Origin of the sequence: Caloranaerobacter azorensis DSM 13643, from assembly GCF_900129995.1 — a bacterium.
Classification (GTDB): domain Bacteria; phylum Bacillota; class Clostridia; order Tissierellales; family Thermohalobacteraceae; genus Caloranaerobacter; species Caloranaerobacter azorensis.
This window is the reverse complement of the sequence record NZ_FQXO01000011.1, coordinates 1-57,671: the sequence shown is the minus strand read 5'-3', so window position 1 is coordinate 57,671 and position 57,671 is coordinate 1. Positions and strand designations below refer to the sequence as shown.

Below are 57,671 nucleotides of genomic sequence, written 5' to 3'. Positions count from 1 at the left end.
AATTAAGAGAAACTGCTTTAGGAGGGCTTGCTGCAACTCCTACTGGTAAAAAATTAATGAAAGAAATATTAAAATAAGAAAAACCTTGATTTACATTGTTATGTAAATCAAGGTTTTTCTTATTTATTGGTGGAGGCGGTGGGAGTCGAACCCACGTCCGAAAGCACTTCATCAAGAGCTTCTCCGAGCGCAGTTGCTGTATTATACTTCGCTAAGAATAATGCCCAGCAACAGGCTTTATTCTCAGCTATCTCCAATTAATCTACTATAGGTCGGAGAACCCCTACAGCAGTTCCCTGCAAGATTATGACACTTACACTCTAATAGGCAGGTCTATTAGAGGAAGCGGCCGCGTATTTCCTTACGCAGCTAAAGCGTAATTATCGTTTGCGTTTATTTTTAGATGCCACTTTTTACGTTGCTTGGCGACAACGGCTCGCTACTCTTGACTCCATGCCCCCGTCGAAACCATATTCGCCCCCATGTTATCAAGAGATTACCTAACACCATATTTTGCACTTAAATGTTTCTGTATCCTTCTTTCTGCATCTCTTTTAGCAATATCATGTCTCTTATCGTATAATTTTTTTCCTTTAGCTATTGATAATTCTAATTTTACTAATCCATTTTTTATATATATACTTAAAGGTATCAGAGAATAACCTTTTTGTGTAGTATAGCCGATTAACTTATTTATTTCTCTTTTATGAAGCAATAATTTCCTTTTCCTCAATGGATCGGTATTATAAATATTCCCTTGTTCATAAGGACTTATATGCATATTGTTGATAAATACCTCTCCGTCCTCTACAACAGCATAACTATCTTTAAGATTAACTCTTCCTTGCCTTATTGATTTTACCTCTGTACCCGTTAAAACAATACCTGCTTCAAATGTTTCTTCAATAAAATAGTCATGCCTTGCTTTTTTATTCCTTGCAATCACTTTTATATTACTATTTTTTACCATGTTTATCACCACGTTATATTTAGTGCGAAGATAATTGTAACATATATATTTTTTTTTGTCAATATAGGGTAAATTTTAAATGGATTTTTCCTTAAATCATAAAAATAACAGGTTCAGCTTTAAGCCAAACCTGTATTTTCAACATAGTGTTTAATTAATTTTACTCTACAAATATAAAATCAATTTCTCTTTTATCTATATCTGCTTTCATTACTTTTACTTTAACTACATCCCCTATTTTATAAGTTTTTTTAGTTCTCTCACCAATAAAACTATGGTTAAACTCATCATATATATAATAATCGTCAACTAAAGTGCTTATATGAACTAAACCTTCGATAGTGTTATCTAACTCGACAAAAATACCAAATGGCATCACACCAGATATTATACCCTCGTAAATTTCGCCAAGTCTTTCTGACATATATTCTACTTTCTTCAAATCTTCAGTTTCTCTTTCAGCCTCATCCGCTATTCTCTCTCTTATAGATGATTGTTCAGCTACATGGAGTAATTTCTTTTTCAATTTCTCAATTTTGCTACCCTTTAACTCCCCATTTATAAAAGCTTTTATTATCCTATGAATTTGTAAATCTGGATATCTTCTTATAGGTGAAGTAAAATGACAGTAGTATCTTGCTGCTAATCCAAAATGACTATCAGGTTCAGCACTATATCTGGCTTTCTTTAATGATCTGAGCATTAATGTATTTATTACTGTTTCTTCTTTAGTACCTTCTACTTTTTTCAATAGGTTTTGAAGTTCTTTCGGATGAATTTGTTGAATTCCCTTTAAATGATATCCAAAATTATGAATAAACTTATTAAATTCATTAATCTTCTCTTCATCTGGATCCTCATGTATCCTATATACAAATGGAATTTGCGACCAGTACATATATTCCGCTACCGTTTCATTACAAACAAGCATAAACTCTTCAATAATTCTATTTGCTATTCTCCTCTCTGCTTTTTTAATATCTATAGGTTTACCATTTTCATCTAAAATAATTTTTGCTTCATCAAAATCGAAATCTATGCTACCTCTGTTTTCTCTTTTTTTCCTCAATATATTACACAATTCCTCCATAGCCTTTAAATCTTCTAGAATATAACTATACCTTTCCTTTAATTCCTCATCATCATTTTCTAAAAGATTTGAAATATCTGTATAAACTAATCTTTCTTTGCTCTGTATAATACTTTCCACAATTTCATGGTCTACTACTCTACCCTGTTTGTCAATCTCCATAAAAACACTTAGAGTAAGTCTAGGAACTCCCGGATTTAAACTGCAAACTCCATTCGACAATTTTTTAGGAAGCATTGGTATTACTCTATCGACTAAATATACACTTGTACCTCTTTTCAAGGCTTCTTTATCTAAATGAGATTTTTCCTTTACATAATAAGATACATCAGCGATATGAACTCCCAATTTAAAATTTGCATTTCCTAATCTTTCAATTGATACTGCATCATCTAAATCTTTAGCATCTATCCCGTCTATAGTAAATATATTTTTGTCTCTTAAATCTAAACGTCTTTTTATCTCTTCTTCTGGAATTTCTTCAGGTATATTGTCAGCTTCTTTTAAAACCTTTTCAGGAAACTCTTCTGTAAGGCCATACTTTTTAATTATTGCCAATATATCTGTGCCTACATCCCCTTTGTAGCCTAATATTTCTATTATCCTACCTTCAGGATTTCTCCTCTTTTCAGGCCATTTAGTAATTTCAACAACAACTTTTTGATTTGTCTTAGCTCCATTTATTTCTGCCTTTGGAATAAATACATCCATACTTATCCTATTATCATCAGGAACTACAAATCCAAAATACTTACTTTTTTCAAATGTTCCTACAATCGTCTTGTTAGCTCTTTCAAGTATCCTTATAATTTCTCCCTCTTCACTCTTACCTCCAAAACCTCTGCTTATCACTCTTGCTATGACTCTATCTCCATGCAGTGCTCCATTCAAATCTTGTGAGGGTATAAAAATATCTTTAATATCTTTATTATCAGGTACTACAAAACCATATCCTCTAGGATGTCCTTGCAAAGTACCTACAATTAAATTCATGCGTTCAGGTACTCCATATCTATCACTTCTAGTCTTAACGATTATACCTTCTTTCTCCATTACATCTAATAACTTATAAAAATCTTTTATTTCTTTATTTGATATTCCAAATACTTTTACAAGTTCTTCTTTAAGCATCGGTTTATATGCTTCTTCTTTCATAAATTGTACAATCTTCTCTTTTGTACCCATTATAATACCTCCATACTGTTATAATCCTAATTCTTCGGAAATTTGTTGCATAGAACTTAAACCTATTTCAATAAACTCTTCTAACTCTAAACCAAGTTCCTTACAAGCTGCAATTTGTTCTCTATTTGCACCCTTTGCAAAAGACTTTTCTTTAAATCTATTTAATATAAATTTCGTATCAATTTTGCTTAATTTCTTCTCTGGTAATATTAAAGCTGCTGCAACTATTAATCCCGTTAATGGGTCACTCGAATATAATGCTTTATCCATTAAACTTATTCTTTCTAATCCATGAATATCATTATGCACTTTTACTGCATAAATTATATCCTTATCATATCCTAATTCTTCTAACATTTTTGCACCAACTAAACTGTGCTTTTCTGGATTATTTGCTGTCTGTTCATAATCTATATCATGTAGTAAGCCCGCAAGCCCCCATTTTTCTTCGTCCTGTTTAAATTTTCTTGCTAATCCTATCATAACTGCTTCTGTAGCTAACATATGTTTAATTAAATTCTTATTCTTAATATTAGCTTTTACATGTTTTAAAGCTTCTATTCTATTCATTTTCATACCCCCATTAATTTTTTGATATATTTATATCAGACAAAAATCTATTAATTTCATCGAACACTTTTTCTCTTTCTAAATCTAAAGTTACTAAATGCCCACTCTCTTTTAAATAAATTAGCTTTTTATACGGTGAACCAACTTTTTCTAAAATATACTCTGCACTTTCATATTTTACAGTTTTGTCATTTTTAGACTGAATTATAAGTATCGGTGCCTTTACTTTTTTTAATTTTCTCTTAGTAATTCTAATTAATTTTAATAAATGTGGAACTGTAGATACCGGTGTTTTATTATAACCTATACAGTATTCTTTTACATATTCAAATTTCCCTTCAGGTTTCGTTATATACTTTCTAAAATATTTAATTATTCTTGCAAAATATACTTTTTTATTTACTATTTTTATCGGTGCAGCAATACTTACTACAGCATCTATTTTAAACCTCTCTGCTAGATTTAGTGCTATTATTCCTCCCATAGACAATCCAATTATAACTACTTTATTACATTTATGCATTAAATCTATCAATTCCGTCTCTGCCGATGATAACCAATCTTTCCAAGTAGTCTTTTCCATATCTTCTACTGTCGTTCCATGACCTTTAAGTAATACACCTTTTACCGTATAACCTTGTTTATGAAGAAATTCTCCTAACAACCTCATTTCTGCTGGAGAACCTGTAAAACCATGAATTAATAGACATCCAATATCATTTCCTTTAAAATAAAACGCCTTAGCATTATCATGTAAATATTTCATCTCCAACACCAACCTCTAATTTGTTTCTACCCTATATCATAATATTATAACATATTTTATTTGCTGAAATTGAAATTTATACAAATTATGGTTAGTAACTATCAGCTAAAAAAAATAAGGGCATACTATTAGCCCTAATAATAATCATGCTACATTTTTCCACATTTATTTTGAAAATCTATTTTATTAAACAGATTGACATCATAAGAATACATGTTTTTATTTTTTTCTTCATAACTCTTTATTGCAATTTCTATTAATTCATCTATAAGTTCTTTAAACGATATACCTTTTGGCTCCCATAAATAATAGGCTATCGAACCAGGCATTGTATTAATTTCATTTACATATATATTGTTTTTATCATCTAATAAAAAGTCAATCCTTGCTATTCCTCTGCAGTCTATTGCCATAAATGCCCTTTTTGCCAATTCTTCTATTTTAACTCTAATATCATCTGGTATATTTGCCGGAATTATTCTCCTTCCATTTTTAGTTCCTTTAGTATTACTCTTAATATATTTATCTTCAAATGATAATAACTCTTCCCAGCCAACCGGCTCCTCACAAACTGAAGTTTTTAATCTATCATCATATCCAATAACTGAACAATTTATTTCTCTAGGCTTTTCTACTCCCTTTTCTACAATTATCTTTCGATCATACCTAATGGCTACTTCTACTGCTTTTATTAAATCTTCTCTATTTTTAGCTTTAGAAATCCCAATACTTGAACCTAAATTAGCAGGTTTCACAAAAACTGGATATCCTAATGTCTTTTCTATTTCTTCAATTAATTTTTCTTTATCTTCCCATCTATTTCTATAAAACCAGATATAGTCAACCATTGGCAGTTCATATGATTTAAATACAGATTTCATCATAACTTTGTCCATTCCAACAGATGAAGCTAGTACACTGCCTCCTACATAAGGTATATTCATCAATTCAAATAATCCTTGTAATGTACCATCTTCTCCATTAGTTCCATGAACTGCTGGAAAAATTACATCTAATGTTTCTAAAATTTTCTTACTAAAAAGGCTAGTCTTCTCTGGATGCAAGTATACTTTTCGGTTATTGTAATTTGGAACTACAACTACCTCTTTGACGCCCTTAAAATCCTTATTTTTAAAGTTTTCAAATTTGCTTAATGAATCACCAATAAGCCATTTACCATCTTTGTCTATATAAATCGGTATGACTTCATATTTTGATTTATCAATATTTTCTATAACCTGTAATCCTGTTATTACTGACACTTCATGCTCAACACTTCTTCCTCCAAAAACTACACCTACTCTCTTTTTCATAGAAAACCCTCCTAAATAAATAGATAGCTATTCGTTATAAGTATCTGGTAAATCATTCTCAAACAAAACTACGTCACCAGGTTTCACTAACTCTTGCAATTTCACAGTAGCCTCATTTAACGTACTAACCACAAAAATCTTATCTTTACTATAATTCATTTCCCTTAATCCTTCAAAAATCGGTTTTGTTCTATTTTTGCCTATAAGAATTACATAATCGCATACATTAGCTATATTCTTACCAAACTCCTTATTAGCTTCAAATTCTTGCTCTCCTAATTCAACCATACCAGGAGTTACTATTATTTTTCTTCTATCTTTGAACTGATTAATTACATCGAGTGCAGCTTTCGCTCCTACGGGATTGGAATTAAATGCGTCGTCAATAACAATGACTCCAGTACCTGGATTTATCAATTGTAATCTATGTGGAACGGGTTCTACTTTTTCTATTCCTTTAGCTATCTCCTCTAATGTCAATCCCAATGCTTTAGCAACGGCAGCGCCTGCAAGTAAATTCTGTATATTGTGTCTACCAAGTAATTTTGTTCGACATTTAACAGAATTTCCTTCCCTATCATTAAGTATGAAAGTTGAACCAAATTCCGATATCTCTAAATCCGTTGCATAAATATCTAATTTTTCAGTATCTTCCATTCCATATAATATCTTTTCTTTAAAAGTCTTATCGGCAAGTTTTCTAATATATTTATTATCATAGTTAAAAATCGCAATACCTTCTGGCGGCAGTTCTTCGATTAATTCATACTTTGTTTTCATTATATTTTCTACATTTTTAAACGTTTCTAAATGAGTAGGTCCTACTGCTGTTAGAACTCCTATTTTGGGATTTGCTAATCTAGCTACTTCTTTAATATCGCCTATGTTTCTTGCCCCCATCTCTACGACAAAAACTTCATATTCATCAGTTAAATCGTTATTAATAACTTTACTGATACCCATCGGAGTATTATAACTTTCAGGTGTTTTCAATACTTTATACTTTTCTTGTAAAATCGTTGACGTTATAAACTTCGTGCTGGTTTTTCCAAAACTTCCTGTAATACCCACAATTTTTAAGTTTTTAAAGGTTCTTATTTTATTATAAGCTTTATCGTAATAATATTTATTAATCTTTTTTTCTACCGGAGCTACTAATATATTAGCCAATATCATATTATATGGTTCAAAGTAATATATAGTACTTAACAGTAATAAGGCTAAAGGATAAGTATAGTACTTTTCATAAGGTAGCAGCATTAGTATAAAAGTTATTATTAAAATTTCAATTATTATTACTATAAAATTTGAAGCAAATAATCTTTTTGCCCTTTTAGTGAATACTAATTCTTTTTTTGCTTTATCTCTCTTAAACCTAATTGAATCGGCTATACCACCTATCCAAAGCAGCATATATATGATTGTGAAAATCTCATCTTTAGCAATAATTAGAGCAATAATGCATATAACTGTAGCCTTTATAATACCAAAGAAAATATATTTTAATTTTTTAGGAAAAGCCTTATAGCTAAATTCGTTAATCCACTTTTTAAAGTTATTATTTTTATATCCTTCAAGTTGAATCATATGTAAAAAATATTTGCTCCTATGATATATGGCAAAAAACCAAATGCCTAAACTTATTGCCAAAAATATGTTACTCATTCAATCCACTCTCCTCTAAAAACTTATCAACAATTACTATAAATCTATTATATTGATCAAGATATGAAAAATGTCCTGCATTTTTCAAAATGACTAACCCGCTATCCTCTATTTCCTTTTCCATAATTTTACCCATATAAACAGGTGTCGCTTCATCATTTTCGCCCCATATTAGTAAAGTAGAAGCCTTTATCCCTTTAAGTAGGGGCTTTAAATCTTCATTTACAACCTTTACTAAAATTTTTCTCATATTGCCAGCCTGTCGATAATCTTTAGAACCGAATTTTTTATAAAATTTTTCCATAGCTTTTTCTTTATCTTTCCAGAAAAATAATAGTCTATATAAAAATTTCAAAGTTTTAAACATATAAACTTTAATATAATATTTTAAAGTTCTTCTAGGTATTAAACCAGCACTATCAACTAATATCATTTTTTTTATGAGTTCAGGATATTTATTAGCTAAAACTATTGAAACTCTGCCTCCAAAAGAATGTCCTATTAATATAACTTCTTTCATATTCATTTGGTCAATAAACTTTTTTGTCAACCTAGCATAATCATATACTCCCCATACTTCGTTAGGCTGCTGACTTTCACCAAACCCTGGGAAATCTATTGCATAAACTCTAAATCTATTTTTTAAATGATTAAAAACTGGAAGAAAACTATCTACGTTTCCACCCCAACCATGTAGTAGAAGTACATTTTTCCCTTCTCCTTCGCATTTATAATTTATTGTTAAACCATCAATATCTATTTTCATCTATACCACCCTACTGTTTTATCAGATTTTATTTTATTACATATTATTATATTAATCTAATTAATTATAACCAAATCACTTATTTAAGTATACCAAAACTTTTCATATTAGTCGATAGCCAAAACTTCACTAAAAAAACCCCTCTCTTTTAAAGAGAAGGGTTTTTGACTAGAATAAATTAAATATTAAACCACCAAATTTTAAGAATAATGGTGCAAATACTAAAGCAACTATAGTCATAAGTTTAATTAAGATATTTATAGATGGTCCTGAAGTATCTTTGAATGGATCTCCAACAGTATCTCCAACAACCGCTGCTTTGTGAGCATCACTACCTTTTCCACCATGATGTCCTTCTTCTATATACTTCTTAGCATTATCCCATGCACCACCTGCATTAGCCATAAGTATAGCCATAAGTACACCTGATACTAATGCTCCAGCTAAAAGACCTCCTAGAGCTTCTGTTCCTAATAATATTCCTGTTAAAAGTGGAGCAAGTACTGCTAATAAACCTGGGATCATCATTTCTTTTAACGCAGCAGCTGTACTGATATCAACACATCTCTTATACTCAGGTTTAGCTTTACCTTCCATGATACCTGGTATAGTTTTAAACTGTCTTCTAACTTCTTCTATCATACTAAATGCAGCTTTACCAACTGCTTCCATAGTTATTGCTGAGAATAAGAATGGTAGCATACCACCTATTAATAAACCTGCAATAACTGTAGGTTTTGTTAGGTCTATACTAGATAAGTTGACTGCTTGAGTATATGAAGCGAATAAAGCTAGTGCTGTAAGCGCTGCTGAACCTATCGCAAATCCTTTACCTATAGCAGCTGTAGTGTTTCCTACTGCATCTAATTTATCAGTTATATTACGTACTTCTTTTGGTAATTCACACATTTCAGCAATACCGCCAGCATTATCTGCTATTGGTCCATAAGCATCAACTGCAATTGTCATACCAGCAGTTGATAACATACCTACTGCAGCTAAAGCTATACCGTATAAACCATGACTTGCACTAGCAGCTCCACCGCTAGTATAGAAAGCAACTAATATACCTATAGCTATAACTAAAATTGGAAGAGCAGTTGATAACATACCTACAGCTAAACCACTGATAATATTTGTCGCACTTCCTGTTTCTGATTGGTCTGCAATTTTTCTTACAGGTTTAAAATCTCCAGAAGTATAATATTCTGTAAGTTGTCCTATAATAATCCCTACAATTAAACCAGTTACTATTGCTGCAAATGGTTTAAGTGAACCAAGCAATGAATTACTTAAGAAAAATGCAACTACTATTGTAATTATTCCACTAACATAAGTACCCATTTTTAGAGCTTTATGTGGGTCTGAACCTTCTTTTCCTCTAACAAAGAATGTACCAATGATAGATGCTACTATTCCTGTACTCGCTAAAAATAATGGATATAATGCCCCATTTATATCAAAAGCTAATAATCCTAATGTAATTGCTGAAATTATAGAACCTACATATGACTCAAATAAGTCAGCTCCCATACCTGCAACGTCTCCAACATTGTCCCCAACGTTATCAGCAATAACAGCAGGGTTTCTTGGGTCGTCTTCAGGTATACCAGCTTCTACTTTACCAACTAAGTCTGCTCCAACGTCAGCAGCTTTAGTATAAATTCCTCCACCAACACGACCAAATAGAGCTATTGATGATGCCCCTAGACCAAATCCTGTAATTACTGCAGGATCTTTAAATATTAGATATAAAGAACCAACTCCTAACAATCCTAATCCAACAACTGCCATTCCCATAACTGCTCCACCTGAGAATGCAACATCTAAAGCCTTATTCATTCCTGATTCTTTTGCTGCATTTGCAGTCCTTACATTTGCTTTAGTAGCAACTCTCATTCCAAAGAATCCTGCTAAAGCTGAAAATACTGCACCTACAATGAAACAAATAGCTGTTTTCCAACCTATACCTATTCCTAATATTATAAATAATATTGCAACAAAAATTACAAGTGTCTTATACTCTCTTGATAAAAATGCCATAGCTCCTTCCTGTATGTAGGAAGATATTTCTTTCATCCTCTCAGTTCCAACATCTACTTTATTAATTGAAGCTGCTTTGTAATAAGCGAAAATCAACGCTATAACCCCAATTATAGGCACTATTATATTCAATTTAATACCTCCTTTATTTAATTTTTATTATACTTTTATTGTAATGCTGCGAGTACTAATGCAGATATTATAAAAATAACAGCCGAAATACTAGTAATTTTACTTAATATACCTTCATAAGTTCTACCTTTATTTTTTCCCCATATACTTTCAGCACCGCCAGCTATAGTCCCTGATAAACCGGCACTTTTACCAGATTGTAATAATATACTTGCTATTAAAACTAAACTTGAAACTAGAATTAATATAGTAAATAATATCTTCACCCTTACACCTCCCCGCCTAATAATTAACAAAGCTATTTTAACATAGGATATTAATAAAATCAATAAATTTGTTAAAATAAATAAGGGTAGCAACTGTCTACCCTTATTATTGGCAAAAATTTCTTTTATATTCATTAAAATAATTATTTAAGATTGTAGAATACTTCTTTCCCTCTATATTGAGCAGTTTTGCCCAACATATCTTCAATTCTTAATAATTGATTGTATTTAGCAACTCTATCAGTTCTTGAAGGCGCTCCTGTTTTAATTTGACCAGCATTTGTAGCTACTACGAAATCTGCAATAGTTGCATCTTCTGTTTCTCCTGATCTGTGTGATACAACTGCAGTATAACCAGCTCTTTTTGCCATTTCAATTGCATCTAAAGTCTCTGTAATTGTACCTATTTGGTTTAGCTTAATAAGAATTGAATTAGCAACACCTTTTTCAATACCTTTTGATAATCTCTTAGTATTAGTTACAAATAAGTCGTCTCCTACTAATTGTATTTTATTTCCTAATTTTTCAGTTAATAACTTCCATCCTTCCCAATCTTCTTCATCTAAACCATCTTCGATTGAAATAATAGGATACTTCTCAACTAATTCACTGTAGAAGTTTACTAATTCTTCAGCAGTTAACTCTTTTCCTTCACCAGCTAATTTATAAACTTTCTTTTCTTTATCATATAATTCAGTCGCAGCAACATCTAATGCAAGTGCTATCTCTTCTCCCGGTTTGTATCCAGCCTTTTTAATAGCTTCAACAATAGTTGCTAATGCCTCTTCGTTTGATCCTAGATTTGGAGCAAATCCACCTTCATCACCAACTGCTGTATTTAGACCTTTTTCTTTTAAAACTTTCTTTAAATTGTGGAATACTTCTGCACCCATTCTTAAAGCCTCTCTAAAGTTTGGTGCTCCAACAGGCATTACCATAAATTCTTGAATGTCTACATTATTATCAGCATGTTTACCACCATTTAAAATGTTCATCATTGGTACTGGTAGAGTTTTAGCATTTACTCCTCCTAAATATTGATATAAAGGTACACCTAATGCATTTGCTGCAGCTTTTGCAACAGCCATTGAAACACCTAAAATAGCATTAGCACCTAATTTACCTTTATTCTCTGTTCCGTCTAATTCTAACATTTTCATATCTATTGCAACTTGATCAAGCGCATCCATTCCAATTATTTCAGGTGCAATTATCTCATTAACATTTTCAACAGCTTTAGTAACACCTTTTCCTAAAAATCTAGTTTTATCATTATCTCTTAATTCTACTGCTTCAAAAGCACCAGTTGATGCACCTGATGGAACTGCTGCTCTTCCCATTGCCCCGCTTTCTGTCCAAACTTCAACTTCAACTGTTGGATTTCCTCTTGAATCTAATATCTCTCTAGCATAAACATCAATTATCTTTGTCATTTTAAATTCCTCCTTCTTACTTTATAATTCTAGTCATTAATCTATAATGTTAATAATCTGAATAATTTTATCTGATAATTAGTGATTGACCTGTCATTTCAGCTGGCTTTTCTATACCCATCATATCAAGTATAGTTGGAGCAATATCAGCCAATATACCTTCTCTTAATTTTACATCTCCCTCACCTATAACTATACAAGGTACTTTATTAGTAGTATGAGCTGTTATTGTTTTACCTGTATCTTTATCTATCATTTCTTCGGCATTACCATGATCAGCTGTAATCATAACTTTGCCGCCCTTTTCTACTATTAACTTAACTATGTCTCCTAGACATTCGTCTACTGTCTCAATAGCTTTAACTGCTGCTTCAAATTTACCCGTATGACCTACCATATCTGGGTTAGCAAAGTTTAGAACTATAAAATCATATTTGTCTTCATTTATTCTCTTTATTACTTCTTCTTTAACCTCTACCGCACTCATTTCTGGTTTAAGATCATATGTTGCAACTTTAGGTGAAGGAATTAATACTCTTTCTTCTCCTTCATTTGGTTTTTCTACTCCACCATTGAAAAAGAAAGTAACGTGAGCATATTTCTCAGTTTCGGCTATCCTCAACTGTTTCAATCCCTTTTTACTCAAATATTCTCCTAAAGTATTAACATATACTTGAGGTTTATATGCTATTTCTACATTATCAATAGTTTTATCATATTGAGTCATACATACAAAATAAACATTTACTTTTTTATCCCTAACAAATCCATCAAAATCATCATCCACAAAAGCTCTAGTTATTTGTCTTGCCCTATCTGGTCTAAAGTTGAAGAATATTATTGAATCATTATCTTCTATTACTTTAACAGGACTATTATCTTTTACTATAACAGTTGGTACAACAAATTCATCTGTTATATCTTCGTCGTAAGATTTATTTATCGCTTCAATAGGCGTTGAAGCTGTTCTACCTTTTCCTAATACCATAGCATCATAAGCTTTTTTCGTTCTATCCCATCTTTTATCTCTATCCATTGCATAATATCTACCTGATATAGTAGCTATTTTCCCAACACCTATTTCAGAAAGCTTATTTTCTAATTCTTCAATATATTTCTTAGCACTTTTAGGTGGTACATCTCTACCATCCAAGAAACAATGGATATATACTTCTTTTAATCCATATTTTTGTGCTAATTCTAAAAGTGCATACAGATGTGTATTATGGCTGTGAACACCACCGTCAGATAATAATCCCATTAAGTGTAAACTTGAATTGTGTTTTTTAGCATTTTCAACTGCTTTTATAAATTCTTGTTTTTCAAAGAATTCACCATTTTCTATTGCTTTACTTATTCTTGTAAATTCTTGATAAATAATTCTACCTGCACCTATATTTAAATGCCCTACTTCTGAATTACCCATTTGTCCTTCAGGCAATCCTACTGATAATCCACTAGCTTCTAGTTTAGTGCTAGGATAATTCTCTAATAGCATCTTAAAGTTAGGTGTTTTGGCTTTTAAAATAGCATTACCTTCATAATCTTTGCCTATTCCCCAGCCATCAAGTATTATTAGAGCTACTGGTTTGTTAGCCATTTTTTTCCTCCTCATTAAAAGTTTACAATATTTATGAAATCTTCTGCTTTTAGACTTGCTCCGCCTACCAAAGCTCCATCAATATCAGATTCATTCATTAATTCAGTAACATTATGAGGCTTTACACTGCCTCCATATTGTATTCTTACTTCTTCAGAAATATCTACTCCATATTTACCTCTAATTGTTTCCCTAATAAAAGAAATCATATCATTTGCATCTTTACTTGAAGCAGTCTTTCCAGTACCTATTGCCCAGATAGGCTCATAGGCAATAACTACATTAAGCATATCTTCAGCACTTACATTCTCTAGTGCCTTAATAATTTGCTTACTAACAACATCTTTTTCTATATTTTTCTCTCTTTGCTCAAGAGTTTCTCCAACACAGATAATAGGCTTTATTCCATATTTTAAAGCTGAAATCACCTTTTTATTAACCGTTTCATCAGTTTCATTGAAATATTGTCTTCTTTCAGAATGTCCAATTATAACGTAATCGACTCCTATTTCTTTTAACATTACAGGAGAAATCTCACCTGTATATGCTCCTTTTTCTTCCCAATGCATATTTTGAGCACCTAATTTTACTTTAGTACCCTGAAGCTCTTTTTTTATTTCACTTAAAGATGTAAAAGGCACACATACAACTACTTCAACATCTGTATTGTCTGCTACACTTTTAATTTCTCTAACTAGCTTAATACCTTCTTCAATAGTATTATGCATTTTCCAGTTTCCAGCTATTATAGGCTTTCTCATAATGCTCCTCCTTACTTATCATCAATCGCCGCAATACCAGGTAATGTTTTTCCTTCAAAGAACTCTAATGATGCTCCACCACCAGTTGATATATGAGTCATTTTATCATTATATCCTGTCTTTTCAACAGCAGCTGCACTATCTCCTCCACCAACAATAGTTACAGCATCTGATTTTGCCATAGCTTCAGCTATTGCTTCTGTTCCCTTTGCAAAGTTCTCCATTTCAAAAACGCCCATTGGTCCGTTCCATACAACAGTTTTAGCTTTTAATATTTCTTCAGCAAATATCTTTCTTGTTTCCTCTCCAATATCTAATCCCATCATATCTGCTGGTATTTCTTCAACTTTTACAGTTTTAAATTCAGTATCATTCTTGAATTCTTTTGCTACAACAGTATCTACAGGTAATAATAATTTAACACCTTTTTCTTCTGCTTTTTTCATAAGCTCTTTTGCTAACTCTATTTTATCTTCTTCTAAAAGAGATTTTCCTATCTCATATCCTTTTGCTTTTAGGAATGTAAACATCATTCCTCCACCTATTAATAAACTGTCTACTTTATCTAATAGATTTTCGATAACTCCTATCTTGTCTGATACTTTAGCTCCACCAAGTATAGCTACAAAAGGTCTCTCCGGATTTGACATAGCCTTACCCATAACTTCAATTTCTTTTTTAACAAGATATCCTACAGCTGATGGTAAATGCTGACTAACACCAACATTTGAAGCATGTGCTCTATGAGCTGTACCAAAAGCATCATTTACAAAAAGGTCAGCTAATGAAGCTAATTCTTTTGCAAATTCTTCTCCATTTTTTGTTTCTTCTTTTCTATATCTAGTATTTTGTAGTAAAACTACATCTCCTTCTTTCATTTCTGCAACAGCTTTTTTAGCATTTTCTCCAACTACGTTATCATCTGCTGCAAAAATTACCTCTTTATTTAAAAGTTCAGATAATCTCTTTGCTACTGGCTCTAAACTGTATTTAGGATTAGGCTCTCCTTTTGGTCTTCCTAAATGTGACATTAATATTACTTTTCCACCATTATTGATTATGTATTCAATTGTAGGGATTGCACTTCTAATTCTTCTATCGTCAGTTATTTCGCCATTTTCATTCATTGGTACGTTAAAATCACATCTCACTAATACTTTTTTACCTCTAACATCTAAATCCTCAACCGTTCTTTTATTTAACATATTACCCCTCCTCAAGCAATTCTACTTCTTAAAGGTAAAGCCGGTTTTGTAGCTAACTACAAAACCGGTCAACATCTTTTATAGTCCTTTTTCAATAATGTATTTTACTAAATCAACAACTCTTGTTGAATATCCCCACTCATTATCATACCATGAAACAACTTTAACCATATTTCCACCAATTACCATGGTTGATAAAGCATCAACTATTGATGAATGAGAATCTTTTCTGTAATCGATTGATACTAGTGGCTCATCTGAATATCCTAATACTCCTTTTAATTCTCCTTCAGCTGCTTCTTTTAAAGCTTTATTTACTTCTTCTGCAGTAGTTTCTTTTTCAACTTCAAATACTACGTCTACTACTGAAACTGTTGGAGTTGGTACTCTCATTGCCATACCACTTAATTTTCCTTTTAATTCAGGTAATACTAATGCAACTGCTTTAGCTGCTCCTGTAGTTGTAGGAATGATTGATTCAGCAGCTGCTCTAGCTCTTCTTAAGTCTTTATGTGGTGCATCTAATATTCTTTGGTCATTTGTATATGAGTGAACTGTTGTCATTAATCCTTTTTTAATTCCAAATTTCTCTAATATAACTTTAGCAACTGGTGCTAAACAGTTAGTTGTACAAGAAGCATTTGAAATTATATTGTGATTTGCTGGATCATAATCTTTCTCATTTACACCCATAACTATTGTTACATCTTCATTTTTAGCAGGTGCACTGATTATAACTTTTTTAGCTCCTGCTTTGATATGTTTTTCTGCTCCTTCTCTATCTCTGAAAATACCAGTTGATTCTATTACAATGTCTACTCCTAACTCTGCCCAAGGTAATTTTTCAGGATCTCTTTCGCTTAAAACTTTTATTTTCTTTCCATTTAATACTATATAATCTCCTTCTACTGCTACAGTTCCTTCAAATTTTCCAAAACATGAATCATATTTGAATAAGTGTGCTAAAGCTTCAGGTTTTGCTAAATCGTTAATTGCTACAACCTCGAACTCAGTAACTCCATTCTCTAATGCTGATCTTAAAACATTTCTTCCTATTCTTCCAAAACCATTAATACCAACTTTAATAGCCATTGTATATTCCTCCTTTATATTTTTTAGCTACATATGTAGCTTATTTAACTAATTCTAGTATCTTTCTAGCTGCTCCCTCATCTGTAATTAAAGTCATATCTCTTTTAAGACTGCAAATAGCAACTATAGCCTCAGCTTTACTTACACCACATGCAACTCCAATTACATTCTTTAAATTCTCAAAATCTACTAGAGATAAACCAACTGAATTTGATTCCCAAACTTTTTCCCCTTTTGTATTAAAATAGTGCCCAAAAGCCTCTGCAACTGCACCTCTATTTTTTAATTCTTGTATTACTTCTGGACTAAGCTGCCTTCTTCTCGCCATTACATCTGCTCTACCTATTCCAAATACCAATACATCTAATCTTTTTATAGATTCAACAATCTCTCTAATTTCCGATACTTGCAGAAGTGCATCAAGAGCTTCTTTGCCTATATTATCAGGTATATGCAGTAATTTATAATGCCCACCTAACTTCTGTGCTAATTTAGCTGCAACATTATTAGCCTGTACCTCTACATTTTTCCCAAGTCCACCTCTAGCAGGAAGTACAAGAATATCAGTTTCTCCTCTTTGTTCTGGCATCTCCTCGGCTAATTGAGCCATTGTAGTACCACCAGTTATTCCTATAATACTATCGTTTCTTATGATTTGCTTTAAATACTTAGCTGAAGCTTTACCAATATCCTTTAATATCAATTTATCTTCATCATAATTACCCGGTACTACTATAACATTGCTAATATTTAATCTTTCCTCTAACTTTTTTTCTAATCCATTCAGACCCTTTATTCTATGTATAAAATCTTTCAAATCTTCAATTATTATTTTACCTTCTTGAGTAACATTCATACCTTGAGATTTTATTTCCAATAAACCCTGTTTTTTCAATATACTAACTTCTGTCCTTATTATTCTCTCACCAACATTTAAACTATTAGCCAACGTTCTCCTACCTATCGGCTGATTATAATATATATTTCTTAGAATATTATACCTTTTTTCTAAAATCTCAATCATTTCTGGCACAATTTTTCTTTGTAGTTCGATAATATCCTTCATAATTTTTCTCTCCTCATGGACTTATGGCGTCCATAATGGCAGCATATGTCCCACATAGTTCAACAAAATAGCTATAAAATACAAGAATAATTAAGGTATGGACGTTTAATGTCCCGCATATAATCATTATGTCCCATTACTTATAAAAAAATTTACCAACACCTATATTATAATCAATATATTTTTAAATTTCAAGACTAGAAACCCTATTTTTCTTTAATATCTTTTTCTTAAATTTGAAGAAGGAATATTTAATTCATCCCTATATTTTGCTACAGTCCTCCTAGATATTTTTATATTTTTCTTTCTTAATATATCTGTTATTTTTTGATCGCTTAATGGCTTTTTAGGGTCTTCACTCTCTATCAATTCTTTTATCATAGATTTTACACTAGTCGAAGAAATCTCCTCTTGATTTGCTAATACTCCTCTCGAAAAAAAGAATTTTAACTCAAATATTCCTTTAGGAGTTTGTATATATTTACCATTTATTGCTCTACTTACTGTAGATTCATGTATTTCTAATTCATCAGCTATCACTTTTAATGATAAAGGCTTTAAAGCTTTTTTCCCTTTTTCAAAAAACTCTCTTTGATATCTAACTATTGCCTCCGCAACTCTATAAATTGTCATTCTCCTCTGTTCTATACTTTTAATTAACCATAAAGCAGAATCGAGCTTACATTTTATAAATTTAACAATAGCCTCTTCAATTGCTTGATTGAGTAATCTTCTATAGTAATTATTTACGGTTAATCTAGGTGCAGTTACATCATTTACTTGTATTATATATTCACCGTCAATAATTTCTAAAGTAACATCAGGTTTTATAAACTTAACATCATCACTGCTATTAATAAAACCTCTTCCCGGTTTTGGTTCAAGAGTTTTGATTAAATCACATATATTTTGTACTTTTTTTATACTAATACCTAATTCTTTTGAAATTTTAGTAAGTTTATTACAGGCTATTTCCTCTAAATAATTTTCTAATACTTTAAAAACATATGGGTCCTTTATACCTCGATCTTCTAGTTGTATCTTCAAACACTCTTTCAAATCTTTAGCTCCGACCCCAACCGGATCGAAAGTTTGTATTATCTTTAAAACGTTTTCAACTCGATCATCATCAACCTTTAACCGATTTGCTATCTCATTAGTTGTGATTCTTAAATACCCATTTTCATCCAAACTTTCAATAATAAATTCTCCTATTTTTTTATCCATTTCATCAAATAACGTCAAATTCAACTGAAACAAGAGATGTTCTTTGAGCGTAGTTTTATATGTTATATAGTTTTCTAAAATCCAATCATTGCTATCATCCTCTTTATAACTACTATAACTTATGTCATCATATTTCCCCAGATATTCTTTCCAATCAATTCCTGATTTTAATTCATCTAAGTCTATATCTTTCTCTGCATTATCTTCTCTAGATTCGATTTCTAGCAATGGATTTTTTTCTAATTCTTCCTCAATAAACTGAGATAATTCAAAATTAGTATATTGCAATATTTTAATAGCTTGTCTTAATTCAGGTGTCATTATTAACTTTTGAGACTGCTGAAGACTCAGTTCAAATCCAAGTCTCATATATTTCACTCCTAAAAATATTTAATTTATTACTATAATCTATAATATTAATTACTAGTTTATGACTAATCGCCCTCTAAAATATTATATCAAAAATCATATGTAAAAAGAAAGCTCTCTGCCTCATTTGACAGAGAGCAAAATATTCTTTACTATCTTTCTCCTTTTTCATAAGGTACACCATCTGCCGCTGGAGCAACAGCTCTACCTACCACACCAGCTAAAGCTAATATTGTAGCTACATAAGGTATGATTTGCAAAAACTCTGATGGTATAAAACCTAATCCAAGAGTTGATGCTTGTATTTGAATTGCTTCTGTAAATCCAAAGAATAAACAAGCTAAAAAAGCTCCTACAGGATGCCATTTACCGAATATCATAGCTGCTAAAGCTATGAAGCCTTTTCCAGCAGTCATGCCTTCTCTAAATAAGCTTATCGCACCTAATGATAAAGCTGATCCTGCAATTCCTGCTAATGCACCACTTATCATAACACATATATATCTAATTTTATATACATTAATCCCCACTGTGTCTGCTGCTCTCGGATGTTCTCCAACCGCTCTAACTCTTAATCCAAAAGGGGTTTTGTATAATACATAATATGAAACAATAACAGCTAATATAGCTAAGTACACAAAAGGCGTTAATTGCGAAGTTAAATCTCCAATAATCGGTATTTTATTTATAAGAGGCAAAGGTTTAGCTCTAATCGCATTTTCAACCGGATCAGTCTGCCCCGATCTGTGCCATACTATCTCTAATAGAAATGCAGTAAAACTTGCTGAAAGTAGGTTTATTGCAACACCAGTAACTACCTGATCCGCTTTAAGATGAACTGCTAAGAAAGCTAGAATTAAAGAAGTTAATATACCAACGATAGCTGCGACTAATACTCCTAACCAAGGTGAATCTGTAAATTCAGTTGTTAATATTGAGAAAAAAGCTCCATTGATCATAATACCTTCGAGTGCTATATTAACAACACCAGATCTTTCAGAAAAAACTCCTCCTAATGATGCAAAAATAAGCGGTGTTGCCAATCTTAAAGCTGATGCTACTACAGCTATTATAATACTTAACAACTTAATTCACCCCCTCAACGTTGCATTTTCTATTTCTGCGTTCTCTTATCTCAGATACAAATTTTATAATTCTTTCACCTGCTATAAAAATGATAATTATACCTTGTATTATCCCAACTACTTCTTTTGGAATACCTTCAATCTGCATTCTCCTAGCACCATTACTCAAAATACCAAATAAAAGTGCACTAGCTAATACCCCAAGCGGATGATTTTTACCAACTAAAGCAACAGCTATACCTGTAAAACCATAGCCAGGAGAAATAGGAGCCATATCAACTTTATAGTTTAAACCTGCTACTTGTGTAGCACCAGCTAATCCTGCAAACATTCCAGATATAATCATTGCTAATACAAGGTTTTTAGAAACACTTATTCCACCATACTCCGCTGCATGAGAATTTTGCCCCACCGAACGTATTTCATATCCTAAAGTAGTTTTAAATAATATAAAATATGCTATAATAGCACAAATTATAGCTATAAATATACCTGTATGAACGCTAGAATAACCAAACCAAGGTATAATTTCCTTTAGCTGAGTTAATCTTGCAGACTCAGGCAGTAAAACAGTGTATGCTTTCTGTGTAGTTCCCTCTAATGTAGAAGGATTTAATGCAGTTCTAACAAAAAAATTACTTACATGAATACTTGTATAGTTAAGCATTATTGTAGTTATTACTTCATGTACACCTAATTTCGATTTAAGAAAACCTGCAATTGCTGCCCAAAGTGCACCGCCCAATGCACCTGCTAACATAACTAAAGGTATAAATATAAATCTCGGTAAATCTCCAAATATAGAATTAAATATATAACCAGCAGCTACTGTAGTTAATGCTCCGATTACATACTGTCCCTCTGCTCCTATATTAAATAGACCACATCTAAAAGCAAACGAAACTGCCAAACCAGTAAATATTAAAGGAGTAGTTTTTAAAAGTGTTTGTCCAAATCTGTCTAATCCTCCTAAACTACCGCTAAGAAGTGCCCCATAAGCAACTAATGGATTGTTACCCGTCCAAATAATAAATAAAGCACCTATTAAAAAAGACAATAAAATTGCTAATAATGGAAATTTTATATTTTCAACAAATGTCTTTAACTTACTATCCCTTTCCATTGTTTCACCTCGCCTTATTATTTAGAATTTATGCTTTACCGCCAGCCATCATTATACCAAGCTTTTTCTCAGTAGCTTCTTCTGCACTAAGAATTCCGACAAGTTTTCCGTCATATATTACACCTATTCTATCGGCTAATGCCATAACTTCATCTAACTCTAAAGAAACTAGAAGTACAGCCTTACCTCTATTTCTTTGTTCTACTAATCTTTTATGCACAAACTCAATTGCTCCAACATCTAAACCTCTTGTAGGCTGTGCTGCAATTAATAATACTGGATCTCTATTCAATTCTCTTGCTATAATAACTTTCTGCTGATTACCTCCAGAAAGTGACTTTGCATTAACTTCTTCGCTCGGTGTTCTAACATCAAATTCTTCAATTAATTTTTTAGCATGTTCATGAATAATATCATAATTCATTATTCCGTTTTTACTAAAAGGTTCTTTATGATGATCTCCAAGTATCATATTCTCTGCAATCGTATGATTAAGAATTAATCCTCTCTTAAGTCTATCTTCCGGTATATGTCCTACTCCTTTTTCAATTATTTTTCTAGTTTTTAATCTGGTAATATCTTCTCCTTCTAATAGAACCTTTCCTTTTATCGCATTTCTCAATCCTGTTATTACCTCTATCAGTTCAGTTTGTCCATTACCATCTACACCTGCTAATGCAAAAATTTCTCCGGCTTTAACCTCAAAACTAATACCTTTAAGTGCTGGTACTCCTCTATTATCTAATGCATGTAAATCTTTAACCTCTAATACCGACTTACCAGCTTCCCTTTTTTCTTTTTGAACTACTAAATTAACTTTTCTACCTACCATTAACTCAGCTAATTCTTCACCGCTAGTATCTTTTGTATTTAAAGTATTTATAATTTTACCTCTTCTTATGACCGTCACCCTATCACTCATTGCCATTACTTCTTTTAGTTTATGAGTGATTAAAATAATAGATTTGCCTTGGTTAGCAAGATTCCTTAAAATTACTCCAAGTTCTTCAATTTCCTGTGGAGTAAGAACTGCAGTCGGCTCATCTAATATTAAAATATCGGCTCCTCTATAGAGAGCTTTTAATATTTCAACCCTCTGCTGCATACCCACAGAAATATCCTCTATTTTCACATTTGGATCTACAGCCAAACCATATTCGTTTGAGATCCTATTAACTTCCTCTACTGCTTTTTCATTGTCCAACTTTAATCCACCATACAGAGACGGTTCAGTACCAAGGATAATGTTTTCCGCTACTGTAAAAGGCTCAACCAACATAAAATGTTGATGTACCATTCCTATCCCTTTTTCAATAGCAATGTTAGGATTTTTTATTTCCACCTTTTCTCCCTTGATATATATTTCACCAGATGTCGGCTCATATAAACCATATAATATATTCATTAAAGTAGTTTTTCCAGCACCATTTTCCCCCAATAAAACATGAATTTCACCTTTCTTGACAGAAAAATTAACATTATCATTAGCAACAACACCTGGAAAAACTTTAGTAATATTTTTCATCTCTACTACATAATTCACCCAAATTCCCTCCTTTAAAACAGAATTAGGTCAGATACTGTATCTGACCTAATTATTATAACCGATATTATAAAATTTAATCAAGTATAAATGTTCTTACAATTTTGGAGCTTCAAACTTTTCAAACTCTTCTTTAGTTTTAGGAACTACTATTTTACCTTCTATTATAGCTTTTTTATATTTTTCAGCTGCATCTTTTAACTCTTTAGTTAAATTACCAGCTTTATCACTATAATCTACACCTTCTTCTTTTAAACCATAAGTATATACTTTACCTTCAAATTTCCCTTCTTTTATAGCTTTAGCAACATAATATGTTGCATTATCAGCTCTCTTTATCATTGAACAAAGAACATTTTTGGGAGCTAGAGCTGATTGGTCTTTATCAACACCAATTGCCCAAAATCCTTTTTCTTTAGCTGCTTCGATTAATCCAACACCAACACCACCAGCAGCATGGTATATAATGTCGGCACCTTTTTCGTGTTGTACTAATGCTATTTCTTTACCTTTAGCAGCATCTTCGAAAGAATCGGCATAGTTCACAAATACTTCTGCATTAGGATTAACAGCTTTAATACCTGCTCTAAAACCATATTCAAATTTCTGAATTAAAGGAGATTTCATTCCACCAATAAATCCTATTTTATTAGTTTTAGTTGCAAGTCCAGCTATAACCCCTACTAAAAATGAACCTTCTTCTTCTTTAAATGTAAGTGATGCAACATTAGGAGCGTTAACCACTGCATCAATTATAGCAAATTTCTGATCTGGAAACTGTTTGGATGCTGTTTCCATTGATTTATCAAATAAGTATCCAACTCCTATAATTAAATCCATTTTTTCTTCAGCAAAACTAGTTAAGTTTGGTAAATAGTCATCAGCACTTTCAGATTCAAGTACTTTTCTTTCAATACCAAGTTCTTTTTCTGCTCTACCTAGACCTTCCCAAGCAGAATCGTTAAATGACTGATCTCCTAATCCACCAGTGTCAGTAATCATACCAATAGTTACTTTCCCAGTTTTACTAGTACATCCTACTGCTAAAGTGAGTACTAAAACAGTAGTCAATAGAAGTGCAATAATCTTTTTAATCATTTCAAAATACCTCCTTAAATATTATTTTGTCCACAAATCAGTTTGCAGAATTAATTAAATTAACCAACAAATTATAATATTCTATAAAATTATAAAAATTCCTCTAAAAATCCTAAACTTTTTATAATCAATACACTTTTTCTGTAATAATAAAAAATCTACTTTATAATCTATGTAAAATACCCTAGGAATATACCTAGGGCATTTGCTTAGCATGAAAAGGTTTCCTTAGATTTATAGCCGGCATTTACTAATATTTCTATAGCTTTATCTAGTTTCGATTCATTAACCATCACTATAGGGCCTGTACAACCCATTCCGCTCTCTGCATAAATACCATTTTTCCACAATATTTTAACGGCATTTTCTAATTCCAAAATATCTATACCAGAAATTGATCCAGTTACTACTTCTTTTGGCGGTGCTATAACTTCTTCTTCTACTTCTTTAGCCGCTGCTCCTTTTTTCAATCCATTTATTATATCATCTAATTTAGCTTTTTTGGCTTTGGCAAACTCTTCCTTACTAATTTTTATTAAATCGCCTTTAGCTAATTTCGCAGCATAAGAAATAGCATTTGCTACTACTGGAACGCCTGAAGCCCTTGAAAGTATTAATATTATTCTACTATAATCTTCTCCAATTCCAGGACCATATCCATAGCCCATAGCCTCATAGCTTCCTCCTGTTGTAAATGAGGAAAAAATCTTCATAAGTAAATTACCTGTTAATGTATCGGTAATCATTACATCAGGTGTTCCTGCCAAGAGGTCGTTTCCCCTCATTACTGAACCACCATCTGCTCTCATTGATTCAGTAAAGTTTATTTCATATCCATTATTAGATAATTCTTTAAGAACTCTTTCTACTTGTCTAGCTCCATCAACATTTAGTATCCCTACAGTAGGATTTTCTATTCCCATAGCTTTAGCAGTTATAATACCAAATATTCCATTTTTTGTCATGGCCTCCACTCTATCTGGAGAAGATGTTCCCGTTGTAGTAGCTATAAACATCTCTCTACCCAAACCAGGTGTAATAACTTTCCCTACAGTTGAAACGCCTATTGGAAAATTATAATGCATTGTAACGGCACTATTAATTTCATTACTATCTAATAGTTCTTCCATTTTTTTATGAGCTTCTTCTTCAGTGTTTGCTTCAATTATTTCTAATTCTGTATCTACTTTAGGTCCTATTAATACTACTTCAATAGAGTTGTCTCTTGACTGGGCTATTTCAGCTCCTCTGACTATATTTTCAACACCATGCTCACTGCCTAAAATTGTAATACCTACTCTTACTTTCTTGCCAAATTGTCCTGTTTCTATTGCATCAGCTATATCATTAAAAACTTTACCTATGAGCTTTTTTACGTTGTTATCTGACATCTATATCACCTCTAATCTTTTAAAAGATGTGATGCAAATTCTCTCATAGCTTCTGCTACTAACTTCTTAACTTCTTCTTCAGAAACTCCTTTATTACTATCTACTTTACCACTATTTCTTTCAATCACAATCGACACGCCATCAAATAAGTTTGTCATACGTCCTAAGAATAAACTACCTTTACCAACAATCATAGCTCTATTTATTTTACCATCTAGCATTTCTTCTCTCGCAAAACCTATATAAGGAACACCAGAAGGAATATGCCCTTGAGTTGGCGCCCATCCTGGCATACCATGCTCTTTAACAAAATTCATCAAATCTTTTCTATCTAACTCTTTTCTCTTAACGCCTAAAGCAGCAATCATCTTATAGTTTGATGTAGGAACATCTCCTGCTCCAGCTGGTTTAGTAACATCTGGATTTTGCATCTCAACAGAATATTTATCTATATCTGTAATTTTTAAGTTTCCTTTATCTAATGGAGTAGTTATTAATGAAGTGATTACAGCTTGTGGTGATGACCCTGTTCCAACAGTATGACGTCCTACTAAATCGGTTCTTAATACAGGATTTACTCCATCATTTTTACTTACTAATACTGCAAATCCGCCTAAGACATCCTCTAATATAGGCATACCTTTCTTTACATGGTCCTTTCCGTTCATTCCTAATTTTGCAGTTGCTCCTCCACCTACTATTACGACGTTTTCATAAACTCCAGCCTGAACTAAAGCAGCAGCTTCTATTAGTGCATGAGTAGGTCCCGCACAGAATCCTCTTGTGTCTGATCCAGTAGCATTTATACAACCTACAACTTCTGCAATCGCCTTCGCAAAGTTTCCGCCACCTCTTTGGTTCATATCGCCGCAAGCTTCTTCTGAACACTCAATTACATAATCTATATCTTCAGCTTTAAAATTATTTTTAGCTAATAAATTTAACAATGCTAATGCTCCCGAAGCTTTAACGACTAAATTTTCAAATAAAGTATGAGCATTCAAATTAATATCAATATCATGCGCTCTTTTAACACATCCAACTAATTTACCTTCATTATAAATTGGTTCTGCATGCTGCTGATTAATCAATTTTTCTATTTCGGAAATCTCTTCGCCTTCTTTAAGTTTCGAAATTAAATTATCATTCATTAGTGGATGTTTCTCTAACTTTTCTTTAACAATATTAGTAAACTCTTTTTCTAATTTTACTAAATCAAATGTATCAGATATCTTCATAAGACCTATAAATTCATCTTGCGGCATAATTTCTCCGAATTTACCAAATCTATCTGCACCTTCAACCTTTTTATCATACCAAGGCATCTCATATTTTGATAAATCATCTGGTGAAATGTTTCCAATATAAGTTTGATTTGGTGCATAACTTACAACTTCGTCAAAGTTACGTAAATGCTTTGGAAGTTCTTTTAAATATTCTGAATCAGGATTTATTATTCTTTCTGAAGTTTGAGTAGTACCATTGTGTATAACCATATCAGGTGCATGAACTAAAATATAACCTGCTCCTTTAACTACTGCAAAACTCATAATTTTCACCTCCGCAAATAATACACTAATTTTCTATTATTTTAACAAAGGGTGATGAACCTATCATCACCCTTATAGTTTTATATGATTAGCTTACTCTTCAAAAACTGTCTGTCCATCCACTTCAGTTTGTAAAGCTTTTAGCGCTCTTTCTACTAAACTTCTTCTTAAAGCCTTTTCTTCTTCTCTGCTAAGACTTGGGTTTCCAAGCGGATGTGGTATCGCTATTGTTGGAACTATTCTATTAGCACCAACAGTTAGTGATATAGGTACTACTGTACACATATGAACTACAGGAATACCTGCTCTTTCAATTTCTTTAACCATTGTTGCACCGCAACGTGTACAAGTACCTCATGTAGATGTTAAGATAACAGCATCCACACCATCTGCTACTAACTCTTTTGCAAATTCGGCTGCAAAAGCTTTAGCGTTAGCAACAGAAGTACCATTACCAGTTGTAGTATAGAAGTATCTATGAAGCTGACCAATCTTTCCTTCTTTCTCAAGTTCTCTAAGAACATCTACAGGTAATACTCTATCTGCATCTTCATTTGCATAAACAGGGTCATAACCACCATGCGCTGTTTCATGTGTCTCTGGTGTTAAATCATCAAATTGTGAAATATCATATTTACCATATTTAGATGCACTCGAAGACTCTATATGATCTGGATTACCTTTTGGTACTATACCTCCCGAAGTAACTAAAGCAATTTTAGCTTTAGTAATATCTTTTACTGGAGGATTTGGATCTACTCTATCAAAATCTGGCATAGGATATTCAGTTTTAAATTCTTCACCTTTAAGTTTCTTAATGAGCATCTCAACTGCTCTTTCTGAACCTCTTTTTTCTGCAAAATAATTCTTTCTTATACCCCTAGGAATATAACCTTCTTCATCAGGAGTTCCTATTTTTTCACCTTTTGCTAATTTTAAAGCCAAAGCAGCCATTGACTTAACGGCTTTTCTCATACCAGCTGCACTATTTTTAGTCTCTATTATATAAACACTTTTTTTGAACATATCTGCTCCAGGATTTTCTGGATACATACCTGTTAATACCGGAATTCCTAATTCTTTATTAACAGCGTCAGTTATAGTACCGCAAGCAACCCCATATCTACCAGCATTAAATGCCGGACCTGCAATAAATAAATCAGGATTATATTTTTTAACCATTTCAATTATTGTTTTCTTTGCTTCTTCTATATTTTCATTGAAATATGAGTCACCACAGATTATAGTTGCTACTATTTCTGCCTCTTCCCCAAACTTCTTATTAAACTCCATACCAGGGCCTACAACCCCTTCTCTTACTTCAGGCTTGTAGTCAGCTTTCTCTTCTCCACCAATTCCTGCGAAGAATTGGTTAATATAATGAACTACTCTTATTTTACTCATTTTTTCCCCCCTCTCTAATTCGGGTCTTTTTAATCATTAAATTTACAATATTCTTCTCTTATTTCACTAACTTCACTTATGATTTCATCTACATCTAATACCATTTCCATCATACCAATTTGCTCATCATAAACTTCTGGATCAACCTCATTTTTGAATTCTGGTTCTACTGCATGATATACTCTAAGTCCTAACTGGACTCCTGCTAATGGACCTGCAAAAGTAGGGTCTCCTGCTGTAACAGTTTCAGCTGCTAACCCAGCAGCTTCTGCTTCAGCAGCTCCTAATATTACAACAACATTTTCAGCACCATATTTTTCAGTTAAATCTTTAACCCTCTTTTGATTTTCTAGGTCCATAGCTCCTGCAGCAGTTCAGACAAAACATTCAGTTGATGCAAAAACTACTTCAGCTTCAGTAGTCTTCAAACACTCTTCAATAGCTTGTGCAGGAATTCCATCTCTGTCACCAATTATGATTACTTTTTTACCATCTAGTAATCCCATTCTTACCCTTCCTTTCTATATAATTTTTACTTCAATTTTCTTTATTTTATATATTCTTGTTTAATATCCCTTAGCTGTCAATTTATTAAATCCTAGTTCATTAGTAGCTCCTGTTATAGCCTGTAATTCAACTACTATAGATCCATCTTCTTTCAAACTGCCATCAAATCCTCCTGCAATCTTATTAGCAGGTTCAACATGCCCTATAACCTTATCCATAGGCGGTAACTCAATAATTTCATTAGCGTTACCTCCTGTTACAACAGCATTTGCCAATGGATCAGCATCTGCTAATGATTGTGAAGCTCCATCTCTTCCTGCATATTCATCTGTTACAATAACTGTTTTAATGCCTTTTTGTTCTATTTTCTTACAATTCATAATTAAGTCTGTATCTGGGTTACCAAAACCTTCTTGTGAAATGATAACACCATCTACACCTAAATACTCAGCTAATTTAGCAGCCCAATTTGATGAGCGTTCTTTATCAGCCAAATATACGTTTTCATTAGTTATAATAACACCGACAAAGTTTAATTCTTTCCCATGCTTTTTATAAAGGTCTTGAATTATTGGGTTATTTAAATGGTGATAAGTAGTGTTCTTGTCACAAGCTGACACACAGTTACCACTTATAATAGCCCCATCCATTAATTCTGTTGGACTTATTAAAGTAGGCAATATCTGTTTAGCATCAACACCATATACATAAGTATCATGTAATAAACCTTGGCTTTGAAGCATTAATACATATGCTACTTTTGGTAAATCTGGATATTTTTCAATACTCTTAAGTAATGGTAAAAATTCATAAGTCTCAACTTCATCTGGTTCTACATTTTTAGCTGCTTTACCTAAATATTCGGCAGCTTTTAATCCCGCCATTCTAACAGCTTTTTCATGTTCATGTTGTTTTAATCCATCAACTGGCTCACACACTAAAACAACATTATTCAATTTTGAAAAAGGTGTATACTCGGCTCCTGGACCAGTCATATCGATTATTCCTTCTTGGAAACCTACTATTTTACCAGTAGTTACTACAGCAGCGCCTTTCAAAACGTTAGTTCTTCCAGAACCTACCGTTTCTACTTTTGATATTACACCAGGGAAAATACCGCCTTTCCCTTCTACTTTAACTCTTGGCTCAATAACATCTTTTACAGGCATTATCCTTATACTTTCACCTGGTTTAGCCAATTCAACATCTACACTCTTTAGATGTTCATCTTCTGATATAATAGAGATTAGTTCTTCTTTATTTACATAAAGTACTCCATTTTCAACCTTTGTTTCATCTCCAAATTGAACATCCTTGATATAGATATTTCCTAATTCTAGGCGCATGCAGTCACCTCCCTTTAATTTTTAATAAGTTTAAAGAAAAAATTTAAATATATTTTTTAATCATTTCCTCAATGTTTGCAGGTGTTGCATCTTCTTTTGTTAATTCATCAATTTTCTCTCCATCTTTATAAATAGCTATTGTAGGTAATCCTAATACTCTTTGTTTAATAGCTAATCTTCTTGCTGATGAAGTATCAAGTTTACAGAATTTCATCTTGTCTCCATACTTTTCTGCTAATTTCTCTACATGTGGTAATAATGCCTTACAAGGTTCACAGCTTTTTCCCCAGAAATCTACTAAGACATATCCTTCTGCATTTAATACTTCAGCTTCAAATGTTTCCTTATTTACTTCTAACATCATGACCCCTCCTTAAATTTATTCGCTAAAATTATTTTCAATATATTTTTCAGCCTGTGTAGCAGCTATTGCCCCATCTGCACAGGCAGTAACAACTTGTCTCAAAGATTTTTCCCTACAATCCCCTGCCGCAAAAACTCCTTCTATATTTGTTTTCATATTCTCATCAGTTAACAAATATCCTCTTTCATCCATCTCCAATATACCTTTAAATAAATCAGTTTGTGGCATATATCCTATGAATACGAATATACCAAATGTGCCGTCTTCTTCATTTGCATGTATTTCTGTTTCTTCACCAGTAACCCTGTTTCTTATAACCATTGACTCTACAATACCATCGCCTTTAATTTCCTTTACTTCAGAATTCCAAATAAAATCAATTTTTTCATTCTTAAATGCTTTTTCTTGAATAGATTTAGCTGCTCTTAACTGATCTCTTCTATGTATTATAGTTACCTTTCTAGCGAACTTTGTTAAATAGATAGCTTCTTCTACTGCTGAATCCCCGCCACCGATTACATATACATCAAAATCAGTAAAGAAATCAGCATCACAAGTAGCACAGTAAGAAACTCCTTTTCCAGTAAATTCTTTTTCTCCTGGACAGTTTAGCTGTCTAGGTTTTGCTCCTGTCGCAACTATTACGGCTTTAGCTTTATATTCTCCCTTCTCTCCTTTAAGTACCTTGATTTTTCCTTCTAATTTAACTTCAGTAATAGTATCAGAAATTCTTTTAGCTCCAAATTCTTCAACTTGTTCAACCATTCTCGCAATTAAAGAAGGTCCTGTTGCATTTCTAATTGAGCCAGGATAATTAGCCACTTCATCTGTAGTTACTATCTGGCCTCCTGTTCTTTCCTTTTCAATAACTAAAGTATTTAATCTTGCTCTTCCTGCATATAAAGCTGCTGATAAACCCGCTGGACCTGAACCTATAATAACTACATCATACAAATTTTCCATAATTAACACCCCTTTTAAGATTTTAATAACTTAACTAAATTTTCTCTCTTTAATACTTTTTTTATACAAATACAATTCTTAAATTATACTTCTATCTATTACAACATCCTTAATAAGCGACAAATCTATAATTTGAAAATCTAATAAAATATTTTCTGTCCAATTTGGAGTTTTAAAGTTTCTTAAAAATTTTTCTGCAGTTTCGATACTCTTTTCAATAACCATCAACGACTCATAATCTAACTTCCCTTTATCTTTACTAATAATTATGGATTTATAAGGTGTTTCATTAGGTTTAACACTGCCCGATAAAGGGTGAGATAACAACTTATGTCCCAAATGTATTTTATCCCTAACTCTTTTCAAAATATCTAAATATTCTATTTCATAATACTCTATTACAATATATTTCGACAACTGTTCTTTTACTAAAGGATTATTAGTTATAAGTATTTTACCCAATAATTTCACTCCTTAAAGGGAAAAGGTTTTCAATGGAAATGACATAAAAATAGAGTAAAAGCCCCCCTTATAGGTGCCTTTACTCTGTTTTTAACCTGAGAGTTTCTTCTTTTACAAGAATTGCTCCTTCGGTGCCCTGAGGCTCTCCAGAGAACTGTCGAAATACGGTCCTTTTGCCTGAGAGCTTCATTATATACCGGCACACAAGGTATATAACTTACTCCTTCGGCGCCTTTACGGTCTCTCCCGCATTTCTCATCCAGTTAAAACGATATTAAACTTCTTTCTATTCTTATTATAATACATAAATTTTTCTTACACAACAAATTTTTCATTTATTTAATTTCTATTAATTCATAATCTGTACTGCCTAATCCAATCTCTTCTCCATATTCCAATATTCTATTAGCATCAACTTGCGGATGTAAACAGTGAAATTTATCTTCTCCTGATTCATGTCCTTGTTTTAAATCACTATTTTTTATACCAATTTGCTTATTTATTAAATCTATACTTGCCTTATCTATTGCTACTGGATCAAAAGAAGCTAATATTCCTACATCATTAACTATTGGTACATCACTCCACGGAACACAATCACACATTGGAGTTACGTTCATCACAAAATTAAAATATGCAACTTTACCTTGTTTATTTTTAACAGCTCCATAAGCATATTCAGCCATCTTTTCAATAAAAATGTCTGAATCTGTCTCCCATTGTATTTGAATTGCACGTTTAGGACATATTGTTATACATTCCCCACATCCAATACATTTTTCTCTATTTATGACCGCTTTATTATCTGCTATTTCTATAGCTTCAACAGGACAATGTTTAGCACACAACTTACAACCAACACATTTTTTGTTAATTACTTTAGGTTTAGCATCGGAATGCTGAACCTGTTTTCCTGCAGCAGTCGCACATCCCATTGCTAAATTCTTTATAGCACCGCCAAATCCAGCCATCACATGCCCTTTAACATGACTTAGTACAATCATAGAATTAGAATAATAAATATCTCCAGCTATTTTCACTGTTTCAAAATGATTTTTGTCTATTTTAACTTCAACCGAATTTTTACTATATATACCGTCAGCTATTATTATCGGAGCATTTACTACAGCATATGCAAATCCATTTTCTATTGCCGTCTGTATATGTATAACACTATTCGTTCTACTTCCTGTATATAAAGTATTTGTATCTGTTAAAAAAGGCTTAGCTCCGCATTCTTTTACTTTATCAACTATCTGCCTAACAAAAACTGGATGTATAAAAGCACTAGAACCTTTTTCTCCAAAATGTAATTTTATCGCAGTTATATCATCTTTGGTTAGCACTTCTTTAATACCAGCTTTATCAAATAGCCTTTGAATCTTATTCGGTATATTATCTTTTTTACTTTTTGCTCTTAAATTTACAAAATAAACTTTACTTGACACCTTATCACCTTCCTTAAATAGATAATTCGTATTTTATTTACTTTAATTTTTATTCTCTTTCATAATATATAGCAAATGCACCAGTACCAGCAAAAATAGCTACTGTACAACCTACTTCACTAAAAATTATTTCTCCAACATTAAAATTTTCTCTAATCGCATTTACGAGTTCCAGACTAATTTCTTCATTTCTCGCATGATTTATACCTATTGTCTTATTCTCTAGATTTACATTATCACTTTTTATTTTTTCTATAATCCACTTAATCGCTTTTTTTCTTCCACGAATTTTATCCATCTGCACAATATATCCATCTCTCATAGTTATTACTGGTTTAATTTTAAGTTTTTCTCCCAAAAATGCTTTAGCAGCAGATATTCTACCGAGTTTCTTTAAATTTTCTAGTGAATCAATTACGATGATATACTCTAATTTATCAATTAATTCATTTAACCTCTCTACAATTTCATCTTTACTTTTACCATCTTTGGCCATCTTCGCAGCCTCTAATACTATAAGCCCTTGTCCTAACGTAATTCCTTTAGAATCTATAACTGTAACCTTATCCTCCATTTCCGCTAATTGCATAGCTGTTATAGCCGATTGATATGTACCACTTATTTTCGATGACAAAGTTATTACAATTAAATAATCATAATCATCTTTAAATTTTTCATATATATTTAAAAACTCCATCGGAGTTATTTGTGAAGTAGTTGGTAATTTAGCGTTTTCATCCATTTTTTTATAGAACTCATCGACTGTAATATCAACCTTATCTTTATAACTTTCACTTTCAAAATTAATTGTCAAAGGAACAACTTCTATATCGTATTCGTCAATATATTGTAAAGGAACATCAGAAACACTATCCGTTATAATCTTTATCTTTTCCATGTTTATTTCCTCCCCATTCAGACAATGTCTTTAAACACTATTATATAATTAAAAAATAAAGTACTCAAGAAAAAACATTGACTAACAGTCAGCAAAACTCATTGACAAATTAAAACGCTAATAAAAAAACTAAAAGAGCCCGAAAAGGCCCTTTTATTACTTAAGTGCATCTAAAATTGCTAAAGCAATATTTGATGCATGGTCTGCTACTCTTTCTAAGTTGCTTATCATATCTAAAAATATTATACCTGAACTTGGATGACATAGCTGTTTATTTAATCTTTCGATGTGATTTGATCTTAATTGTTTCTCCATTAAGTCAATGTCTTCTTCAAAAGCTATTACACTTCTAGCTATTTCTGGATCCGCTGTCTTATATGCCATAAGAGCAGTTCTATACGAATTTTCCACTTTCTCAAACATCATTTCTAATTCTCTTAAAGCTTCATCTGAAAAACTAAGTTTATTATCTATTGCATACTGTGCAAGTTCAGCAATGTTATCAGCATGGTCCCCAACTCTTTCTAAATCGTTAACTGTATTGAGCAAAGTAGTTACCTTTATTTGCTGTTCATCAGTTAAATCAGCATTTGAAAGTTCTACAAGATACTGAACAATATCTTTTTCTAATTGATTGATAAATTTCTCCTGTTCAAATACTTTATGTGTTAACTTCTCACTTTTATTAAAGAAAGATTCTTTTGCCATTTTAAGAGAATTTTGAGCAACTTTACCCATTCTCAAGACTTCTTTTGCTGCCTGACCTACTGCAATAGAAGGAGTTTCAATAATTCTAGTATCTAAATATTTCAATCCCGTATTATCTTCTTCAACTTCTCCAGGTATTAATTTTTTAGCAGCCATAACAATGAATCCCGCAAATGGGAATTGAATTACTACATTGGCAATATTAAAAAATGTATGTGCATTAGCAATCTGCCTTCCGACATCATTAGGTGTTAAGCGCGTTACTAAATGCTGTATTGGATATCTTAATGCAAGCATAAATATCAATGTTCCTACAATATTGAATAATAAATGCATAAGTGCCGCTCTCTTTGCCGTTTTATTCGCACCAATACTTGATAATAAAGCAGTAACACAAGTACCAATATTATCACCAAATAATATTGGCAAAGCTATGTCTATTGTTATAAGTCCCTGACTAGCTAATGCTATAAGTAAACCTATTGAAGCACTACTACTCTGTACTATTGTAGTTAGCCCAAAACCTACCAAAATACCTAAATATGGATTATTTAAACTAATCAATAAATCCTTAAAAGCCTGCGATTTGCCTAAAGGTTTTAAACTATGCTTCATAAAATCCATACCTATAAAAAGTATACCAAATCCTATAAGTATTTCAGCAATCTCTTTATGTCTTTTATTTGAACTAAACAACCAAATAGCAACTCCTATCGCTACTACAATTGGTGCTATGTCTGTTAATTTAAAAGCTACTAACTGCGCCGTTACAGTTGTACCAATATTTGCACCCATTATTACTCCAATTGCCTGACTCAATGTCATAAGTCCTGCATTTACAAAACCTACAACCATTACAGTAGTAGCACTACTACTTTGAATAATCATAGTTACTAGAGTACCTACAAGAACGCCCATAAACCTGTTGTTTGTTAAAATTTCGATTAATTTTTTTAATCTTTCACCAGCTGCTTTTTGTAGTCCAGTTCCCATCAGGTTCATACCGTATAAAAATAATCCTAAACCACCAAGTACGCCAAAAGCGATCTCCATAACAGTACCTCCAATCATTCTTTTGTTGACACAATATTAATAATATATTATTTTTTATCGTGTTTTGTTAATTCTATGTTAAATTTATTACTCTTTCTTTTATTTTGTTAATTCTATATTATCATAATTTTACATTCTATAATAGTTTAACTCAAAAATACAACTTATATTAAATATTAAAATAAAAAAATAAGCTGGCAGCTAATAGCTGACAGCCTCATGTTAATCGTCATTATAAACTCATTCCACTACAAAGTGAGTTTTTTTAATGCATTATAATTAGCTTCTATAGTTTTTTCTATATCTTCTATCGTATGAGTAGCAGAAATAAATCCAGCTTCGAATTGAGAAGAAGCTAAATATATACCTTGTTTTAACATCTCTTCAAAATATCTTGCAAACATCTTAGTATTACTTTTAATTGCAGTTTCATAATCATATACTTCTTCTACTTCTTCGTCTGTAAAATAAGTACATATCATAGAACCAACCCTATTTATTACAATATTAATTCCAAGTTTAATGGCATTTTCCTTAAATCCTTCTTCAAGTCTTGCAGCTTTTTGTTCTAATTCCTCATATATTTTAGGATTGTCTCTTAAAATCTTAAGGGTTGTAAATCCTGCAGTTACAGCCAAAGGATTTCCAGATAAAGTACCGGCTTGATATACTGGGCCTATAGGAGAGATCTTACTCATTATTTCTCTCTTGCCTCCGTAAGCTCCTACAGGTAATCCTCCACCGATTATTTTACCAAAGCAAGTTATGTCAGGCATAACATTATATAAACTTTGAGCACAGCCATATGCAACCCTAAAGCCTGTCATAACTTCATCAAATATAAGCAAAGCTCCATATTTATATGTAATATCCCTTAAAAAATCTATAAATTCCTGTGTAGCTGGAACAACGCCCATATTCCCTGCTATTGGCTCAATGATAACACCCGCTATTTTATCTCCATATATTTTGAATACTTCCATTAGCCCTTCTATATCATTATATTTAGCTGTAATTGTGTTTTTTGCTATATCCTCTGGTACTCCAGGGCTATCAGGTATTCCATGAGTTAATGCTCCCGAACCAGCCTTTACAAGAAGGCTATCAGAATGTCCATGATAGTTCCCAATAAACTTAACTATTATATCTCTATTAGTATATGCCCTAGCCAATCTTAAAGCACTCATTGTTGCCTCTGTTCCTGAATTAACCATCCTAACCATTTCAACTGAAGGTACTGCTTCACAAATAAGTTTGGCTAATTTTGTTTCCATTTCTATAGGTGCCCCAAAACTAGTTCCTGTCTCTACTGTATTGTGTAATGCCTTTACTACTTCTGGATGACAATGTCCAAGAATTAATGGCCCCCAAGATAGAACATAATCAATATATTCATTCCCATCTATATCATATATTTTAGAACCCTTTCCTCTTTGTATAAAAGGAGGATTGATTGAAACTGATTTAAAAGCCCTAACCGGACTATTAACTCCTCCTGGTATATATTTTTGAGCTTCCTGAAATGCTATTTTTGATTTTTGTAAATCCATTTATATCTCCTCCATAAGCCATTTAGCAATATCTTTAGCAAAATATGTAATAATGATATCAGCTCCCGCCCTCTTTATGCTTGTCAAAATCTCAAATACTATCGTCTTTTCATCTACAAGCCCCTTTTGAGCAGAAGCCTTTATCATTGCATATTCTCCACTTACATTATATGCAGCAATTGGAATATTAAAATTATCTTTTAACCTTCTTATTATATCAAGATAGGATAGTGCAGGTTTAACCATTACGATATCAGCACCTTCTAAAAGGTCTAGCTCAACTTCTCTCAAAGCTTCATTTGAATTACTAGGATCCATCTGATAAGTTTTTCTATCTCCAAATTGAGGTTTTGAATAAGCTGCATCTCTAAAAGGTCCGTAAAATGCAGAAGCATATTTAACACTATAGGCCATAATTGACACATTAGTAAATCCATTTGCATCAAGCGTTTCTCTAATTTTAGCTACTCTTCCATCCATCATGTCAGAAGGTGCAACCATATCAGCGCCAGCTTTAGTATGGGATAAAGCAATTTTAGCTAAATAATCTAGAGTGCTATCATTGTCTACATCTTCATTTTTAATAATTCCACAATGTCCATGGTCAGTATATTGGCACATACATATATCAGTTATTACTAAAATATCTTTATTTATTTTCTTTATTTCTTTTATACCTCTTTGAACTATACCTTCATCATTATAAGCCTCACTTCCAATAGGATTTTTCTCTTTTGGTATTCCAAAAAGTAATACTGCTTTAATCCCTAACTTAGATATTTCTTTTATTTCTTCCTCTAACATATCAACAGAAAAGTGATAATTACCAGGTAATGAACTTATTTCTTCTTTTATATTCTCCCCTTCTACTAAAAATAAAGGATAAATTAAGTCGTCAACACTTAATTTTGTTTCCCTTATTAAACTTCTAATACTGTTATTAAGTCTCAATCTCCTAGGTCTAATTCTTAAGCTCATTTTTTCACCCCTAATGTTTGTAAAAATAGTTTAATATTTCATCAATCAATCCAGAAATACTGTATTCCTTTGCCTCTATATCCACATTTAATCCCAATTTTTTTGCTGTAGCACCTGTAATAGGGCCTATTACAGCAACTTTAGCATCTTTTATTAATTCTAAATTTTCTTTTCCTAAAATTTTGACAAAATTTTTTACAGTAGATGAACTAGTAAAAGTAATAATATCGATGTTCTCCTGCAAAATTCTAATAAGCTCTTCTCTACTTTGTTCTGGTACTACTGTTTTATAAACAGGAATATCATCTACCTTTGCACCTAATTTTCCCAATTCCTTCACCAAAATGTTACGTGCTATATCAGCCCTAGGTAAAAGTACATAATCACCATCTTTAATTTTATCCTTTAAAATATCAATAATAGCTTCAGCCCTGTATTCATCAGGCATATATTTAACCTTTAATCCCATATCATATAATTCCTTTGCTGTAGCAGGTCCTATAGCACAGATTATAGCATTTTGAAGAAACCTTATATCAAAACCAAGTTTCTCCATTCTATTGAAGAAAAATTCAACTCCATTTACACTAGTAAAAATAATCCACTTATATTTTTTTATATTACTTAATGCCCTATCTAGCTTACTATAATTATCATTTTCAACTATTTTGATAGTTGGAAATTCTATAGCCTCACCCCCTAATTCCTCTATTTTTTTGGAAAGACTACTTGCTTGATGTCGTGTACGAGTTACAAGAATTTTTTTACCAAAAAAGGGCTTTTTGTCAAACCAGCTTAAACTTTCAGCAAGATTTACGACTTCCCCAACGATTATAATAGCAGGATTTTTGAGATTGTTTTTTCTAACTTTATCAGCAATATTTTTTAAAGTACCTTTAACTATTTTCTGATGAGCCGTAGTCCCTTCTCTTATTACGGCAACAGATCTATTAGGTGGTTGTCCATTTTCAATAAGATGATTGCATATATTTTCAATATTTTCTATGCCCATTAAAAATATTAATGTTCCCTTTAGTTTCCCTAAAATATCATAATCTAAATGTGCACCTTTCTTATTTGGAGCTTCATGCCCTGTAATAACATGAAAAGAAGAACTTAAATTTCTATGAGTTACTGGGATACCACAATATGCAGGTACTGAAATAGCTGATGTTATCCCAGGTACAATCTCAAATTCCACATTGTTTTCAGCTAGTAATAATGCTTCTTCTCCCCCTCTACCAAAAACAAACGGATCTCCGCCTTTAAGTCTTGTTACTATTTTACCTTCTAAAGCCTTTTTTAAAATAAGCTGATTTATTTCTTCTTGACTATAACTATGATTATCTGGTTTCTTCCCTACGTATATTATTTCTGCATCATCACGAGCATAATTTAATAGTTTTTGATTTACTAATCTGTCATATAAAATAACATCTGCTTTTTCTATACACTCTAAACCCTTTAATGTAATAAGTTTATAATCCCCTGTACCAGCTCCTACTAAATATACTTTCCCTCCCATTTACATATCACCTTCTATTTCTCTCAATATATTTTTACCACCCTTTTCTAAAATCTCCAGAGCAATTTCTTTACCTAAATCTACATAATCTTTTACACTTCCCACTTTTTGAACTTTTATTAATCTTTCTCCATCTATCGAAGCTACCATTCCAATCATTATTATTTTGTTTTTATCTATAAAGGCATAAGCTCCTGCTGGTACATGACATCCGCCATTTAAAACTCTCATAAAATTTCTCTCAGCTTTAACTGCAAATTCTGTTTTTTTATCGTTTATTTTAGATACTACTTCTCTAATAAAGCTATCATTCTTTCTTATTTCTATTCCTAGAGCACCTTGTCCAACCGCTGGTACAATATCTATTTCGTTGAAATATTCAGAGACTTTATCTTCCAAACCCAATCTTTTTATCCCTGCTGCAGCTAAAACAATCCCATCTAGATCCATATCATACATTTTGTTTATTCTAGTCTGTATATTCCCCCTTATAGGTTCAATCTTTATATCCCTTCTCAAAGCTAGTATTTGAGATGCTCTTCTAAGACTACTTGTACCAATCTTTGCACCTATTTTTAGCTCATTTAATCTTTTCTTATTCTTAGTAATCAAAACATCTCTTGCATCTTCCCGCTCCATTATTGCTGCTATTTCTAATTCTTTTGGAAATTCACTGGGTACGTCTTTCATACTATGAACTGCTAAATCTATTTCTTTATTTAAAAGGGCAATTTCTATTTCTTTAACAAATAATCCTTTTCCACCGATTTTGTTTAATGTTTTATCTAAAATTTTATCTCCCATAGTTTTTATAATTTTTATTTTAAAATCCAATTGAGGAAATATTTTTTTTAATTTATCTATAACTATTTTAGTTTGGATAAGAGCTAACTTGCTTCCTCTCGTTCCAATAATTATCTGTTTTTTATTCATTTATCTCAGCTCCTTAAAACTACACATTCATATCTTCAAAAATGAAGATTTTGTTATATAAATTATACAATTCCTTTTTTAAATCCTTTATTTCTTTACCAACATATTTCTCTATAATTCCTGAATTAATTATTTTAAACAAAATATCTCTTCGTTTATTAATATCATTTACTTCCATTTTTACCTTTTCTCTTATTTCTCCTAAAAGATTAACATATTCAGAATATTCTTCTGGATATAATTTCTCTAACTCTTTTCTTATTTTCTTTGACAAAGCAGGGCTTTTACCATTCGTAGATATAGTTATAGATAAATCTCCTCTTTTAATCTTTGAAGGAACAATAAAATCACACATATCTTGCCCATTCACTATGTTTATCAAGATATTTTTTTCTTTACATTCCCTTAAACATTCATTATTGACTTTGTCATCATTCGTAGCTGCGAATACTAAAAAACTTCCTTCTAAATCTCCATAAATGTATCTTCGTCTTTTAATGCTTATTAAACCTTCTAAAGCATATTCTTCAAGTTTTTGTGTAAAAAAGGGACTTATTACTTCAATAATGCACCCATATCCAAGAAGAGAATTTACCTTTCTTTCTGCAACCTTTCCCCCACCTATGACCTTGCATATTTTACCATTCATGTCCAGCATAATAGGGTAGTAATTACCCATAAACCTCACACACCTTTTTTATTAGTTGATTTATATCATCATAAACTAATTCCCCATATATGTTAGGCCTTTCTATTACAACTACACTTATTCCACATTCCTCTGCAGCTTTAAGTTTCTCAACAGTCCCTCCTATTTCCCCACTATCCTTTGTTACCATGATATCAATATTATATTTTTTTATAATTTCTATGTTCATTTCCTTCGAAAATGGCCCCTGCATTGCAATAATATTTGATGGTTTAAAACCTAAATCTTCACACCTTTTTAAAACATCACTAGTAGGCAAAACCCTTGCAAATAACCTTTGGACATTTATATATTTTACAAATATATCTAAAGTCTTACTGCCTATGGTTAGTAATATATTACCTTTCCTATTTGCTAAACTCTTTGCGGCTTCTTCATAATCTTCTGCTCGCTGAACTATATTTTGAAATTCTGATAGATTTCCAATTTCTTTCCTTTGAAATCTAAAATAGGGAATCCCTTTATATTTACAAGCCCTATTAATATTTTTGCTTACTTTTTCAGCATAAGGATGGGTTGCATCTATCACTAACTTTATATTTCTTTCATCAATTAATTCAAGCATTTCCTCATAATCTAGTTTTTTGCTGTAAACTTCTAAATCTCCATACTTTTTAATTAAATACTTCCCATAATCTGTAGCAGTAGTAACTATAAGCGGGTAATTTTTTTTATATAAAATATAGGCTATTTCCCTTCCGTCTTTGGTTCCACTCAAAATAAGAATCATATGTTATATCCCCTCGGTGTAATCATTTTGCCATTTTCAATATATGTATTCGAATTACCTACGATAATTATAGTAAACATGTCTATTTCATAATTTAGCATATTTTCTAAATCAGTTATAATCACTTTTTCTCCAGTGCGTTTTGCATTCTTAACTATTCCAACAGGAGTAGATGGTTTTCTATATTTTAAAATGATATCCCTCGATTCAGCTATTTGATTTACCCTTCTCTTACTTTTAGGATTATATAAAGAAATAATAAAATCACCCGCTGCTGCACATTCAATTCTTTTTTTAATTATCTCCCAATCGGTAAGTAAGTTGCTTAAAGAAATTACTGCAAAATCATGCATTAGAGGAGAACCTAATGATGCAGCTGCTGCATTAGCTGCTGATATACCCGGAACAATTTCTACATCTATTTCACTTTTTCTTTTATTTATAAGTTCTAAAATAATTCCAGCCATACCGTATATTCCTGGATCTCCACTACTTACTATTGAAACTATTCTCCCTTTTTCAGCTTCATCTATAGTTAAATTGCATCTCTCTATTTCCTTTTTCATACTAGAATCAATAACTTCCTTATCTTTTAGTAAGTCTTTAATTAAATTTATATAAGTTTTATATCCTATGACAACTTGAGATTTCTCTATTGCCTTTAAAGCCATAAGGCTCATATGCTCCATATTTCCAGGGCCAATGCCAACAACATATATTTTCCCTTTATTATTCATATCATATCACCTACTTAAAAAATGCTATTTTATATAGTTTTCCTTTCCAGATAATCCAAATAATTCTTTAGTAACTCGAGCAAATAATTCTCCTTCTTTATCTTCTCCGGCTCTTTTAAGTTCAAGAAGAGGTCTTTTAAAGAGTTTTTTTACTAAACTATTAGTAAAAAGGATTATCTGCTCTTTTTCTTTATCACTTAAATGATTCATTTTCTTTATGAAACTTTCTAACTCTTTATCAACAATTGATGAACTATAATTTTTTAATTCTTTTATAACTGGAAAGACAGGCAAACAGCTATACCAATTTTCAAATTTTATGCAATCTTCAATTATAATTTGGGACGCTACTTTTGCAGATTCAATTCTCAACTGATAGTTTTCATTAGCTACATCTTTGAGCTGATCAAGTTCATATAAAGAAACTCCCATTAACTGCCCTATTTCTGGTTCTACATCTCTCGGAAGTGCTATGTCTACGATACATATTTTTTTATCTTTTTTATGATATTTTACAAATTCATCCTTCCTTAAAACATAATGCGGAGCGCTAGTGGAAGAAATAATAATATCAACTTCGTTAATCATTTTGTATCTATCTTTAAAATTTACCACACCAATTTCCCTATATCTTTTAGATAAATCAACAGCATGTCCCTTTGTCCTATTTGTTACATATATCTCTTTAACTCCTTTGTAAATCAAATTCTCTATTGCAATTCTGCTCATTTCCCCTACACCAATTACAAGCACTTTTCTATTAGTCAAATCTTTAAAAATCTTTTCTATAAATTTAATTGCAATAGAACTTATAGATAATGAATTCTCCGAAATCTTTGTCTCCCTCTTTATCTTTTTTGCAGTAGTAATTGCTTCTCTTATTAACTTATTTAAAATTGTACCTGTAGCATTTTTATTTAAAGCAAACTCATGGGCTTTCCTTAATTGGCCAAGTATTTGATCTTCTCCAATAACTAAAGAATCTAGCCCTGCAGCCACATTAAAAACATGTTTAACTGCACAATCAGATGATTTTTCATAAAAATAGTTTTCTATATAATTTGAATCTAAATCGAAAAATCTAGTATAAAATCTTTTTATTTCATCAATTCCCTTTTCAATATCACTAACAACGGCTATTATTTCACTTCTATTACATGTTGAAAGAATCAAAAATTCTTTAACAAAATGGCATTTTTTTAAAATTTTATATCCATCTTCCTTTTGACTTTCTTTAAATGAAACTTTTTCTCTTATATGTATAGGTGCCTTCTTATGATTTAATCCAACTACAACAATATCCATCTAACAATCACCTTCTTCTACTAAAGCAATAGTAATACCATCATATTTTCTTTTATTTAAGATTAATCTACCTTTATTAGAAGCCAATACAGCTACCGGTTCAGCTACTGCTCCTACACCTATAGATTTCTTAACAAAATCTGAAGTCTGAAATTTATGTTCTATTTCCTTAACTTTTCCGCTACTTATAATTTCAAGAGGTACATTCATATATTTAGCAGCCTCTAAAATACCTTTTTCATCTTTTTTTAAATCTATAGTTGCAATTTTTTTAACAGATAAAATGCTTTTATTTGCTTTATTCAATGCATCTTTAATTGCCGATATAATTTTTTCTTTATCTATTCCCCTTCTACATCCTATACCAATAATAAGATTTTTAGGGCGTAATAAAACTGCATCTATATTTCTAGGCAATTTCATATTTTCATTAGTAATAAAGATTATCCCTTTATACGCTGAATAATCTTTTGAGTTTCTTATAATCTTTATATTATACGGTAAGCGAAAGTCAATATTTATTTGAGATTCAATTCCTACCATTTCGCCATTTACTATATGAGCGGTTACTTTTGTTGCATTTTTCATATTTTCTATAATGCAGTTTGATTTTATAGCAATCGTATCAACAGCTAATGTTTCGTTGACATCAGATGAAGTAGTAATAACGGGATTTGAATTTAACCTTCTAGCAATATCTAGTGTGTATTCATTTGCAAATCCTAGATGCCCTGATAATAAAGATATAACATTTTTGCCTTTTTCATCTATCACTATAACGGCAGGATCTACAGTCTTATTTTTAATATGCGGTGCTATCACTCTAACTACTATTCCGGTTGCCATGATAAATATAAGACACCTATATTTATGGAAGATTTGAGGAATTAAAGATTGTATATTATTTTGTATCTTTAAAATCCTGTCTCCACAGATATCAAATCTTTTATTTATATAAAGAACGCTATCCTCATATTCATTTAAAAGCTTTAATCCTAACTTAATTCCACCCTTTGTAAGAGTTATTATTGCCTTATCCATTTTTATTAACCTTCCTATACTCATGACTAAAATTTTTATCATATAGTTTAGATAATTCATAATTATTTCCTAGGAAATCTCCTACAAGTATTTGTGCAGTTTTTGTAATATTAGCTTCTTTGACTTTTTGAACAATATCCTCTAATGTCCCTACAACGATTTTTTCATCCTCCCATGAAGCTTTTTGTACTACCACAATAGGAGTGTTTTTAGGATAATGAGTAGTTAATTCTTTAACTAATTTATCAATCATATGTACCGAGAGAAAAATACACATTGATGCTCTATGACTTGCCAAACTCTCTATTTTTTCTCTTTCAGGTACTTTAGTTCTTCCTTCCATTCTCGTTAAAATTACTGTTTGAGAAACTCCCGGTAATGTAAACTCCTTTTTGATAGCTGCCGCCGCTGCAACAAATGAACTTACTCCAGGTATTACTTCACACTCTATACCCTTTTTCTCTAATATATCTATCTGTTCTCTTATAGCACCATATATACTAGGATCCCCTGTATGTACTCTCGCAACTATTTTCCCTTCTTTTACACCTTTCTCCATAACATCTATTATTTCTTCTAAAGTCATAAATGCACTGTTATAAACATCTGCATCTATCTTTCTATTATTTAATATTTCCTCATTAACCAAGGAGCCAGCATAAATGATGATATCCGCATTAGCAATTATTTTTGCCCCTTTAATAGTAATAAGCTCTGGATCTCCCGGCCCAGCTCCTATGAAATAAACCTTCATAAACACCACTCTTTTCTATTTGATATTTTATACGACTGAAAATATTATTTTCTTGCAGATATTATATAAACGGGATTTAATCCTTCCATAATTCTATAATTTCCAACCTCTTTCCCCTTTGATATCGAAACTGAAACAATATCTATATCATTAAATCTAAACTCTTTTAAATATTTAATAGATTTATATATTGTTTCAATTGTAATAGCATTAATGACAACAATTCCTCCATCTGACAATTTTTCTTTACTTATTCTTAATATTTCTTTCAATTCCCCTCCACTTCCACCAATAAAAACTCTATCAAATGAATTTATCTTTTTAAGTTCTTCTACTGCATACCCATGAACTACATTTATGTTTTGAATATTAAATTTTTTTATATTTTCAATAATTAATTTTATTCCCTCTTCATTTTTCTCTATGGCAGTAACAGAACCTTTTTTACAAATGAGTGCCATTTCTATAGAAACAGAACCTGTTCCTGCTCCTATATCTATAACATTCATATTTTCATTTAACCTTAATTTTGAAATAGAAATTGCTCTTATTTCTTCTTTAGTCATTGGAACTTTTCCTCTAATAAACATGGAATCCGGAATTCCACTTGTAGAATACTGCCATTTATTCATCATCTTCTATCACCACCACAGAAAGCCCTAATTTCTTCATTTTTGATATATTTTCGGGTATATCACAGATAATCCTCTCATTAACGTAAGAAAGATTTTCACCGACTATCATTTTTTTATTTTTTATTCCTTCTTTTAACAATAGAGAAGCTATATAAGACGGAGATTTTTTAAAATCTGTAAGTAATATTACCTTCTTATTACTTTTTACTACATCGATAATATCTAACTCTCTTCCATGAACACTTCCTATAAAGAAATCATGCCAAGATTTATTGAGTTTTGCCATTAAGTATTGATATGAACTTATTCCCGGTATGGCTTCCATTTCCTCATCTTTAAAATGTTTTTTAAGATAATCTAACATACTATAAAAGCCAGTATCGCCAGATAAAAGTAATGCTATTTTTTTATGCTCTTTATTTTCCTTTATATAGTCGATTATTTTAGTCAATTTACTATCGATTACGATTAATTCTTTCCCACAATTTTGAAAATCCGTTAATAATCTTTTCCCACCAATTAAAACTTCACTTTCATTTATTTTCTTTAAAGTAATAGGCAATATGTAATCTTTATGCCCTGGCCCCATACCGAGTACATATATTTTATTCATCGAAATTCCTCCAAAATTCTTTTAGCATTATTTCCAACATATAAGACTCCTTTTTCCATTGAAAACATAATTACTCCAACCTCTAATTCCCCATAAGAATAATTAATACACCTTTCTTCGGCTTTTTTACATAAAACTTCATAAATAGACTGATACCCATATCTCTCTATTACTTTTATCGCTGCTTCTGTAGTTATGCAATCAAAGATTTCTTTTATCACCTCGCTAGGTGCTCCTAAAAGTGCCAAATTTGCTCCAATTATTTCGTTTCTAGCATCGGCAATTTTACTATGGGTATTAAATATTCCCGCTGAAACTTTTACTAATTTCCCTATATGCCCTATTAATAATACTTTTTTTACATTAAACTCCACACATTTATCGAGCATAAAACCAACAAAATTACTAATCTTAATAATATATTTCTTCTCAATACCAAAACTCTTTAATGCCTTTTCCTCCCCATAGTTGCCTGGAACTAATACGACTTTATCAATGCCTTTTTGTTTAAGTATTTTAAATTCTAAAGCCAGAGACTCTTTAAAGGCTTCATCAGACATAGGTTCAACTATTCCACTCGTTCCTAATATCGATATACCATTTAAGATTCCAAGTTTTGGATTGAAAGTTTTTCTAGCAATTTTCTCTCCCTCTGGAACAATTATAGTAACCTCTACTCCTTTATTTTTGGGTAAAATTTTTTTTATTTCATTTCTTATCATTTTTAATGGAACAGGATTTATGGCAGGACTGCCAACCGGTACACAAAGCCCCGGTTTTGTAACTATTCCTACACCCTTTCCGCCTTTTATAATTATTTCAGGAGTATTTGTAATTTTAACCTTTGCACCTATCAGAATACCATTCGTAATATCAGGATCGTCTCCACCATCTTTTTTTACATAACAAATTGCACTACTGTTATCTAATACTTCTGGATTTATTATTTCTAGATTTAATTTCCATCCCTTCGGAGTATCTATTTCTATTTCCGATACTATCTCGCCTTTTAAAGCCATAAGAGCAGCGGCTTTAGATGAAGCAGCAGCACAAGAACCCGTAGTATACCCATATCTCATCTTTTTACCATCTTTAAAAACATACTTTTTTAACATACTCATACCTCTTTTCTAAAATTTCCTACTAGAGCATATAAAGAATGGCATTAATAATAGCTGCTGCGACAGTGCTTCCGCCCTTTCTACCACGAGTAACTATATATGGAACATCTAATTTCAAAAGCTCCTCTTTCGATTCTGCGGCTCCAACGAAACCAACTGGTACTCCAACTACCAAAGAAGGAATGGCTTTACCTTCCTTTATTTGTTTGACTAGCTCAAATAATGCAGTAGGAGCATTACCAATTACAAATATTCCATTAGGATTTTCCTTTATGGCCTTTCTCATTGCTACAATCGAACGGGTTATCCCTTTCTTTTTAGCTTCTTGAGCTACGTCTTCGTCTGCTACATAATTAAAAACTTGTCCTCCATATTCAGATAATTTTCTTTTATTGATACCTGCCATGGCCATTTTAGTATCGGTTATAATATTAGTTCCATTTTTTATAGCGGCTTTTGCTCTATCTAAAGCCCCTTCCTTTATTACTGTAATATCTGCATACTCAAAATCGGCTGTAGTATGGATTATCCTTTTTATAACTTTACCGACATCTTCCGAGAACGTTTTATCCCCCAATTCTTTAGTTATTATTTCAAAACTCTTTTTTTCAATTTCATATGGATTTTTAATATACATAATATTTCTCCTTATTTCTATAATATTAAAATTTGTTCGAATCTGCTGCAAATGCTAAATTTTTAATACCCATTCAGTATTTCATATACTTTATCCATATCAATATTTTCCCTGACTAATTTAGCAAGTTTTTTATATTCATTCTCTTTAAATTCTTTAAAACTATTAACATTTGATTGTATCTGATTCAATCCTTTAGAAATTCTTATTTTATTTAGAATTTCTCGTGTAAAATTTATATTGTCAAATATTCCATGAATATATGTCCCAAATACATTCCCTTCTTTATTTATCGCTCCATCGTATATTTCTACCTCCTCATTTAATCGTTTTCTTATCTTCGTAAATGGCTTAACCTTACTGCCCAATTTTGTTTGCCCCATATGTATCTCATATCCAACAATATCTTTATATTTCAAGTCTTTAAAAATGCCATTACTGTATATTATTTCAGCTTCAACCTGTGTAGTCGTCTTTTCAATCTCAAATATAGTCTCTGTATCTAATAACCCTATACCGTTTATTTCTTTTATTGAACTTTCCGTTCCATAAGGATCTTTTATTTTTTTTCCAAGCATTTGATATCCTCCACAGATTCCAACTATTAATTTGCCATCTCTATGCAGTCTATATATTTGTTCTTCTAGCCCAGAATTTCTAATATATATTAAATCTTCAATAGTATTTTTAGAACCTGGAATTATTAATATGTCAGGATTTCCTATACTTTCTCCTCTCATGACATATCTTAAGTTGACATCATCTTGTGTTTCAAAGACATTAAAATCGGTAAAATTTGATACATGAGGTAAGTATAATATTTCTACATTTATAATGCCATTACTGCTACTGCTTTTTCTAAACCTTTCAGCTAAACTATCTTCATCTTCAATTTTTATATCGGTATAAGGAATTACTCCTAATACAGGTATATTAATTAAATTTTCAAGCATTTCTATACCCGGTTTTAAAATTTCAACATCCCCTCTAAATTTATTTATGATTACTCCTTTAACTCTACTTCTCTCTTCTTCACTCAAAAGCATAATTGTGCCATAAATAGAAGCAAAAACTCCTCCTCTATCTATATCTCCAACTAATATTACTGAAGAATCGGCTATTTCAGCCATCCCCATATTTACCAAATCGTTTTCTCTAAGATTTATTTCTGCTGGACTTCCTGCCCCTTCTATAACGACTATATCATTTAAACTACTTAACTTTTCATATGCTTCTTTTACTACATCCTTTAATTTAGGTTTAAAATTGTGATATTCCATAGCTGAAAGATTACCATATACCTTCCCATTTAAAATAACTTGACATTTTTTATCCGTTGTAGGTTTTAATAGAATAGGATTCATTAATACTGATGGCTTTTGCCCACATGCTTCAGCTTGAACGACTTGAGCTCGTCCCATTTCTAATCCTTCTTCTGTTATGTATGAATTTAAAGCCATATTTTGTGACTTAAATGGTGCCACTTTATATCCGTCTTCCATAAATATCCTACATAATGCAGCCGTAATTATACTTTTTCCTACTGAAGAAGCCGTTCCTTGAATCATTATGGATTTGTTTTTCAACTTAAACACTTCCTTTTTTAAATAATCTGCAATTTTCTATAAAATCTTCTGCTAGTCTCTTATTACTATAAAAGTGTATATGAGCATAAGCTCCTAAAGTGCTGTTTTCCACTATTCCGCATTTCCAAGAATTTATAATTTTACTTTCCCTAATTTTGTCTACTCGATAGATATAATTATCATTAATACTCTCATCTAAAATCGATCTATGAAATTCATGTGCCTTTACTTGAGTAGGCATTTTAGATATAGTACATGATTTAAGAATATTTACATGAACATATCCAAATCGTTGAAGTTTATTAGTCATTCTTGCATTTCTATTAAATATTCCAACCATTTCATATGTTTTACCATCAATGGTAGTAATAGATTTACATAAATACATTAGTCCCCCGCATTCTGCATATATAGGCATTCCAAGCTCTGATACTTTTTTTATCTCATTTCTCAATTCCCTATTTTCTTCAAGCTCTTTAGCAAAAACTTCAGGAAATCCTCCCCCTAAATATAATCCATGTAAATTATCAGGTAGTTTTCTATCTTTTAATGGACTAAAATATACTAATTTTGCTCCTAATTCTTCTAATAACTCTAAATTATCTTGATAATAAAAATTAAAGGCTTTATCTAATGCTACTCCTATGTTGACATCTTTAAGTCTTGTTTTATTGTCATTATTATACGTATAGTATAATGTTGAAACCTCTTTAGAAATTTCTATTATTTCATCTATATCAATAGTCTCTTCTATCATAGAAGAGAGCTTATCAAGTTTTTTATTTAAATTTTCTACTTCCACAGTTGGTATTAATCCTAAATGTCTGCTTTCGAGTTTAATATCTATATTCTTTTTTAAGTACCCAACACATTTAATTCCGGTAAATTTTTCTATAACCTCTTTAATCAATTCATAATGTTTTTGCCCTGAAACATTATTTACAATAACTCCTTTAATTTTGACTTTTTCATCATACAATTTATATCCTAACACCTGTGCAGCGGCACTAGACGATACTCCATTTCCATCTATTATCAATACGACAGGACTCTTTAAAATTTTAGATACATGTGCTGTACTGCCATTGTCTTTTTCTATTCCAAAGCCATCGTAAAGTCCCATTACCCCTTCAATTACTGAAATATCTTTGTCAAATGAATTCTTTACAAAAATATCATTTATTGCCCTTTCTTCTAACATCCAGCTATCAAGGTTTCTAGATTTATTGCCTGTTACAAAACTATGAAAAGCAGGATCAATGTAATCTGGACCAATTTTATAGGGTTGCACATTTAAACCTCTTTTACTAAGAGCTTTCATTATTCCTACAGATACTGTTGTCTTGCCAACGCCGCTTTGAGTACCACCAATTACAAATCTTGGCATTTTCATAAATATCATCCTCATTCTACAATTGTTTTTGCCTCATATGCATGTCTTATATAAATATTTTGTATTCCTCTATTCTCACCTAATCCATGTAAATATACATCAACATCATATCCAGCCTTTTCTAAAATAGTTTTCCATGAATCACTTTCTTCTCCTGCCATATCATTTAGTGCATGTTCTCCTGCTACAAGCATAAATGGCATTAAAGTAACTTTCTCTATATTATTTTCTTTAAGTCTATTCATAACTTGTTCAATTTCAGGATATCCCTCAACTGTTCCCACAAAAACGTTTTTATATCCTAAGTCATTAAATACATATTCCATTGCTGCATATGCAGCATTCGAATGGTGGCAAGTTCCATGTCCCATAAAAACTACTGCCTCATTTTCTTTTAGGTTTGTAAACTGCTTTGCTAATGCATTAACTGTTTCTTTGTAATCTTCTGTAGATGTAAGCAAAGGTCTGCCTATTTTAAATTTATCAAAGAATTTAACATAATTCATAGCTTCTGAAACTAACTCTTCATATTCAATTCCATTTATTATATGTAGCGGCTGTATAATTACTTCCGAGTAACCATGATTTTTTAGATATTCTAATGCTTCTTTTACATTAAAAACCTCAATATTATCTCTTTTCTTTAATATATTTATTATTGTTTGAGAAGTAAAAGCCCTTATTATATCGTAATCAGGAAATTCCTCTTCAAACCTCTTTTCAGTAGCTCCAATTGTTAATTTTCTAGTTTTAGCATAGCTAGTCCCAAAACTAACTACTAAAATTGCTCTCTTATTTGAGTTTATTCCTCTTTTCATCTTTTTCTCCTCTCTTAATATATTTTTAAACCATTCTTCTTAATTATCATTGTAGAAAGATATGGAATTTTTTCATTAATTATTACATTAATATCCGTAATAATCCTCTGTTCTTCTGTTCCACACTTAGAAATTAAAACAAAATTGTTTTCGAGCCCTCTTTTTAATAATTCACTAGCAAGAATTTTACAATCATTTGCTGGTTTCATTACTATAACATTTTCAAAATTGTCCAAAGCCCTTTTAAGTTTGTCATTATCGCCTTTTCTTAATGGAACTACACTAAATCCTTCTTCCCATTCAGCTATGGGCATATTTAAACTACTCGATACAGAGCAAAATGAGGTAATTCCCGGTATTGTCTTGACTTCAATATCGTATTTCTTTAAATAATGCAAAAGATACATATATGTACTATAAATAGTAGGATCACCTAAAGTGATAAATGCTACTGTTTTGCCATTGCTTATCATTTTTGCTATTATAGAAGCATTTTCTCCCCATTTATTTTGAAGCTCATTTTCATCATATACCATGGGAAATGTCAAATATATTATTTCTGCATTACTTTTTATATGTTCCTTAGCTATTTTATAAGCAAAACTCCCTGCTGACTCTCTTTTTTCTGGACATATTATTACATCTACTTCATTTAATATCTTTTTTGCTTTAATAGTTATAAGTTCCGGATCTCCGGGGCCAACTCCAACTCCATAAAATACACCTTTTTTCATATATACCTCCATAAATCTTATATTAATTCTATTATTTTAAATAATTCATCCTTATTTTTAGGTATACCATATTTATTTTTTATTTCTGGATATTTATCTCTTAATTTTTCATAAAATTCAAGTATTATCGGTTTCTTTACATTCGCTATTTCCATTAACTTATCATTACTAAATATTTCATATGGTGTACCCTCGCCAAGAATATTACCGTCATATAATACATATATATAATCAGCCCAAGAATAAATATTATCTGGATTATGTGAAGAAATAATAATTGTCTTATTCTCACTATTAAGCTGATTAAGTATTTCAATTATTTCATCAGCAGCTTTTGAATCAACATTAGCTAATGGCTCATCTAAAATTATTACTTCAGGACTCATTGCAAGAATAGATGCTATTGCAACTTTCTTTTTTTCTCCTCCACTAAGAAAATGAGTAGGCCTATTTACTAAATTTTCTATTTTTAATTTAGTTATTACATAATCTATTCTTTTTTTAACTTCGTTTTTCGGTAAATTTAAATTCATAATACCAAAAGAAATTTCTTCATATACACTTGAAGAGAAAAGTTGAGCATCAGAATCCTGAAAAACTATTCCAACCTTACTTCTTAAATACTTTAGATTTTTTCTATCATATACAACTTCTTTGCCTTCAAAATATATTTTCCCATAATCTGGCTTGTATAGCCCATTCAAATGAAAAAATAAAGTAGTTTTGCCTGCTCCATTTGGGCCTAAAATGCCTATTTTTTTACCATTTTCGATATTAATATTTAAACCCTTAAGTGCATAAGTCCCATCAGGATACTTATAGTGTATTTTTTCACAGGAAATTATTATATTCTTCAATATGCTTTTCCTCCATTAACCTTAATTGTTTAGAAAAATGCTATAACTATAATAAATGTAAAGTATATGGAAATCAAAATCTTATTTTTAAATGAATATTCATATTCCTCTTCTAAAACGTTAATCTCACCATCATATCCCCTTGAAATCATTGAAAGGAACAACATTCTATGAATATGAAATGATTTTATAAATACATTACTTATAAGTTTACCTAACGAATAATATCCTCTTTTAATACTGCTATATCCTAATCTACAAAGTTGTGAATTTTTTATATCTACTGCAGTATCTAGCAAAACAAATATAAACCTATATATTATCATGAATATTTCAACAAAAATTTTAGGTAATTTCATTCGTCTTAAAACCCATATTATATCGTTAATTGGAGTAGTAAGAGATATAAAATAAAGACAATTTATTGAAGCAAAAACTCTAAAAAATAAATATATTCCTGTATTTAATCCCTCTTTTTTAAATCCAATATAAAGTGATTTAATTTTTATAAAATAATCTAAAACTTCATAAGTTCTAGAAAAATCGATTGCAATCGCCAAGAAACTGATGATTAAAAACGGAAGCGGAATAAATAAAATTTTAAGATAATATTTTATTGGTATTTTAGCTATTGCCAAAATACTAAATGAAAAAGTAATAATTACAAAAATATATAAAAATAATGATTTAGATATGATACATGTAAATAATGGAAAAAGTCCAAAAAGAACTTTTTCCATAGGATGAATTTTTCTAATATTATTCATATATGAATATTTATCTATTAAAATCATTTAATCTGCCATTCTCCTTCTTTTCCCCATGTAGTAACCAAAGAAATAAAAAATAAATCCACTTCCTATAGCTGCTTGAAGAGCGAATAATAAACTTTCTATTTCTCCACTTGGAGGTTCCCAAATACTATTAAACCATGGTTCATAATCTGGATCTAATGTATTTATATATTCTTCAGCTAAACCATCAGCTCCACCAAATTCTGCGTCTTTTTTTACTACAAGTGGAATAATAGCAAGTATTATAACAATAAAGATAATTAACAAATTTCTTTTAAACATCATTTATCCCCCCTTATTGCAGCCAATTGTTGAAGCTCATCCTTATTATATTGAGTTAATAAATTGTATACTATTACAGTTAAAAGGCCTTCACTTATTGCTAAAGGTATTTGTGTAACTGCAAATATACTTAAAAATTTAGTTACAGAAGCAATAACTCCACCAATTTCAGATGGAAAAGCAACTCCAAGCTGTATTGACGTAACAATATATGTAACTAAATCTCCTATTGCTGCTGCAAGAAAAATACTTAAACTTTTTGATTTTTTACCTTTACTGAATAATTTATATATTCCATATGCAGCTATTGGTCCAGCAATTCCCATTGAAAATACATTTGCTCCTAATGTAGTTATTCCCCCATGTGCAAGTAAAAGCGCTTGAAATATCAAGACTATTAGAGCTAATACACTTGCTATCATAGGCCCAAATAATATAGCGCCAAGGCCTACGCCAGTAGGATGAGAACAGCTTCCTGTAACAGATGGGATTTTTAATGATGAGAGTACAAATACAAAAGCACCGCATAGTCCTAACAACATTTTCATATTAATATCATCTTTACATATCCTATTCATTCTCCTTATGCCAATTAATATAAATGGAATTGAAACTATAAACCAAATAATAGTCCATTTAACTGGTAAAAACCCTTCCATTATATGCATTGCATATACATTATTGGGTATTAGAAAATATAAAAAGTAAATAGATAAGAATAAAAATATTTTTTTGTTTTTCATATCTTTTCCCCCTTTTATGTATCTCATATTTTTTGAATAAAAAGTAACATATACCATAATTATTTATGATATATATATTTTGTAAAAAACAAAACCTTGCAACAGCGTGCAAGGTTTTTCGCTAAATAGACATAATAAAAGACACACTAGGGAACATAAGTGCATCCTTTACTATCAATAATAACGCACACACTTCCCTCCGAAGCTGTTGCTAATGTTTTAAGGCAGGTTTCCTGGCTCGCGCTTCATCCTACTCCCTTGCCTTCCTTGTAAAAACAAGTGGCATAATAAGGTTTCGTCTTCGCTCACAGTAGCGGGGGCTGCGTCGGATTTTCACCGAACTTCCCTTTTAACTTCCTTTAAGGAAGCACCTTAAAACTTCAATATTAAATTTTTCTCTAATTCCCATTATAAAAATAATAATAGAAATTGTCAATAAAATATAAATTTGACCAGAGATTTCGCATCAAATTTCCAGTAAAAAATTTGTTTTTACTAAAATTTTATTTTTTAACATTTACTTGAATAACTGGGAAACCTGTAGACCGATAGGTCTTAAAAATAGTTACACCTCCCCCTACCCCAAGAAATTTTAATAATCAATTTCCAGTTTTATTTTTAATTATGTTTTTTCAAATATTGGATTTATCCAATCAGCTTCTATAGTAAATCTTTCATCTCTTATATCTTCAATAATATCTATCTGCAACATTCTTTTCTTTCTAAATCCTCTA

General features: G+C 31.3%; 54 protein-coding genes, 1 other RNA gene and 2 riboswitches (1 of these 57 running past the window's edge). Of the genes, 1 reads left to right on the top strand and 54 read right to left on the bottom strand.

Features of this window, described 5'->3' with window-relative positions:
* Positions 1–77, top strand: partial view of an L-serine ammonia-lyase, iron-sulfur-dependent, subunit alpha gene (gene sdaAA / locus BUB51_RS02905; protein WP_073195325.1) — the 3' portion only. Its footprint begins 793 nt before the window's first position; the window shows 77 of its 870 coding nt (coding positions 794–870); the start codon falls outside the window, past its left edge; the stop codon is at positions 75–77.
* Between the two features lie 50 nt (positions 78–127).
* Here the strand turns inward: sdaAA and ssrA are convergent.
* The 54 genes from ssrA to BUB51_RS02625 form a co-directional block, all read right to left on the bottom strand.
* Positions 128–482: a transfer-messenger RNA gene (ssrA, locus tag BUB51_RS02900) on the bottom strand.
* A 14-nt stretch (positions 483–496) separates the two neighbouring features.
* Entirely contained in the window at positions 497–970 is a 474-nt protein-coding gene (smpB, locus tag BUB51_RS02895) for an SsrA-binding protein SmpB (protein WP_035162774.1), read from the bottom strand.
* Positions 971–1,130: 160 nt separating this feature from the next.
* Positions 1,131–3,245 carry a ribonuclease R gene (gene rnr / locus BUB51_RS02890; RefSeq protein ID WP_073195323.1) on the bottom strand — a complete coding sequence of 705 codons (2,115 nt, stop codon included), beginning with the start codon at positions 3,243–3,245 and terminating at the stop codon, positions 1,131–1,133.
* A gap of 18 nt (positions 3,246–3,263) precedes the next feature.
* Positions 3,264–3,815, bottom strand: coding sequence for an HDIG domain-containing metalloprotein (locus tag BUB51_RS02885; protein ID WP_073195321.1), 552 nt, complete (start codon positions 3,813–3,815; stop codon positions 3,264–3,266).
* A 13-nt stretch (positions 3,816–3,828) separates the two neighbouring features.
* Complete coding sequence (locus BUB51_RS02880) at positions 3,829–4,581, bottom strand: alpha/beta hydrolase (protein WP_073195319.1); 753 nt, start codon at positions 4,579–4,581, stop codon at positions 3,829–3,831.
* Between the two features lie 149 nt (positions 4,582–4,730).
* The gene (locus tag BUB51_RS02875) at positions 4,731–5,894 is read right to left on the bottom strand and encodes a D-alanine--D-alanine ligase family protein (RefSeq protein WP_073195317.1); all 1,164 of its coding nucleotides are present in this window, start codon (positions 5,892–5,894) and stop codon (positions 4,731–4,733) included.
* 27 nt (positions 5,895–5,921) lie between these two features.
* Complete coding sequence (locus BUB51_RS02870) at positions 5,922–7,559, bottom strand: UDP-N-acetylmuramoyl-tripeptide--D-alanyl-D-alanine ligase (RefSeq protein WP_073195315.1); 1,638 nt, start codon at positions 7,557–7,559, stop codon at positions 5,922–5,924.
* Positions 7,552–8,325, bottom strand: coding sequence for an alpha/beta fold hydrolase (locus BUB51_RS02865; RefSeq protein WP_073195314.1), 774 nt, complete (start codon positions 8,323–8,325; stop codon positions 7,552–7,554). Before BUB51_RS02865 ends, BUB51_RS02870 begins: the two co-directional genes overlap by 8 nt.
* A 168-nt stretch (positions 8,326–8,493) precedes the next feature.
* Positions 8,494–10,506, bottom strand: coding sequence for a sodium-translocating pyrophosphatase (locus BUB51_RS02860; RefSeq protein WP_143153549.1), 2,013 nt, complete (start codon positions 10,504–10,506; stop codon positions 8,494–8,496).
* A gap of 29 nt (positions 10,507–10,535) precedes the next feature.
* Positions 10,536–10,766 carry a preprotein translocase subunit SecG gene (gene secG, locus BUB51_RS13230; protein WP_073195312.1) on the bottom strand — a complete coding sequence of 77 codons (231 nt, stop codon included), beginning with the start codon at positions 10,764–10,766 and terminating at the stop codon, positions 10,536–10,538.
* A gap of 143 nt (positions 10,767–10,909) precedes the next feature.
* Positions 10,910–12,199, bottom strand: a complete 1,290-nt coding sequence (gene eno, locus BUB51_RS02850; RefSeq protein ID WP_035163537.1) for a phosphopyruvate hydratase — start codon at positions 12,197–12,199, stop codon at positions 10,910–10,912.
* 67 nt (positions 12,200–12,266) lie between these two features.
* The gene (gpmI, locus tag BUB51_RS02845; RefSeq protein WP_035163538.1) at positions 12,267–13,799 is read right to left on the bottom strand and encodes a 2,3-bisphosphoglycerate-independent phosphoglycerate mutase; all 1,533 of its coding nucleotides are present in this window, start codon (positions 13,797–13,799) and stop codon (positions 12,267–12,269) included.
* A gap of 14 nt (positions 13,800–13,813) precedes the next feature.
* On the bottom strand, positions 13,814–14,560 hold the full coding sequence (gene tpiA / locus BUB51_RS02840) for a triose-phosphate isomerase (protein ID WP_073195311.1): 747 nt from the start codon (positions 14,558–14,560) through the stop codon (positions 13,814–13,816).
* A gap of 11 nt (positions 14,561–14,571) precedes the next feature.
* On the bottom strand, positions 14,572–15,765 hold the full coding sequence (locus BUB51_RS02835) for a phosphoglycerate kinase (RefSeq protein ID WP_073195310.1): 1,194 nt from the start codon (positions 15,763–15,765) through the stop codon (positions 14,572–14,574).
* 78 nt (positions 15,766–15,843) lie between these two features.
* A complete protein-coding gene (gene gap / locus BUB51_RS02830; RefSeq protein ID WP_035163541.1) occupies positions 15,844–16,857 on the bottom strand; it encodes a type I glyceraldehyde-3-phosphate dehydrogenase in 1,014 nt (337 codons plus the stop codon).
* Between the two features lie 40 nt (positions 16,858–16,897).
* Positions 16,898–17,923, bottom strand: coding sequence for a sugar-binding transcriptional regulator (locus tag BUB51_RS02825; protein WP_073195309.1), 1,026 nt, complete (start codon positions 17,921–17,923; stop codon positions 16,898–16,900).
* A 216-nt stretch (positions 17,924–18,139) separates the two neighbouring features.
* Positions 18,140–19,519: an RNA polymerase factor sigma-54 gene (gene rpoN / locus BUB51_RS02820; protein WP_073195307.1), complete on the bottom strand. Its 1,380-nt coding sequence runs from the start codon at positions 19,517–19,519 to the stop codon at positions 18,140–18,142.
* A 152-nt stretch (positions 19,520–19,671) separates the two neighbouring features.
* Positions 19,672–20,604: an ABC transporter permease gene (locus BUB51_RS02815; protein WP_035163544.1), complete on the bottom strand. Its 933-nt coding sequence runs from the start codon at positions 20,602–20,604 to the stop codon at positions 19,672–19,674.
* 1 nt (position 20,605) lies between these two features.
* A complete protein-coding gene (locus tag BUB51_RS02810; RefSeq protein ID WP_073195305.1) occupies positions 20,606–21,727 on the bottom strand; it encodes an ABC transporter permease in 1,122 nt (373 codons plus the stop codon).
* Positions 21,728–21,755: 28 nt separating this feature from the next.
* Positions 21,756–23,252 carry an ABC transporter ATP-binding protein gene (locus BUB51_RS02805; RefSeq protein ID WP_073195340.1) on the bottom strand — a complete coding sequence of 499 codons (1,497 nt, stop codon included), beginning with the start codon at positions 23,250–23,252 and terminating at the stop codon, positions 21,756–21,758.
* A gap of 114 nt (positions 23,253–23,366) precedes the next feature.
* The gene (locus tag BUB51_RS02800) at positions 23,367–24,368 is read right to left on the bottom strand and encodes a BMP family lipoprotein (RefSeq protein ID WP_073195303.1); all 1,002 of its coding nucleotides are present in this window, start codon (positions 24,366–24,368) and stop codon (positions 23,367–23,369) included.
* A 209-nt stretch (positions 24,369–24,577) separates the two neighbouring features.
* Entirely contained in the window at positions 24,578–25,759 is a 1,182-nt protein-coding gene (grdD, locus tag BUB51_RS02795; RefSeq protein WP_073195300.1) for a glycine/sarcosine/betaine reductase complex component C subunit alpha, read from the bottom strand.
* 11 nt (positions 25,760–25,770) lie between these two features.
* Positions 25,771–27,309, bottom strand: coding sequence for a glycine/sarcosine/betaine reductase complex component C subunit beta (gene grdC / locus BUB51_RS02790; RefSeq protein ID WP_073195298.1), 1,539 nt, complete (start codon positions 27,307–27,309; stop codon positions 25,771–25,773).
* A 93-nt stretch (positions 27,310–27,402) separates the two neighbouring features.
* On the bottom strand, positions 27,403–28,713 hold the full coding sequence (gene grdB / locus BUB51_RS02780; protein ID WP_081943550.1) for a glycine reductase complex selenoprotein B: 1,311 nt from the start codon (positions 28,711–28,713) through the stop codon (positions 27,403–27,405).
* Positions 28,714–28,742: 29 nt separating this feature from the next.
* Positions 28,743–29,219, bottom strand: a complete 477-nt coding sequence (gene grdA / locus BUB51_RS02775; RefSeq protein ID WP_083599484.1) for a glycine/sarcosine/betaine reductase complex selenoprotein A — start codon at positions 29,217–29,219, stop codon at positions 28,743–28,745.
* A gap of 60 nt (positions 29,220–29,279) precedes the next feature.
* Complete coding sequence (locus tag BUB51_RS02765) at positions 29,280–30,566, bottom strand: glycine/sarcosine/betaine reductase component B subunit (protein WP_035163553.1); 1,287 nt, start codon at positions 30,564–30,566, stop codon at positions 29,280–29,282.
* Between the two features lie 43 nt (positions 30,567–30,609).
* The gene (gene trxA, locus BUB51_RS02760; RefSeq protein WP_035163555.1) at positions 30,610–30,927 is read right to left on the bottom strand and encodes a thioredoxin TrxA; all 318 of its coding nucleotides are present in this window, start codon (positions 30,925–30,927) and stop codon (positions 30,610–30,612) included.
* A gap of 18 nt (positions 30,928–30,945) precedes the next feature.
* Entirely contained in the window at positions 30,946–31,893 is a 948-nt protein-coding gene (trxB, locus tag BUB51_RS02755) for a thioredoxin-disulfide reductase (protein ID WP_073195292.1), read from the bottom strand.
* A gap of 78 nt (positions 31,894–31,971) precedes the next feature.
* Entirely contained in the window at positions 31,972–32,355 is a 384-nt protein-coding gene (locus BUB51_RS02750) for a GrdX family protein (RefSeq protein WP_073195290.1), read from the bottom strand.
* Between the two features lie 155 nt (positions 32,356–32,510).
* A riboswitch (glycine riboswitch) is annotated at positions 32,511–32,614 on the bottom strand.
* A 76-nt stretch (positions 32,615–32,690) separates the two neighbouring features.
* The gene (locus BUB51_RS02745) at positions 32,691–33,803 is read right to left on the bottom strand and encodes a DUF362 domain-containing protein (protein ID WP_073195288.1); all 1,113 of its coding nucleotides are present in this window, start codon (positions 33,801–33,803) and stop codon (positions 32,691–32,693) included.
* Positions 33,804–33,852: 49 nt separating this feature from the next.
* Complete coding sequence (locus BUB51_RS02740) at positions 33,853–34,701, bottom strand: DegV family protein (RefSeq protein WP_073195286.1); 849 nt, start codon at positions 34,699–34,701, stop codon at positions 33,853–33,855.
* 156 nt (positions 34,702–34,857) lie between these two features.
* Positions 34,858–36,462, bottom strand: a complete 1,605-nt coding sequence (locus BUB51_RS02735; protein ID WP_073195284.1) for a Na/Pi cotransporter family protein — start codon at positions 36,460–36,462, stop codon at positions 34,858–34,860.
* 248 nt (positions 36,463–36,710) lie between these two features.
* Positions 36,711–38,012, bottom strand: coding sequence for a glutamate-1-semialdehyde 2,1-aminomutase (gene hemL / locus BUB51_RS02730; RefSeq protein ID WP_073195282.1), 1,302 nt, complete (start codon positions 38,010–38,012; stop codon positions 36,711–36,713).
* The gene (gene hemB / locus BUB51_RS02725) at positions 38,013–38,990 is read right to left on the bottom strand and encodes a porphobilinogen synthase (protein ID WP_073195278.1); all 978 of its coding nucleotides are present in this window, start codon (positions 38,988–38,990) and stop codon (positions 38,013–38,015) included. It abuts the gene before it with no gap.
* 10 nt (positions 38,991–39,000) lie between these two features.
* Positions 39,001–40,515 (bottom strand): uroporphyrinogen-III C-methyltransferase, encoded by a 1,515-nt coding sequence (gene cobA / locus BUB51_RS02720; RefSeq protein WP_073195275.1) that lies wholly within the window; start codon positions 40,513–40,515, stop codon positions 39,001–39,003.
* A complete protein-coding gene (hemC, locus tag BUB51_RS02715; RefSeq protein ID WP_073195272.1) occupies positions 40,516–41,448 on the bottom strand; it encodes a hydroxymethylbilane synthase in 933 nt (310 codons plus the stop codon). It abuts the gene before it with no gap.
* Between the two features lie 19 nt (positions 41,449–41,467).
* Positions 41,468–42,127, bottom strand: coding sequence for a precorrin-2 dehydrogenase/sirohydrochlorin ferrochelatase family protein (locus BUB51_RS02710; RefSeq protein ID WP_073195269.1), 660 nt, complete (start codon positions 42,125–42,127; stop codon positions 41,468–41,470).
* Positions 42,120–42,887, bottom strand: coding sequence for a cobalt-precorrin-6A reductase (locus BUB51_RS02705; protein ID WP_073195266.1), 768 nt, complete (start codon positions 42,885–42,887; stop codon positions 42,120–42,122). The genes BUB51_RS02710 and BUB51_RS02705 overlap by 8 nt, the downstream gene beginning before the upstream one ends.
* A complete protein-coding gene (cobJ, locus tag BUB51_RS02700) occupies positions 42,884–43,624 on the bottom strand; it encodes a precorrin-3B C(17)-methyltransferase (RefSeq protein ID WP_073195263.1) in 741 nt (246 codons plus the stop codon). The genes BUB51_RS02705 and cobJ overlap by 4 nt, the downstream gene beginning before the upstream one ends.
* Before the next feature lie 24 nt (positions 43,625–43,648).
* On the bottom strand, positions 43,649–44,929 hold the full coding sequence (gene hemA, locus BUB51_RS02695) for a glutamyl-tRNA reductase (protein WP_073195260.1): 1,281 nt from the start codon (positions 44,927–44,929) through the stop codon (positions 43,649–43,651).
* Positions 44,930–45,970, bottom strand: coding sequence for a cobalt-precorrin 5A hydrolase (gene cbiG, locus BUB51_RS02690; protein ID WP_073195338.1), 1,041 nt, complete (start codon positions 45,968–45,970; stop codon positions 44,930–44,932).
* Positions 45,963–46,724 (bottom strand): precorrin-4 C(11)-methyltransferase, encoded by a 762-nt coding sequence (gene cobM, locus BUB51_RS02685; RefSeq protein ID WP_073195257.1) that lies wholly within the window; start codon positions 46,722–46,724, stop codon positions 45,963–45,965. The genes cbiG and cobM overlap by 8 nt, the downstream gene beginning before the upstream one ends.
* Before the next feature lie 44 nt (positions 46,725–46,768).
* The gene (gene cbiT / locus BUB51_RS02680; RefSeq protein ID WP_242945538.1) at positions 46,769–47,359 is read right to left on the bottom strand and encodes a precorrin-6Y C5,15-methyltransferase (decarboxylating) subunit CbiT; all 591 of its coding nucleotides are present in this window, start codon (positions 47,357–47,359) and stop codon (positions 46,769–46,771) included.
* On the bottom strand, positions 47,349–47,972 hold the full coding sequence (gene cbiE, locus BUB51_RS02675; RefSeq protein ID WP_073195255.1) for a precorrin-6y C5,15-methyltransferase (decarboxylating) subunit CbiE: 624 nt from the start codon (positions 47,970–47,972) through the stop codon (positions 47,349–47,351). The genes cbiT and cbiE overlap by 11 nt, the downstream gene beginning before the upstream one ends.
* The gene (gene cbiD, locus BUB51_RS02670; protein WP_073195252.1) at positions 47,969–49,087 is read right to left on the bottom strand and encodes a cobalt-precorrin-5B (C(1))-methyltransferase CbiD; all 1,119 of its coding nucleotides are present in this window, start codon (positions 49,085–49,087) and stop codon (positions 47,969–47,971) included. Before cbiD ends, cbiE begins: the two co-directional genes overlap by 4 nt.
* 28 nt (positions 49,088–49,115) lie before the next feature.
* Complete coding sequence (locus tag BUB51_RS02665) at positions 49,116–49,730, bottom strand: precorrin-8X methylmutase (protein WP_035164144.1); 615 nt, start codon at positions 49,728–49,730, stop codon at positions 49,116–49,118.
* 62 nt (positions 49,731–49,792) lie between these two features.
* Complete coding sequence (locus BUB51_RS02660; protein WP_278293873.1) at positions 49,793–51,316, bottom strand: cobyric acid synthase; 1,524 nt, start codon at positions 51,314–51,316, stop codon at positions 49,793–49,795.
* Between the two features lies 1 nt (position 51,317).
* The gene (locus tag BUB51_RS02655; protein WP_242945536.1) at positions 51,318–52,709 is read right to left on the bottom strand and encodes a cobyrinic acid a,c-diamide synthase CobB; all 1,392 of its coding nucleotides are present in this window, start codon (positions 52,707–52,709) and stop codon (positions 51,318–51,320) included.
* 11 nt (positions 52,710–52,720) lie between these two features.
* On the bottom strand, positions 52,721–53,527 hold the full coding sequence (locus BUB51_RS02650; protein WP_073195249.1) for a sirohydrochlorin cobaltochelatase: 807 nt from the start codon (positions 53,525–53,527) through the stop codon (positions 52,721–52,723).
* Between the two features lie 14 nt (positions 53,528–53,541).
* Positions 53,542–54,261 (bottom strand): precorrin-2 C(20)-methyltransferase, encoded by a 720-nt coding sequence (cobI, locus tag BUB51_RS02645; protein WP_073195245.1) that lies wholly within the window; start codon positions 54,259–54,261, stop codon positions 53,542–53,544.
* Between the two features lie 17 nt (positions 54,262–54,278).
* A complete protein-coding gene (locus BUB51_RS02640) occupies positions 54,279–55,118 on the bottom strand; it encodes an energy-coupling factor ABC transporter ATP-binding protein (protein ID WP_073195242.1) in 840 nt (279 codons plus the stop codon).
* A gap of 29 nt (positions 55,119–55,147) precedes the next feature.
* Complete coding sequence (gene cbiQ / locus BUB51_RS02635; RefSeq protein WP_073195240.1) at positions 55,148–55,912, bottom strand: cobalt ECF transporter T component CbiQ; 765 nt, start codon at positions 55,910–55,912, stop codon at positions 55,148–55,150.
* The gene (locus BUB51_RS02630) at positions 55,913–56,194 is read right to left on the bottom strand and encodes an energy-coupling factor ABC transporter substrate-binding protein (protein ID WP_073195238.1); all 282 of its coding nucleotides are present in this window, start codon (positions 56,192–56,194) and stop codon (positions 55,913–55,915) included. It lies immediately after the preceding gene.
* The gene (locus BUB51_RS02625) at positions 56,194–56,937 is read right to left on the bottom strand and encodes an energy-coupling factor ABC transporter permease (protein WP_073195237.1); all 744 of its coding nucleotides are present in this window, start codon (positions 56,935–56,937) and stop codon (positions 56,194–56,196) included. The genes BUB51_RS02630 and BUB51_RS02625 overlap by 1 nt, the downstream gene beginning before the upstream one ends.
* A 206-nt stretch (positions 56,938–57,143) precedes the next feature.
* Positions 57,144–57,327, bottom strand: a riboswitch (cobalamin riboswitch).
* Between the last annotated feature and the right edge of the window lie 344 nt (positions 57,328–57,671).

What these genes read in the sequence shown, in the direction of transcription:
- smpB (WP_035162774.1), bottom strand. Translation starts at nt 970, where the DNA reads ATGGTAAAAAATAGTAATATAAAAGTGATTGCAAGGAATAAAAAAGCA.
- rnr (WP_073195323.1), bottom strand. Translation starts at nt 3,245, where the DNA reads ATGGGTACAAAAGAGAAGATTGTACAATTTATGAAAGAAGAAGCATAT.
- BUB51_RS02885 (WP_073195321.1), bottom strand. Translation starts at nt 3,815, where the DNA reads ATGAATAGAATAGAAGCTTTAAAACATGTAAAAGCTAATATTAAGAAT.
- BUB51_RS02880 (WP_073195319.1), bottom strand. Translation starts at nt 4,581, where the DNA reads ATGAAATATTTACATGATAATGCTAAGGCGTTTTATTTTAAAGGAAAT.
- BUB51_RS02875 (WP_073195317.1), bottom strand. Translation starts at nt 5,894, where the DNA reads ATGAAAAAGAGAGTAGGTGTAGTTTTTGGAGGAAGAAGTGTTGAGCAT.
- BUB51_RS02870 (WP_073195315.1), bottom strand. Translation starts at nt 7,559, where the DNA reads ATGAGTAACATATTTTTGGCAATAAGTTTAGGCATTTGGTTTTTTGCC.
- BUB51_RS02865 (WP_073195314.1), bottom strand. Translation starts at nt 8,325, where the DNA reads ATGAAAATAGATATTGATGGTTTAACAATAAATTATAAATGCGAAGGA.
- eno (WP_035163537.1), bottom strand. Translation starts at nt 12,199, where the DNA reads ATGACAAAGATAATTGATGTTTATGCTAGAGAGATATTAGATTCAAGA.
- gpmI (WP_035163538.1), bottom strand. Translation starts at nt 13,799, where the DNA reads ATGGCTAACAAACCAGTAGCTCTAATAATACTTGATGGCTGGGGAATA.
- tpiA (WP_073195311.1), bottom strand. Translation starts at nt 14,560, where the DNA reads ATGAGAAAGCCTATAATAGCTGGAAACTGGAAAATGCATAATACTATT.
- BUB51_RS02835 (WP_073195310.1), bottom strand. Translation starts at nt 15,765, where the DNA reads ATGTTAAATAAAAGAACGGTTGAGGATTTAGATGTTAGAGGTAAAAAA.
- gap (WP_035163541.1), bottom strand. Translation starts at nt 16,857, where the DNA reads ATGGCTATTAAAGTTGGTATTAATGGTTTTGGAAGAATAGGAAGAAAT.
- BUB51_RS02825 (WP_073195309.1), bottom strand. Translation starts at nt 17,923, where the DNA reads ATGAAGGATATTATCGAACTACAAAGAAAAATTGTGCCAGAAATGATT.
- rpoN (WP_073195307.1), bottom strand. Translation starts at nt 19,519, where the DNA reads ATGAGACTTGGATTTGAACTGAGTCTTCAGCAGTCTCAAAAGTTAATA.
- BUB51_RS02810 (WP_073195305.1), bottom strand. Translation starts at nt 21,727, where the DNA reads ATGGAAAGGGATAGTAAGTTAAAGACATTTGTTGAAAATATAAAATTT.
- BUB51_RS02805 (WP_073195340.1), bottom strand. Translation starts at nt 23,252, where the DNA reads ATGAAAAATATTACTAAAGTTTTTCCAGGTGTTGTTGCTAATGATAAT.
- BUB51_RS02800 (WP_073195303.1), bottom strand. Translation starts at nt 24,368, where the DNA reads ATGATTAAAAAGATTATTGCACTTCTATTGACTACTGTTTTAGTACTC.
- grdD (WP_073195300.1), bottom strand. Translation starts at nt 25,759, where the DNA reads ATGTCAGATAACAACGTAAAAAAGCTCATAGGTAAAGTTTTTAATGAT.
- grdC (WP_073195298.1), bottom strand. Translation starts at nt 27,309, where the DNA reads ATGAGTTTTGCAGTAGTTAAAGGAGCAGGTTATATTTTAGTTCATGCA.
- BUB51_RS02765 (WP_035163553.1), bottom strand. Translation starts at nt 30,566, where the DNA reads ATGCGCCTAGAATTAGGAAATATCTATATCAAGGATGTTCAATTTGGA.
- trxA (WP_035163555.1), bottom strand. Translation starts at nt 30,927, where the DNA reads ATGTTAGAAGTAAATAAGGAAACATTTGAAGCTGAAGTATTAAATGCA.
- trxB (WP_073195292.1), bottom strand. Translation starts at nt 31,893, where the DNA reads ATGGAAAATTTGTATGATGTAGTTATTATAGGTTCAGGTCCAGCGGGT.
- BUB51_RS02740 (WP_073195286.1), bottom strand. Translation starts at nt 34,701, where the DNA reads ATGGAAAAGATAAAGATTATAACGGATAGTGTTTCTGATGTTCCTTTA.
- BUB51_RS02735 (WP_073195284.1), bottom strand. Translation starts at nt 36,462, where the DNA reads ATGGAGATCGCTTTTGGCGTACTTGGTGGTTTAGGATTATTTTTATAC.
- hemL (WP_073195282.1), bottom strand. Translation starts at nt 38,012, where the DNA reads ATGGATTTACAAAAATCAAAAATAGCATTTCAGGAAGCTCAAAAATAT.
- hemB (WP_073195278.1), bottom strand. Translation starts at nt 38,990, where the DNA reads ATGAGCTTAAGAATTAGACCTAGGAGATTGAGACTTAATAACAGTATT.
- cobA (WP_073195275.1), bottom strand. Translation starts at nt 40,515, where the DNA reads ATGGGAGGGAAAGTATATTTAGTAGGAGCTGGTACAGGGGATTATAAA.
- hemC (WP_073195272.1), bottom strand. Translation starts at nt 41,448, where the DNA reads ATGAATAAAAAACAGATAATTATTGGAACGAGAGGAAGCAAGTTAGCT.
- BUB51_RS02710 (WP_073195269.1), bottom strand. Translation starts at nt 42,127, where the DNA reads ATGGGTAATTACTACCCTATTATGCTGGACATGAATGGTAAAATATGC.
- BUB51_RS02705 (WP_073195266.1), bottom strand. Translation starts at nt 42,887, where the DNA reads ATGATTCTTATTTTGAGTGGAACCAAAGACGGAAGGGAAATAGCCTAT.
- cobJ (WP_073195263.1), bottom strand. Translation starts at nt 43,624, where the DNA reads ATGAATAATAAAGGGAAAATATATGTTGTTGGCATTGGCCCTGGAAAT.
- hemA (WP_073195260.1), bottom strand. Translation starts at nt 44,929, where the DNA reads ATGGATATTGTTGTAGTTGGATTAAATCATAAGAAGGCACCTATACAT.
- cbiG (WP_073195338.1), bottom strand. Translation starts at nt 45,970, where the DNA reads ATGGATAAGGCAATAATAACTCTTACAAAGGGTGGAATTAAGTTAGGA.
- cobM (WP_073195257.1), bottom strand. Translation starts at nt 46,724, where the DNA reads ATGAAGGTTTATTTCATAGGAGCTGGGCCGGGAGATCCAGAGCTTATT.
- cbiT (WP_242945538.1), bottom strand. Translation starts at nt 47,359, where the DNA reads ATGATGAATAAATGGCAGTATTCTACAAGTGGAATTCCGGATTCCATG.
- cbiE (WP_073195255.1), bottom strand. Translation starts at nt 47,972, where the DNA reads ATGAATAAAATATATGTACTCGGTATGGGGCCAGGGCATAAAGATTAC.
- cbiD (WP_073195252.1), bottom strand. Translation starts at nt 49,087, where the DNA reads ATGTTAAAAAAGTATGTTTTTAAAGATGGTAAAAAGATGAGATATGGG.
- BUB51_RS02665 (WP_035164144.1), bottom strand. Translation starts at nt 49,730, where the DNA reads ATGTATATTAAAAATCCATATGAAATTGAAAAAAAGAGTTTTGAAATA.
- BUB51_RS02655 (WP_242945536.1), bottom strand. Translation starts at nt 52,709, where the DNA reads ATGAAAATGCCAAGATTTGTAATTGGTGGTACTCAAAGCGGCGTTGGC.
- BUB51_RS02650 (WP_073195249.1), bottom strand. Translation starts at nt 53,527, where the DNA reads ATGAAAAGAGGAATAAACTCAAATAAGAGAGCAATTTTAGTAGTTAGT.
- cobI (WP_073195245.1), bottom strand. Translation starts at nt 54,261, where the DNA reads ATGAAAAAAGGTGTATTTTATGGAGTTGGAGTTGGCCCCGGAGATCCG.
- cbiQ (WP_073195240.1), bottom strand. Translation starts at nt 55,912, where the DNA reads ATGATTTTAATAGATAAATATTCATATATGAATAATATTAGAAAAATT.
- BUB51_RS02630 (WP_073195238.1), bottom strand. Translation starts at nt 56,194, where the DNA reads ATGTTTAAAAGAAATTTGTTAATTATCTTTATTGTTATAATACTTGCT.
- BUB51_RS02625 (WP_073195237.1), bottom strand. Translation starts at nt 56,937, where the DNA reads ATGAAAAACAAAAAAATATTTTTATTCTTATCTATTTACTTTTTATAT.